We start from the raw sequence: 57,671 nt of genomic DNA on the forward strand, positions 1-57,671 counted from the left end.
GGTAGGCAGGTGTGTACGATGTTGTGCAATTAATTATTTACTAAACATCGGTAACATCCCCATGGGGATGTTCGTGCACGATCTCTTGCTTTAATAGTATCACTAAAAAGTGTGCACGATGTGGTGCTATTTGTGAATTAATTATTAAGTCACGTTACGCATCGTTAGATATTTGAGCCAAAAAACTCATCTCCTTAGTCCCCTTCTCTTTCAAAGAGAAGGGGATTTGGGGTAGAGTTCAAAATGCTGCGTAACGTGACTTATTAATTAACAGTGAATAATTATTTTTTTGTTTTTGATGTTTTTAAAATTGCGATAAGCAGTTTTAATAATTCTTCGCAATCATTTAAAATTGATACGCTAAATTTTTTATCCAGATAACCACTATCTATTAGTAAACGAAGCCAATAATGAGTTTCTCTAGATTCTTTTAAAGCAATTTGAAGTTTTGCTATGAAATCAGCCTTGGATTGACCTCCGATAGCTTCTTCAACATTTGCCCCAATGCTTGTACCACTTCTTAATATCTGTTTTGAAAGGATAAATTCTTTTTTTTCCTCAACTAAATACTTGTAAAGTTTAACAATTCTTAATGCAAATTGATAACTTTTTATTTGTATCGGGCTTTTATTTTTCATTTGCTACAACTATTAATTCTTAATTATTCATTTTAAAAGCTCGTTGAACTATTGGTGCTGTGGTCATTCTTTAGTTATCCTTAAACAATTTCAAATATTCTGTAAACTCAAACTCCCGATTTCTCTTCCAGCCAGTTTTTTCATTTAAAATTCATAGTCTCTCAAAATCAGAGAGTATAGCGTTTGCTGTTGGCATCGATACTTTTAATTCTTTCTGAACTTCTTGTGCAGTAACAACAGTTTTTTTATATAGATATTTCATTAACAGTTTTGCTGTTGCAAACTTCTTTCCAAGCTCCGGAAGTTTAGCATTCTCAATCTTTGCTTTAAGTTTCAGTATTGAACTGAACGTATCAGTTCCTTTTTCGCTGGTTTCAATAATGCCAACAAGAAAAAACTTAATCCATTGAAGCATATCATTTTTAAGTCTAACAAGATTCAGATTATCATAATATAGTTGGCGATGCCTCTCAATGTAATCAGATAAATAAAGTGAGGGTCTTGATAGCAAACCGGAACTGACCAAGTAAAGAGTTATTAATAAACGTCTGATTCTTCAATTACCATCAAGAAAGGGATGTATAGTTTCAAACTGATAGTGAGCAATAGCTGCTCTTATCAGAACCGGAACATCTATCTGATCATTATGCAAAAATTTTTCCAGATCACCCATATGCTCATTCACCTCTGTGTGAACTGGTGGAATGTATGTAGCATCTTTAAGTGTAGCTCCGCCAATCCAGATTTGACTTGCTCTGAATTCACCGGGATTTCTATGTTCACCTCTTACACCACTCAATAAAGTTTTATGGGCTTCTTTTAATAATCTTGCAGAGATCGACAAAGTTTTCAATTTATTTCATATCCATCTTAAAATGTAACATTTAGCACAACATTAAATATCAGTTCATTATAATTAAGCGAGGTGTCAACAAGATCTTTATATACTGTCTCTTCTAACCTTGCGTTAAGATTAATATTTTCTAAGATAGAAATTGCAGTATTCAAATAAACCCCTGTTTTTTTGTTTGCGGACCACTCGTAGGCGATGTTTAATCCTAAAGTATTGGATAAAAATTCCATAAATGCTGCGTTTATGCTAAAATCGAAACTGTTGATATTAGAATAATAGTATGGAGAAGTTGTTTTAATTATTCCCCACGTACCTGCAAATGATATTGGTTTATCAAAACTTATTGCTTCTGTTACTGAAACTGAATTGGTGCGGTAATCAGATAAACCATTTAAAGTTTTTGCTTCATTACGGATGTAAGCTACATTTGTTAAAAAATTAAATTCTTCAATTAGCAAGGTATAGCCGGTAACAGCGGAGAACATTATCGTTTTATTTTCAATTTGATGTGAAGGAACCTGATTGTTATTTTTCTGAATATAAGGTGAATAAGAAACCTGCAGGAAAGGAAGTTTGGGGAAATTCAGTCCAAGATTTATTCCAAATGCAGTAGTGGTAGTAGTTGAGCTTTTCCATTCAATAAGGTTATCGTGTGATGTTCTGAAAAATGAACTTATAGAAATTTTTCTTGCCAATAATCCTTGTTCTACTTTTCCTTCGTAGGCAAATTGATCATTTCTCAAATTCGGTGCGCCAAGCGATGCATAACCTGGTCCAATCATTTTCATGCCAAAAGAAATACGGGTTGCAGATCCAGGATTGTTAAAAGACATTTTACCAGTATAAGAATAATCAAAGGAAGTGCTGATTTTTGGAGTAATCATTTTCTTAATCCAATTTGGAATCGATTTGCTTTCAAAGTCGGCATCTCTTGTATCACGCGTAAGTACCGAAACATTTCCTTCGCCTTCAATAAGAATAAGTTCATCAAATAAAGTCAGTTTTGTTTCAGTACCCAAAACATAATTAGCTTTTGGAGTCAATGTTAAATTATCGGGTAAAACTGTTGTTGAATTTTCATCGTCCTTAGCATATAATCCTGTAAAGAAGAAATGAGATAAATCTTTTTTTCCTATTCCAAGCCTTCCTGCATATAGACTCCTTTGATAAGCAATATTTTCAATACTACGCTGATTTTTTGAAGCAGCAAAAGCCGCATAAAAAATACCCGGATTTAATTCAACATTAATCCCGGTAACAGGAACACCTTTTAATGTATAATCAGAATATGAAGGATAATTTGTTCCAATCCCCAAAGTATTTATTCCCAGTAATAATTTCTCCCATCCCGATGCCAGTTCTGAAATTTTATCTTCCAACCTCGATTTAAGTTGTTCCTTATAGCTATTAAGGTCAAAATTAAAACTAAAGCTGTTTATACTTTGCCTGCCCGATCCCTGCTGTGTAGAGATAAGAAAATTTGCCGTGAATGGAAGTCCATAAATTGCAACAGAGGGATTCAATTCCGCAGTTAAAATATTTTTAGGCAACTCTGAAAACGGCAAGCTTTTGTAACCGGCATCAAAACTTAATTTTGCATTTCCAGAAAATGAAAATGGTTTTATTTCGTTTTCCATTTTATTATCATAAATCATATTAAGCAACTGTGAATTGTCTGTTGATGCAAGCAGCAAAGGTTGCTTATAAGAAAGGAAAGATTGATCTCCTCTTAAATGGAATACCTTTGCCGCTTCATCAGGTATATTCAGAAGCTGTTTTACTTGTAAATTCTTTTTGGAATTATCAGTAAAAGAAAATTCATAAGTTTCACTTTCTGAAACCAACACGTTGTTTAGATAAGCGTTAACCTTCCATGCATAGCGTTTGTTGTTCTGAAACCTTCTGCCTGCGACTGGATATAAAAAAACATTAGAATAAATATTTTGATTTTTAAAGAATGCAGGATTCGATAATACTGCATCATAGGAAGATTGATTGCCATATATCTCCGTAATTTTTATAGAATACGTTGCTCTAACTCCGGGAGGAATAGGAGATGGGGGCAGCCAACTAAAAGTGAGGATGGGAGGAGCTTCGTTCCGGTTTTCAGATAAATTTTTACGAACCGACTGGTTGCCTACAATTATAGGATCCGTCCAGGTTGTATCTCCTTCTCTTGTTCCCGGAGAGATTTTCTTTGCGTAATTTTCTACTGTGTCACCTTCTCTAGTTCCCGGAGAGATTTTCTTTGCGTAATTTTCTACTGTGTCACCTTCTCTAGTCCCTGGAGATATTTTCTTTTCTAATTCATAATCTTTGATATCAATTGAGATTCTCTTTTCAAAGACAGCACCGTTTTCGGGTTGAAGAATTTCAATCTGTGATAGATTTTGAGCCGCCGCCTGCATGCACTGCATACCAAGTTGATTGCCAGTTTCAGTATTTATAACAGCAACACATATCTCATATTCACCTGTAGGCACACCACCAATATTTTTAACAACATCAGAATATTTACTGTTTGTTGATTCAATTTGCAGAGGCATTAGATCGTGAGTATTTATAATTTTAAGTCCCGGTGGCAATAAAAAAGATGCTGTTGTTGCAGCTACAATTGGTCCTTTTAATGATTCAGTTGCCGTTCCTTTCAAGTATACTTTGTAAGTTGTGTTAGTAGGATTTATTAATGTAACCTTCCACATATTTTCTACTTTGAATTGGTACGGCGGTGGCTGCTGAAGCACAACAATTACCTGCGCTATTGCAGTTGATTGTGTGCTTAAGAGGATTAACAGAATAATAAATTTGCATAACTGCTTATATTCTATAAAAAATCTTGGTGAATAGTTTTTATTTGACATATATATTTACCATCTCACTCATTTTTGATTCGCCGCCTAAATTATCGAAAACTTTGACTGCGTATGTGTAATTACCTTTTCCGGATGTTAACTTTCCGTCCGTAAAAATTCTTGATTCCGATTCCTTTATCGTAGCGTACCTGCCTGGTAAATCATTTCCGATTGAGCGATAGACGACAAAATATACTCCTTCAGAATTTTCATATTTCCAATTAAGCGTTGTTTCATTTTTCTTATCATCATATTGTATTTTCAAATTTTTTACTATTGGAAGTACACCAGTATAGTATGGTCTGGCGGTTACCGGAAATGATAACTTGGAACGCAATCCCGAACTATCCACTGCAAGCAAAGAGTATTCATACATAATATTTGGTTTAACTTTTTTATCGATAAAAATAGTGTCAGCCCGCCCCATTTTAGAAAGACTATCCCATTTTGCTTCCCCCAATATTCTGCGAAATGCAACATGATATTTTACATCTTCGCTGGTACTTGGTACGAAAAACAATGTCACAGATTTGTCGGTAACAGCAACATCAATTATAACTGGAGCAACAGGAGCTATTATGTCGGGTCTCCGAATAGCTATTACGTTGGAGAATTTGGATTCATTATAACGGTTATCAAGAGCCGTTGCACGGTAATAAACATATGAAGTTGTAGTGTTAAGCGAAACAGTATCTTTGAATTCTGTAATTCGCGTATAGTTTATAGAATCATTTCCGAATGATTCAATAATAGATGAAAATTCGTGTTGGGGAGAATTGGATTTTAATATTCTGTAACCCATCAAATCTTTTTCAACATTTGGTTTCAGTACTAAAGTAACTACACCATTAGAATCCATTGTACCTTTGAACCATATTGGTTTTGCAGGAGGAACAGTATCATTTAAAGCTACATAAACAGGATAGGACTGGCTAATATTACCGGCTGTATCTACAGCCTCTACTAAATAAAAATTATTTCCGCCTTTTATAAAAGTTTTATCAATATACTCTCTTGAAACGGGAGGTAATAGATTTGTTATGTATTTAAATTCACCTGAAGTTGAAGTATCGCGTCCTATGTAAAATCCTTTTAGATCTCTTGCGGGATTATCTCTCATTTGCCATTTTATTTTTACTTCATTGTCATTTATCTGCTCAGGTTGTGGGGCGAATGGTTGTTCCGGAGGTGTTCTGTCTCTACCCATAGCTTTTATTTCACCTATAAAAACATTATCCGCAAATGAAGTAGTGCCGTAAACTTTATAAAAATATGGTTTGTAATTTACAATTAAAGTGTCCAGATAGCCCTCAGATGGATCAATAGCATCAGCTTTATTTCTCATAGTTAACAATGGAGCTTTTGTTAACTTTTTAAATGTCTTACCATTATCATCAGAGCGTTCAACTTTGTAAAAGGATAATTGATTATTTGCTTTCCAGTTTATTCCTATACTGCCTTCATTTTCCGAAGAGGTAAGATTTTGTTTTGCAAAGTCCGGATTATATTGCTCAACTTTTACTTCAACAAGCCCGTCCTCAATAATGTAAACAGGTGATTTGCCTGCTAATTTTATTTTATATACAAATTTTTCACCGCGCTTCACATCTTTATCCACATATCTTAATCCAAGTCCCTCAGCCGAATTAGAGCTGCTGTTTGCCGACAGCATAGCAAATAGTATCTGCCAACCATATTTACTTTTTTTATCTTTTAAGTCTTGCAGTTCATTACCAGTTGATGTTTCTTTTTTAACATTGGTTGTATTTTGATTTGATGATCCAAACATATATGCGAAAGCATCATAGTCAACTTCGGTGGTATCAATTCTTGTCGGTCTTACCTTAAAGTACGCTTCCCATCGCTCGTCAGTCCAGGGTTTAAATACACCTTGTTTAACCGGTTTAAATTCACCGTATAAACCAGTTTGCAAAATTGGTGCGCGTTCCAGAATAAAACCAAGTTCTTTGCATAAATCCCATACTGCCGGTTTGGAAACTGCCCATCGAACGATTACGGAATCAGAATATGTTCTTGCGATAATTCCAATCTTTGTTCTAAGGCTTTCATTCAAATCATTAACGCTAACACTATCTTTTTCCAATATTCCTGTATCTTTTTGTGCAAAAGAAAATATCTGAAGAGAAAGTACCAGCATAATTATTTTTATTAATTTCATAATTATCTTACCTGTGTATATTTAGTTGATTATTGGTGGAAGATGAGTTGTTGTTCATGGAATTTTGGGAAGTTAATCTATTTTGATAATTGTTCCGGGATGGTGGCTGGATGGTTGTCTGCTGTAAAACTCCGGAGCTGAAATTTGCAATTCTTGTTTCGGTTATGAAATTACCACTATTTGATTTTGCCTTTTCCCAAACATTAGTTGTACCCTGTTGTATTGCCCATAGTTCTGCTTTTAAGGTCAGCTTATAACGAGTCGTATCTTCAAGGTTTCTGTAATTTGTCATCACAAAATTTCTTTGTATGTAATATTCATATTGTCCAAGTGAATTTGTTCCGGCACTTCTTACAAGAGGAATTATACTTGCAGTGTTACGATTTTGACTACTAAGTTGATTTGTAGAAGTTGAGACCGCTGTTTGGTTAAAGCGATTTAATGTTTGGAAGTTCTGATTTGAAACCTGACTAACATTTGATGTTGGTGTAGTTGTTGGCTGATTTAATGGTGCCGGACCTAATGAAGTTAAAGCAGCATAATATCTAACCTGAAAAGTTCTGTTTACTATTGAACCATCAGATTGCCTTTCCTGCACATCAAATGCTTCGTTAGGAGTAAAGCCAAACATAACACCAATTTTCTTACCGGGATCAAATCTATCTGGTGAAGGAGGTGTATCAATGTTGATTATCATATCTCCGATTTGCTGTGTGGCATCTTCCTGCGTATAGGTTTGATTAGTGGGTAAAGGTGCAGGCATGCATTGCGTTCCATAACTAACATCCACATAGTTAGACCAATTAATAAATCCATTACCAATATTAACCGAAACAAGTGCTGATCCATTTATCCATACAGGATTCGGAAAACCAGCCTGAACCTGCAAACCTGCTTTTATATCTGCAAAAGTATAATCACAAGTTCCGGGCTCAGTACCGCAACATACGGTACAATAGAAGGCATCTTTTGTAGGTACTGTAACTTTAACATATCCATGAAACCAGGCAGCAACACCGCCCAGGGCATACCAACTTCTGAAACCAATAGGTGAAGTGCCGCCACAGACGGTGTTTTGTGGATATTGAAGTAAAGATAAATTAACTTCAAAACCTCCTCCAGCACCATACTTAAGATAGACTTCACCTCTTGGTAAAGAAACTATGTCAATGGATTTATCATTACTAAAGTTAACCCCAACTCCAAAAGCAAATCCTTTACCTGTGGATGATTCAGATGGTATTGTTGTTTGTACAGTTGGAATTGCAAACCCAACGCTATTTAAACCAGCAATAGTTGAAGGCTGAAAACCGTGTTTAATAAATTGCCCGATGTCATTACCGACTAATGTATATTCCCAGGCAGTTACTCCTAAAACTTTAACATTATTTGGTTGAGATGGTGTACCGCAGATAAAATACCATTTACTGGTTGCTCCATTTATATTCAGAGCCAGGTTTACTCTGTCATTAGGATTTCCAATTCCTCTCGTCGTAACCGATGGTTTATCTATTAAGGCATTAGCTACTAATGAAAATACTTTAGTTGGAGGAACATACTGTACGTAAGCATTACCTAAAATAGTGGCATCACTTCTCTTAGTTAACTCAGCCATACACCAAAAATCAAAATTAAATTTTATCATGTTAAGCCCGCCAGCAAGAGAAAACTCTCCCGTTAAAGTTGCATCACTATTAAAGGCTTTAGGCTCAGGATAGGTGCCTATTACTGCAAGTACACTCAAACCAAGTCCGATGTTTTTATCAGGGGTGAAAGTTGCGCCGGAGTTAGTTGTGTTAGTAGTTGTGGCTGCATTTTCAACGTCAGATGGATTAAGCGGCGGCATGTTCAAAACGGTCATTCTTCTCCATACACCCACACCAAAACCATAAAAAGCCAATCCGGACATGAAAGGAATTCCTGAGGTTTTTGGAAGAATCACTTTAGCGTCAACATACCAGTATCTAAAGAAGTTACTTCCGTTATTGTAATTTGTTGAACCCATTCTTAAAGTAGAACTAATCTCTGTCTTTATGGAGTTTATGGTTGCTTTAATGCTACCCATAAATCCATTTCCATAAACAGGATCGGCACTATAGAAAGCTATTTTACCATCCAGCTTAACAGCAGATAAATTTGCAAACACCTTAATAGTATCTAAATTAACACCTACAAATGTTGGAGTGAATTTGCCGGTAACAGCATCTTTTTCAATAGCTCCAATCACTGATAAAGCGCATGTACCTCCAATTTTTTCATCAAGATTTACAATAATTGAAAATGATACACCTCCCCTTATAACTTCAGTTCCTTGTTTCGGTTTCATCTTGAATTTTATATAATTTATGCTAACAGGAAAATTTGCCAGAAATTTTGGCGGACTTGCAAAACTCCACGTACCTATGTTGAAAGTAAAATTGTGATAGTTTGTGCTGTCCATATAGCTAAGTCCAACATTCTGAAAATCCATCGCCATTTTTACATTTTTAACCGGACCAATATTTATATTTGCCCATTCAAAATTTCCGTTTAAGTTAATGTCGAATTTAGTACTGTTGTTAATTGAAAAATTTATGGTTGAAGTATTAGCCAATACAAGCTTTGCATCAGAGAAAAATTTTGCGGTTATCGGTCCTTGAGGTTTAATAGTAAATAGAAATCCATTATTTGCTGCAAATGTTGCTTTAAATGGAAGTGAATTAAGCGGATTAACTTCTGATACCGGCAGAACAATTTTTCCACGCAGGTAAGCATTTGTTAAAGAGCTGCAAACTATTTCAAGTTTCAGAGTATCTAAACTTGCACCAAGCCCGGATATATTTCCATTTGGGAAAGTAAAAATATCTTTTGCCAAAACCTTCCCAGTCAATCCTTGTTTATTAATAATCATGTTTTCAATATTAACAGTAATATTCTGAGTTGATGTTTTAAAATTATCGGGAAATTTTATTTTAGCTTCCTTAATAAAAAACCCGGTGAAACTTACACCTGTATCAGCACCTGCAGGATAATTTGCGGGGAACGATAATGAATCAGGATTTCTTAAGTTAGAGTGGTCATAATAAAACGAAGTTACCTCCAGTTCCATTCCCTGTGTTCCTGAAATTGTGCATTTGGGTAGGTTCGCCGCTATAATCCAGTCATCCCATTTAACAATGTTGGTTACAATGTTACATTTAGCTTTATCAGTACCATTATCTGGGACAGGTTTTAACCAGCTCCTTGGAAACATAACATCCAAATCAATATTTAATTCACGAAAGCCTTCACAATCCCACGAGATAAAAGTTCCGTTCGAAGCCCCTTGTTCTTTCTTAATTAAGACAGTATACGAATCACCGTTAGGAACATTCCCAATAAAAGTTGCGTCATCTATCAGCCCAAGTTTGCCGGATTGAAGCGAAGGTCCTCCGGTTGAAAATATAATATCAGACCCTTTAAATCCTACACTATCGTTATACTCATTAACAGGAAATATTGCCAGACAATTTAATTTTGCTGAGGTTGGTTCAAATTTCATTTCTGATATAGCAATTGTGTATCCATCTGCATTATTAATTCCTAAGGGTAGTTTTAACGGAGTATCTGTATTGTCTTGAACCATCTGTGCCAGGTCAAAATCTTTAACCAGCTTATTTACTGAAGGATAATTACTTAATGTATTGTGCAGCCAATGATCTAATTTTTTTACTTTAGCTGTTGTCCAATTAAATGAACCGGCACCATTTATTAACCACTGCTGGGGCCATGTATCCGGTGTTTGATCGAATTGGGTTATTACATTGCCGTCATATAATTCATCAACCGTATTTACTTTAATGTTTTTAAATTCTACGGCTACAGGAGTTTTAAGCCAGGGAACCAGAATAGAACCTGTTCCGGTTAGTGCAGAACTATTGCCGGAAGCAGCAAGTACCTTCATACTAAAAAGACCCACTTTGATAATTTGCTGAACAAAATCATTCGCAACCTTTGATGAAGGTATTTGGTTTGTAATTGTAGCCGCTTGCGGTACAGATTGGCAGCCTGATGCCGGCAGTTGTGTATTACTACTACCACTACTACCGGTACTATCATTAGTAGTAATGATAAGGCTTTTTAAATTATTATTACCTGATTGAAAATCAAACCTTCGAATTTCACTGGAAGTAATAGAAGAATTATTCTGAGCAGCAAAAATCTGCCATGCATATTTCTTTTCTGTTTCAAATTTTCTTGCTGATACCGGATACTGAAACATTGTTGTTCTAATTTCTGATTTCTCAAACCACGCTGAATTTCTTTGAATAGCGGTTTCAGGAGACTGATTTCCAATTGTCTCAACTATCTTTAATTTGTACGTCATTTGTCCTGAAGGAGCCGGCATTGGAGGTAACCAGGTAAATGTCGGTGGCTTTTCAGCAGGAATACTTTCTCCATCAACAGGTGAAATAAGTGTAGGTGGAGAAGAAATTTCCACTTTTTGATTAATACAATCGCTTCCAATTTCTTCACCAGATTCACTTTTTACACGAATACAAATTGTATAATCACCTGAAGGTGCATTGCCAGTTCGGGTAAATGCTTCTCGCCATTTCCCTGATTTGAAATTAACATTCCCGGTTTTAATATCATCATATGTAATTCTCTTCATTCCAGGAGGTAAGCTTATCGGTTTTGAATTCCCTTCTACAATTATTCCATCCCCTGCTTCTTCTAATGTTCCATTTAGTGTTATCTGAATAGAATTTTTACCTGAATTTATTAGAGTTAATTTCCATATATCTGTTACGCTAAGTTGGTTAGGCGGAGGTTGTTGAAGCTTTACCGACACTTGTGCAAAACAATACCCGGTAAAGAAAAATAATGTTAAAAACAGAAATCGTTTTTGCATATTACACCAACATTGATTGATAAGTAGTTATTTTTTAATTGAATTAATAATTGGGGTCCCCAAACAGCAAGGATTTATATTATCTCGCCGTTCCTAATCTTAATGGAAGTTTTGTTCTTCAGATTTTTTAGAGACGATCTTAACTTTTCGATTTTAACCGATGGAACGTTCGGATCGTTTTCCAGATCGGCGATTGCTTCTTCAATTGATTTGTATTCTTTTACATTAACTTCATCTACTTCCTTCTTTATAATTAAAAGTGGGGCAGACTTAGACTGCTTTTTTGTAAATAAATCAATTAGCTTTTTTATAGTTTTCAATTTAGTCGATTAGATTTTTGATCAAACGTATGCACTTTGCTCCAGTACTACAATAGCTAATAAGTATACGGTATGTGTTGGTAAACTAACGGTAAGTTTTTACGAGTAATCGGTATGTAAAATAGGATTTTTAGCGATCAAAATTTTAATGAATTCATCATAACGTTTTTTTCACTCTGTAGATTTATGATTCTTTTGGTTTAGAGGTAAACTGGTTTTATAAGATATGACTGACAAATCGACAAAATTTATCCAAATGGTCTAAGGCTACGAACAGGACTTTTATAGGCTTGTTACATGCCCGGTAGAGGCATGAAGAATAGTTGTTAAAATAACCGATTGCCAGAAACGGATCCAAGTATAAAAACTTAGAGATAAAACACAGATACTGTTTGAACATCAAAGAATTTGCCTAAATGTTATTTTGCAAATGACCTATTAGGTCCATGTGAAACTACTAAACTTTATATTATTCTCGCGCATAAATTCTCCAAACAATGAGTAAGCTTTATTAACACTAAATTCTTTTTTTATTGCTTGTAATAGACCCGACTTATCTCCGGTCTTTAAATTAAAAATTTGATAGAACTTATTTACTTCCTCCGGCTCTATTGTATAGCTATACTCATAATCAGAATCACCCATAATTTTTTCAACGGAGTTACCAATATCATAGCCATCAAAGTATAACTGGTCTTTCTCATTGAAGTATATCTGCATGGATATTTTAATATCAGATCTTTCTAAATAAAACAGAGTTACTTTTTCCATAGCGTGATTTGATTGGTTTGGTTTATTTTACTTCGTCCCCTTTTTTATCAATATTAGACCAAGCACCACCTTCCATTTCATAATGTTCAGGATCATATCGGTCTTTTTTAAGTGTACAGTTCAACGCAACTCTTGCAATCCCTTTTTCAAATTGTTCAGCACATTCATATTTTGGTTCTATAATTATAATTCCGTTATTGTTTGCGTAACCAATTTTTCCATTACGTACTACCCGAAATAAGCCGTCTACCAACCAGTCTGGACCATTGTCAAACATGTATACATCAAATAAAATGTTTTCATTTCTGTCAATTGCTACAACTTTTGAATTGGTTAACTTATCATCAGAAACAAATGCAAAGTTCCTGAAAGTATCTGTAAAACAATAGTTGTATTTTCCTTGTGGAATACTAATCTCTCCTTTTGAATTTCTATAACCACAAGATTTACCCGGAGAAAATAGACCATCATCTGAAAAGCTAACCAAGTAATCTGTATGAATTGAATCTAAATTAAAATATTCTTGAGTTTTATTTACTCTCGATTCAGTTCCTTTACAACTAAAAAAGGACAATAATATTAATGTGTAAAAAACATTTCTCATTTTGTTAAATGTTCTATAACGTTTTTTAAATCGTTCTAATTTTTGAATAGATTTTACCATTTAGCCTAAAAATCCTTGAGGCAGCGAACACTGAAACCGTACTCCTTGGTGCCATAGAACAAGTTGATACTATTATCATTGCCCCACAAGTAGACGTAGTACGCGTTCGTAACATCGTAGTGCTCCGTAGAACTCCAAAAGCCAGTGTAGTCACCTAAAACAGTGAAGTTACCATGGGGTTCTCGGTAGCCCGCAAGCAAAGCAGAAAATCCACTTGTGTTTGTTCCGGCACCTTGCCCAATCTCTTTTAAGACATTGCCGTTATTGCTTACTTTTCTTTCTAAAGTTATAAACTCATTATAAGTTGGTATGTGCCAGCCTTCTGGAGCCAATCCTCTTTTATCACTCACCGCATACCAATTATACAACTTACCATACTTTTTCCCATTCACCGGATCATTTTCATAATAACACCATACTGGATTGCCATTCTCTCCAGACGCCATCCATTCTTCCGTTGTCTTCGCTTCTGGAATCAAATCACCATTTCTAAATCTGTTAACATTTAAATTTTCAACTGACCATTCTTGAATACCTATTTTGACAGTCCCATTAGTTTTTAGTCCTTTCATCTCTGGTTCCATTGCAACACTGTCAGCGCTTTTTCGAAACACTTCTTTAGAATCAGTTCCCGATCTGTATTCATCTTTAATTATTTTTTCCAAGTCAATGAGTCCAATATGTACAGTATATTTATTTACTTCACTCGCCGCTTCTGTATTATATGTAATTATAAACTTCCCATCTTTGTAATAGGTAATATCCGAGATGAAATCAAATTGACTGCGATTGAATAGAATTGTAAACTCTTTATTTGAAAGGGCATTTACAATCAGATAAAATGTTTCTGAGTCTCCACGGAATTGTCTGTCAATATCTTTTAAAGTTACTTTTGAATATTTTTGTTTATCAACTGGAACATTATGTAGAGAGTAACCGCTTTTATATTCGCCAGTACCATCGTTAATTAAACACTCTCTTTCCTTTTCGATTGTATACGGATTTAAAGTATCAATAATAGCACCGTTGTCTGAGGATATTTCAATAAATGTTGAATCCCAATTTCTACCGAAAATGAAGTTTGATCCTTTCAAATAGATTTCCCCAACTTGTCCTTCAATTTTTATATTCCAGACAAAGTCTTTTACCTTAAAATTATAGTCTTTGTGATTCAAAAAAGTCGTGTTACAACCAATGAATGAAGAGATTAAGATCAATATGATTATTCGGTTTTGCATTTTTTTCCTCTGTTTATGGCATTGATTCGTAACAACCCATCACTCCAAAATCTTTATTTCTTTTTTTATTCTTCTTCAGAACTCAAGTTCAAAGTAAAATTTCATGTGCTTGTCCTTATGTTTCCTTCGGAGCGACTGGGGCAAAATTTGAAATTTATTATTTGAGTACAAAATCGTACAGCTCCTGATAAGGATCGTGGAAAGTAATGGAACCATTCTTTTCCTGCACATAAAGCAAAGCCAACACTTTTGTGTATCGTTCCTGCTTTCCGGATCTAATAGAATTTCTGACATCCTCATATTTTATTTTTTCTTCCTGAACAATTGCTTTAATATCCGTTGAACAAATTACTTGTCGAAACATAGATAGAAGTATTGTTGGAATACTACAATTAAGTTTAATTATTTCACCCATTTTCACTTGCTGTTATTTTTAAGAAAATCTATCGAAGGCTGGAATGGATTGATAAAAGAAACCGTCCCAACTTTATCTACACTATAGAGCAAAGCAATCATTTTTTGGTAACGTTCCTGCTTGCCGGCATTTATAGTTTTACGATTATCAGCATAATTTTTTTTGATTACTTCTACATTCCCAACATCTCCATCCGGATGTTTCTTGGCATATTCACTATTAGCTAATTCATGTGCATAAGCCACTGCATTTTCTTCTGAATTTATAGCAAGACCATCTTCCCAGAACTCAACTATATATTTATCAGCACCCGCAGATTGGGCTCTAATTTCCCATTCCTTTTCCAACTTTTTCTGATCATACCCTCCGATAGTTGTAATAATCATCATAAACATTCCTGCATCAAAGTGTGTTTGTTCTGCATAATCATTAATTGATTTTGCACCTATAGCCTGACATTTATTTCTCATTTCTTCCGACCAAGTTTGTGTTTGGATTTCAATTAATTTATTCTTTTCAGATTCAGGATCGAATCCTTTTACTATTTCGTCCAGATCGGAGAATGCCTGTTTTTTTATTGATATGAATTTGGGATCATTTTTTTCCAAATAAATAGTTGTTGCATTCTTGGTTGTCTTCATGATTTTTCCTGTCTTATGAGTTTGAGAAAAACAATATCCGCTGCCGAACAAAAATAGAGCAGCTATTGCAATAATCATTTGTAGAGAATACATTTTTTTTCGCCGATCTTTTAAACGTATTTTTGGTCTGGTTAAATGCATTTATTAATCCTTAAATTGTTAAAATGTTTAGTACAATTTGAATGCGAACTTTAAAGTTATTAACTGTCAAACTACCACTTGTTTTATTGGTTTTTGTCTAAACATATACTCAATGTTTCTTTGCTACAATAGCTAATAAGTATATGGTATGTGTTGGTAAACGAACGGTAGGTATTAATTATTAATCGGTAAGTGAAGAAAGAAAATTCTGGTCTTATTCCGGCATAATAATTTTATACAGTGGTGGGGGAAGAGAAATAATGACCTCGGTTCCTTGAGAGTTGCTGTTACCATTGCTCAAATCTTCAAACATGATCGGCTGCGGAAGCTCCATTTTTGTGCTCAATAACCTCAGGCGCTCTTCAATAATCTTTATCCCTCTTGAAATGTGATCTTCTTTTTGATTCTTCTTTGCTTCTTTAATTCCTATTCCATTGTCGGTAACCTTAATTATTAACGATCGGGTTATTACTGAATCAATATCTACATCTTCAAATGAAAAGGAAATAGTTACCAATCCCTTACTGCCGGAATTAATTATACCATGCCAAATTGTATTTTCCGCAAATGGCTGAATGATCATATTCGGAATCATTATAGAAGCCGTGTCCATATCGGCTCCGGTAATGATCTCATAAGAAAAACTTTCCTGGAATCTAAGCTTCTCAAGATCCAAGTATAACTTTAGCCGGTAAAGTTCTTCTGATAAAAGAATAAATCCGCTGCCTGCAGTATCAAGATTTTTCCTTATAAGCTTCGCCATCATTGCTATATAATCATTTGCTTCTTCATTTCTATGGCAATTGATGAGGTATTGTACTGAGTTGAGTGAATTAAAAATAAAATGTGGATTCATCATTGCAGATAATGCCTGATGTTCAAGCTCATTTATCCTTTCTGTTAATGCTAATTCCTCCCGAATCTTTTTATTTTTCAGTTTCAAGCGCAATGTTACAATTGAAACAGAGATGAAAACAAATATTGAGATTATCCCAAGTTTATACCATATAGTTTCATTGAAGCGAGGTTTAACCTCGAAAATGATATTGAATGGTTTCCCCCAAGCACTATTCTGAGATTTTGCCATAATCTGCAATTCATATTTCCCATTCTCAAGAGAAATGAAATTTAGAAAATCGTAATCCGTTTCACCCCACTCACCATTCAAACTATATTTATATTTTATTGAACCTGGTGAAGAAAAACTTAATGCTCTGAAATTTATGTAAACATTATGTTGTTCCGGCTCAAAAACTAATTTGTTATAATTTGTATAAACTGAATCCCCTGCCTTTATGCTAATTATTTTTACATCGAGTGAACGAGGGACATAGTTGTTGAATAAATTTATGTCAAGAATGGAAATGCCATTGCTTGTGCCGATGTAAAGTAAATTTTTCTTGTCATCAAAATAGAGTGAAAATACTTCATCAGATGGAAGACCCGTTTTCCTGTCAAGATGTATAATTGATTTCCCGTCAATCAAATAAAGTCCCTTCATATTTCCGATCCAGATCCTATTCTTACTATCTGAAACCAGTGAAGTTGAAGAGGATAAATCGTATCCTAAAATATTTGTGTAACTGGTAACCGAATCATTTTTTAAGTTATAATTCGCAACGCCTTTATCACCAGTAAACCAAATTTTGTTTTCATTATCCTGAAAGACTGAATTAATTCTTGAGTTCAGAATTGTATTAGAGGGAAAAAATGATTTCTTCCAGCCTGCCTTTCCAGAATTATTGGAAAGAAAGTTTAATTTGCATAAGCCAAGGTTAGTTCCTATCCAAACATTCTTTTGTGTATCCTCAAAAATTTTGTTAATGCGGTTTATATTAGAACTATCTCCAAAAATATTTAACCTCAATGATCGTTCCTTTCTATATGGAAATTCTTTTTGAATTATTATGGAATTATCCCACTGGCCAAACAGATAAAACCCATCACTTGTCTTACAAAAGGAAGCTTGAACCAACAAATGGATTTTAATTTCTTTATAAGAAATATCTATGGTTTTATTTCCACCAAATGTGCCGCAAATATAAAAATCGTTATTGATATTATTAACGCTGTTTATATTTTCTGTTAATGTTTTCCCTGAATTGCTTTTGATATAGTAGAATCTTCCATTTTCTAAAATATTTATACCGTTAAATGTCCCAATCAATATTTTACCGGAGTTCTCTTTCGCTATGGAATAAACACTATTACTGCTCATTCCATCATTTTCATTATAGCTTTTTAAATAAAGATTATTCAAACAAAATACGCCTTTGCCGAATGTACTTACCCAGATATTTCCTTCAGTATCTTCAAGATAGTTATTCACTAAAGTATTCTGTAGTCCCATTTTAATCCCCATATCAATGATTTTATCTGTACCGTTCGGAATTAAAAAGAAACCCCTGTTCATAATCGAAAACCAGATATTATTATTTCTATCTCTTAAAATTGTTACAACCTCATTGTTATCTGCGTACAAACTTATTTTATATCGTTTGATTACTTTGTTGTTTTTTATCTTGTAGATCATCCCAATTGCGCCAATGAGGTAACTGTCATCATCACCCATTGTAAGACAATGAACCGTGGTATCCGGCAAATCTTTAATGTGCAATTTGTTAAGAGTATCATCTTTAAAATTAAATAACCCACTTGTAGTTAAAGCTAATATTTCTCCGCCTGGTAATTTTTCTAATTTAATAATATGGATAGGATTTGCGGAGATACTATAGCTAGATCTGTTGGATGAAACTTTTTCTTTTATAACATTAATATTTCCTAATGTACGGTAGGCGTATAATTTTTGTTCATCTTTTCCTGAAGGGACAAGCAATAAATACGAGGTAGCAAAACTTTTTCCGTTAATAACATTGCAATAGTTTTCGATCCGGCTATTTCTTAAAACATTAATCCCTTTTTCATAATTACCAATATACATTACACCATTTTTACCTTCTACAAGTGATATAATCGAATTTGAATTAAGTCCGTCTTTTGTACTGAATGTAGTGAAACGTTTTCCATCAAACTTGCTCATTCCATTTATTGTGGCAAACCAGATAAATCCATCTCGATCCTGAATAATATCATATACAGTTGAGGAAGCCAGTCCATCAGCTGATGTGTAGTGATAATAAGCCGGTGTTTGCGGATAAAGATGAGTATAGTATAGAAAGATGATTATGATTGTTATGAAAATTTTTTTCATCATATTCAAACAGCATTTATCACGGTCTTGATTTTTTGAATAAATTCCGGAGCTTTCCTGCGCGATATTTCAATCCTGCTTCCATCTGTCATCGTAACAAAGTTTCCGCTGATGTTTGAATATTCTTTTATATACTTCAAATTGATTAAATGCGATTTGTGAATTCTGAAAAATTTTTCTTTCGGCAGTGTTTCCTCAAAATCTTTTAATGTGCGGGAAATAATTGTATTCTTTCCGTCTTTAACAATAACTTTTGTATAGCATCCTTCTGCTTCAATTCGGATTATGTCATCAATAACCAGTATATTAAATCCATGAGTTGCAGGAAGCACTAATTTATCCGTTTCATAAACAGTTTCAATTTTTCTCTTTTGATTATTAATCGTCAAGAGTTTTTTAACTGTTTGCTTAAGCTCTTTTATATTTACCGGCTTAAGAAGATAATCAGTTGCACCAGCCTTTACAGCATCGATTCCAAATTCTTCATGAGCGCTAACAAATACAACCATAAATTTTCGATTATCATATTCTTTTAGGAAATCAAATCCATCAAGTACCGGCATATTAATATCGAGGAACACTACATCAGGGTCATGAATCTTAACAAGTTCCTTTGCGCTAACAACGGAATCCGCGCATCCAAGGACTTCTATCTCAAGACAATAAGTTTCAAGGATCTTCTTAAGGTTTTCCCTTCCATGAAGTTCATCATCAACTATTATTGTTTTCAATTTATTCAATTTCAATTTGCGAAAATATATTTTGAAGACTTAGTCTTAACATTCTAAACTCCGTTATTTATACGAGCCGTATATATCTTTGGAAGGCTTTAACTAAAATTTTTCTGTCGCTTTTGACTGCACTCTCAAAAACGTAAAATAAGTTATGTAAAATTTTTTATAGAGTAAATATTTAAATAAATCATTTCTGGCAAATTTATTCACAATTTTCGGTCGGCTTTTAGGTTGGAATAAAACAATATTTAGGAAAAACACAAACCATAATTAAAATAACTTGATAAGTCACCTTACGCAGCATTTTGAACTCTACCCCAAACCCCCTTCTCTTTGAAAGAGAAGGGGACTAAGGAGATGAGTTTTTTGGCTCAAATATCTAACGATGCGTAACGTGACTTGATAAGATCTTTAAACGCTTTACCTTTAAAGAGATAAAAACTAAACCTGAATATTGGAGAGAATTAAAAAAGCCTAGTAAATGGTTTAGGTTAAAAAAAGATGAATGCGGAGATAATAATTAAGAGATGTATAAACAAAGAGAGTGATATTTTGCAATACCACTCCCGAAAATTTAGATAATTATTATTACTCCCATAGAATTTGTAATGCTGGTATTAGCCAGCAGGTGCATTACTGCTATGCAGTCTATAATGACCGCAAGCTATTAAGTTAGCCGTTTGTTATCATACAGTTTTCAATCCTCTTTTAACTAACACTAAAATAATCACTCATATTTCTTCTTCTGTAAAAAACAGTTATGTTAATACAACAACATATTGCTGTGGAAAAAAATGAGCCGATCAGCCTTAAACATTTTAATAATTATCCTTCTACATAATTTCAACTACAAGGCACAAAACATTCAAATTACTGACGGCTGGTATTTCATAGACAACAACAAATTTTTTATTAAAGGGATTGGGTACGAAACGCATACTCGCCCAGGACAGGTCCCTTGGATTTATAGTTTCAATGCTGATTTAATCAGAGAGGATCTACAAAGGATTAAAGATGCTGGATTTAATACAATCCGAACATGGGGCGCATTAAAAGAAGAAGAATTGAAATTAGTAGAAGAATCCGGACTTAAAATGTTATTTGGTATTTGGATCGATCCTCAAGGTAATTTTGGGGATCAATCTTTTCAAACCGCTTCACTTAATCTTGTAAATGAAGTTTTGAGTTACTCAAAAAAGTACGATTGCATAATCGGATACTTAATTATGAATGAACCGCAGGTTGCTCATATTTACGATTCCGGTTCTCAAAATCTCCTCGATCTTTGGAATGCGGTTATAGAATTAATTCATCAAAAGCATCCTGGCGTACCGGTCTCATTTTCAAATACGATGATTGGTGATTTCATAAAAATGGACCTTTTTGATTTTGCAGCATATAACGCATATATCTACAATCCAACAACTCTAACACACTCTCATGGTTACGCCGGATATTTACATTATTTAAAAAACAACCGTGCTCCGAATAAACCATTTGTTGTTACCGAGTTCGGTTTATCGGTTTCACCTGGAACCGCAAGTAACCAGTATGGTTATGGTGGAAACACGCTTAAACAACAGTCCGATGGTGATCTTTTTATGTACCGGGAATTAATTGATGCTGGTGCACAAGGCGGAACAGTTTTTCAGTATCATGATGGGTGGTGGAAAAGCGGCAATGAATATTATCATGATAGCAATGCGGAGGAATGGTTCGGCTTAATAGAATTTGCAAGTTTAAACGATCAATATGGAACACCTCGCCCAGTTTGGTACTCATTTAAAAAATATAACAAAGCAATAATCACTGATCCGAAAAATGAACAGATAATCAAAGGAGCTATTCCAATTGAAATATTTACGACCGAAGATGTTGCAGCATTTTCGATTGTCTTAAATAATAATATTTTAATTAATCAAAAGGTTTACAAAAGTTATTACAAAGGTGAATTGAATTTATCTTTAAACGATGAAATCAAAGATCTGCAGTTAAATTTTTATTTCTACAATTCAAACGGTGATACTTTAAAATCCGAAATGATCTCAGTTCTGCTCTGCAAAGATACCGTTTCACTTCCCACGATTGATTTGCAGATAATTCCAACGAATTTAAACCCGGGGGCGAAAAATTATTTATTAATGAACCTTACAAATAATCCTTTATTTACAATCTTAAATAATAAAGTTGATTATATAGTCCATCCTCATATTGGATTTGATCCAGGAGCATCAAAATATCGAATTATTCAATTAACGAATAACAAATATAATTTTTCAGATAATTTCGATATACCACTTAATACAAAAGTTGCTACATTCGGTACCGGGTTTACGATTCAGTACGGAACATTCCAAAAGAGAATTACTGCACAAAAAATTTTAACACAAGGCAGTTGGGCAGATCCTATTTTAGCTACCGATATAATTACTGATATTAGCGAATTGAATAACGAGATAAAAAAACTTGATACTGGATTTGAATTATTCCACAATTTCCCTGATCCATTTAATTCAAGTACCAAGATCCGATATACAATAAGCGATCAGCAATATGCAACTTTGAAGGTTTATGATATTCTGGGAGATGAAATAGAAACATTAGTTAATGAAGAAAAACTTGTTGGAAGTTATGAAGTTGAGTTTGATGGTAGTAAACTTTCAAGTGGGATATATTTCTATCAATTAAAAGCCGGCAGCTTTACACAAACACGTAAAATGATCATTCTAAAATAGCTGTACGGGAAGTACATCGCGTGCACTCATTTTTCAAGCCCACACATTGTATTTTATTCCATACAGCAAAGAACAATTTCCCGAAATCAATTTTTTGTTTATGTTAAGTATTATAGTAAACGGAAAATTCAATAAGAAACTATCCGTCCATTGAAGAATCATAGCTGCTATTAATGGAAAGATTTGTTTTTATTGATATTTTTGTTGAAGATTCAAATTGAATCGAAAATGTATTCCCACATTTTTTGTCAATCCCCATCTTCCTTGCTGGCACAAAAGGATGATTCACTTTATATCAATAAAAAATTATTAAGGCACAAAGATTTGGCAGCTATTCAAATTTACCATCACTATTTGCATTAAAACTTCAGACAAACAGTAAGTAAGCTTTAGCAAAATAAAAAAGGGCTTGCGTTTTATGCAGCCCTTCTATTGCTAACAAGAAGTTTTAGTCCTTTTCATCTTCTTCTTTTTCATTCCCTTCATCTTTTTCAGATTTGGATTCGTTCTTTTTAACCAGTTTTCCATCATTCGTGAACATTAATTCTTTGTGTGATTTGCCTTTTGATATTTGAGTTTCAAAAGTAATATTATCTTTTGCATCAACAATTTTTGCTGATCCGGTAATACTCCATCCTTTGTGGTGCTTTGCCACAAATTTTTCAACACCTTTTGGCAATTCCGATTTTGTAATATCTGTTTCAGTTTCCTGTAAACCGCCTTCGGCATCCATTACAACTGATACAGCAGTTCCGTTTAACTTAAACTCAGCCTCAAATTCAGTTTTTCCTTCCTTAACCCATTTAATTACTGTTACATTGGGATAAAGTTTGTTGAAAGCATCTTTTACTTTAACCGGCACATTAATTTCTTGTGCAGTTATTGAAATTGTGAAAGCAAATAAAACTAATAAAACAATTCTTGTTTTCATTTTGATTCTCCTTTTTTTTGTTTTGTGTTGTTATATTCCATTATCATATTGAATGGCTTTTTCTTTGGTTTTTTTTGATGGTTTGCCGAGATGATAAGTTACTCCTAAATACATAATTCTCGAATCACGGCTATTTGTTGTACTCTGTCTCATCCAGGATATGTCTAAATTCATTTCTCTTGTGAGAGTTTTGAAAAGATCCGAAATTGTAAAAACTACAGATAATTTGTCATCAAATAAATCCTGGCGTACACCAAGGTTAAAAACAAAACTCGGTTTGTATTCTCCTTGAGGCGTTAACCGTGCTGATCTGTAATTGGAATTTATCTGAAGCATTGTTGTTGACGTAAGATTTGCATTACAGCTCATATTACCACTGTAGGTTATCGTCGATTTGTTATTGCTAAATCCAAGATTTGAAGCATCTATCTTTTCATAAAAAGCATTTCCGCTAAGATTAGCAGTAATAAATTTTTCATAGCTTCCTGAAAAAACAACTTCCAAGCCGGCAGATTGATCTGAAGACAAATTTTCTCTTGTGGTTAAAAGTGTAGTATCGTTAATTGCCTTTGTAATCGTTGTAATTCCATTATATCGGTTTCTATAAAACACGCTTGGGATTATTGTAAGAATATCTGATTGCCATAGAAATCCAAATTCAACCGAATGAATAAATTCAGGTTTAAGGGATGGATTACCAGCTCTAATGTTTCTTGGATCCTGGTATTCTGGAAATGGATTGAGATCATCACCTTCGGGTCTGTTAGCACGTTTACTGTAATTTAGCTGAAGCTGCATCAACTCGCTTAGTTTATAGCTTAGATGAAGTGTAGGATAAATATTGAAATAATTATTCGTAATTATATTATTTCTTGAAACAAGATTTGCTTTTATAAATGCCTGCTCGCCTCTCAATCCGCCTAAAACACCAAATGAACCAAATGAATTTGAGTAAGTTGTATAAATGGCATGAATATCTTCGTTGTAGATAAAGTGATTTGTTTTTTCAATGTCCGTAATAAATTTCTGTCTTACAGGATCAAAAGCATCGCCATAAAAATCCAAATCAGTTTTATTCAACTCACCATTATATCCTGCTTCAAAAGTTTCACTCTCACTTATTGGATAAGAATACTCAGCCAGCAGTTGAATTTTATTCTCATCTTGTTTAATCAAAGTATTATCATATTCGTTATAGATGGAAGGAACCCGATAAGTATTTGTGTAATGATTATCCTCTACTTCCGGAGAAAATGAATCGTTTACTTCAAATCTAATTTTATGATCATCTCCGGAAAAGTTGTGCTGGAAATATGCTGTGGCATCTCCTTCTTTTTCATATTCATAGTCAACTCTGCTTCTGTCATAATCCGTTGTAATGGTTTGATTCTTATCCCTTAAAACTTTTGTTGAAATATCATCACGTGTAAAACCCCTGTAAAAATAATTTCCAGTTATACCTAAACTGTTCGCTTCGTCCATATCATAATCAAGCCCAAGCATGCCTCCCCTGGAAAGAGGTCTCGATAACGATTTACTATGATCACTATAGAATCCAGAAATATTCGTTCCATCGCCATATTGCGTTCTGATATCTGATGAAATAATGTTACGGTCATCCTGCCTGATACTCAAGCTTCCAAAATAATTTACTTTGCCTGGTTTATAATTTAGAGCTGTGTTTCCATTGTACCTTTTTTGATTGCCAATACTGGCTGTAATGTTTCCATTTAATCCTGTGCCAGTTTCTTTTTTTAGTACAAGGTTTATAATTCCCGAAGTTCCATCCGGCTTGTATTTAGCAGATGGATTTGTAATTACTTCAATCCTTTCAATGGTATTAGCCGGCATCTGCTGCAATACATCTGCTCGAGTTTTTCCCATAAGCGGCGATGTTTTTCCATTTATAAGTATCAAAACATTGGAGGATCCTCTCAGGCTTACATTGCCATCAATATCAACCTGAACAGAAGGTATATTTTGTAATAACTCACTAACCGTTCCTGTTTTGCTAAGAATATCCATTTGCACATTATATATTTTTCTATCAATTGAATTACTCATAAGAATTTTATTGGATGTTACTGAGATTTCATCAAGAATAACTTCTGTTGAAGTTAATAAAATATTTCCGGCATTAACTTCCTTGTTCTTTGATGTTATCGAAATCGTGGTTGTGTTTTTAGTTATATAACCAACAGAGCTGATTCTTAAAAAATAATTTCCAAAGGGTATCTCTGGTATTTCGAATTTCCCCTTATTATTAGTAAGTGAACCAGTAATTGTGCTGCTGTCTGAATTTTTAATTACGCTGATGCTTGCAAACTCGATGGGTTGATGATTTGCTGAGTCTGAAACTGTTCCAGATAAAACGCCCACATTCTGTGCATTCGTATTTTTCCCAAGTATTAAAATGATTGATACTAAAAAAAATATTAGCTTATTTTTCATTTATCTCTCTATTGATTGAATTTTTCTAATCCGAAATATAAAAACAGATTTTGAAGAAACTCTGAAGATTTTTAGACACTATTTTTTTATCACTTATTCCTTTTCTGTTTATCCTTATTTGGTCTTCAACTTTTCAACAAAGGAATAATTATGTAGAAACTTCTGAAAAATTCAGAATGACAAGTTCTGCAACAGCCTGCGTTAGGCACATAGGCGTCAACTTAAGGAAATTTTGTACTTGAATAACTCCGGCATTTATGCCGGAGTATCGGAATCCTCAAAAAATCCTGGACTTTAGTCCAACCTACTTGCAGTAGGCAAGTACAATCCTATTGTTGGGCTAAAGCCCTAAATTCTTAGAGAATATTCTTTCCCCGACTTGAAAACCTGCCTACGGTAAGCAGGGTCGGGGCTATTTTCATCATAAACTAAATATTTTACCTTAAGTTGACTCCTATGTGCGTTAGGCAAGGTTCGCTTACCTTAAGCTGCAAACAATTCTTCACGGCAGGAACACAAATTGTTTAATTGGGAAGCTGAAAGTTTTTCAATTTCTGTTTTGCTGGTGCTGACTGATAATTGGTCTAATTATTTTATTAGAAGCTGACTAATGGTACGCCTATAATAAAGAAAATAAACCAACTAATAAATAACTGTACAAAGGGAACAGTTGGATTAAGAGAATACCTGGCTTCCAAAGGATTTCAAAAAAAATTATTACGAAAATATGTGAGCGGAACCCGGCTTGAAAGTTTAGATTACGGTGCTTACAAATTAGCTAATGATGAGATAGATTGGTATGGAGCACCAAACACTTTACAAAAGCAAAATAGGTTGCTGTACATCCTGGTGGTAAGACAGCATTAGAATTAAAAGGATATGCCCACAGGAAATCCTTCTTTGTTGACGACCAAGCCAACAGCTATTTGCGGTTGATTAGATTTATTGTCTTTAGAAAATCCGGTTTTACGAAAATCATCAGATATGAATTTTTCAAAGTATAAAGTAGTTACATCGTAGAAGACTATTGCAAAGTCAAAATCAAATTCCTTTACATCAAAGTTAATTGTTAGCTCTTCTGCTTTATCTTTTAGTTTTAGTATTGCTGGAAGTAAATCGTAAATGGTTTGTCTTCGATGTTTTTTGTTGAAATAATTTTCTGAAATCTCAAACGAAAGTAATTTTGAAACTGGTTCAATAATGCGGATAGTAACCAAATCATTAAGTAATTTGTTATTAAAACAAGTGTAACCTAATCTTGCTTGTAATTTGTACAAGGTCTCGTATAAAAACGTGTACTGAAATCCAAGAGATTCACATTGCTCGATAGAAATGAAACGTTCTTCTTGTGGAAACAAAGAAATTTGTTTTGTTTAATAACTTTTAACGAAGTCATAAGTTTCGTATTTTCATTGCAGAATAAATAAAGATTATGAAAAACAATTTCTCTATACTCGGTAAACCAATAGTCCGGCAGGATGGATTGGAAAAAGTAACTGGCAAAGCTAAGTTTGGCAATGATTATAATTTCCCGGGACAGCTTTATGGGGTAATGGTCCGCATCCCTGTGGCTCATGCAAAAATCAAATCGATTGATTACTCCGGTTTGCAAAACAATCCTGCTATTAAAACCATCTGCGATGCAAGCGATATTCCAGGAGAGAAAAACGTAGGACCAACAAAAAAAGATCAACCAATTTTTTCGTCTGATAAAATCGTTACTCCAGGTGATGTTGTTGCAATGTTGGTTGGCGAAAATGAAGAAGAGCTTCTAAAGCTTCGCCACCTTGTAAAAATTGACTATGAATCGCTTCTGGTTCTTACCGATCCAACAAAAGCTATGGACGAAGATGCAATTCTTATTCATCCGGAATTTCCTAACAATGAAATCATCCATCATCCATTGCGCAAAGGAAATATAGAAAAAGGTTTTTCTGAGAGCGATTTTATAATTGAACAGACTTACTCAACTCAACTTGTAGAGCACGCGTATATCGAACCGGAAGTAGTTATTGCAATTCCTCTTGAAGGAAATAAGGGAATTAAAATTATCGGAAGCATCCAGAATCCGCACACAACAAGAAAAATTGTAGCAATGGCTTTAAACTGGCAGCTTACAAAAGTGCGCGTAATTCAGGCAGAACTTGGCGGATCTTTTGGTGGAAAAGATGATACAATGAATATACTTTCTGCACGTGCAGCGGTTGCTGCAATTAAAACTGGTAAGCCAGTTAAGATTCGTTACCGGAGAGAAGAATCCATCCTCGAATCGTACAAACGCCATCCATATATTATGAACTACAAAGTTGGCGTTGCTGCTGATGGAAAGATTAAAGCAATGAAAATAAATATCATTGCAGATGGAGGAGCTTATGCTTCAATGAGCCCGTTCGTTACCTGGCGCACTGTTGTTCAGGCTACTGGTCCTTACGAGATAGAAAATGTTTGGACTGACGTGCGGGCAGTTTATACAAATAATCCTTATACCGGAGCAATGCGCGGGTTTGGCTCACCTCAACCAATCTTTGCACAGGAATCGCTGATGGATGATCTGGCAATTAAACTTGGAATTACTCCAGAGGATATCCGGCGCATAAATGGATTAAAGATAGGATCGATAACTGCAACTGGGCAAAAATTAGAGAATCATGATATTAATCTTATTAAAGTAATGGAAACCGCAATTGAGCAAACTGATTATACTAAGAAATGGCTGGAAAATAGTTTCTTCAATCAGTCACTCAGAATTGAAGAACGATTCAAAGTAGTAAAGGATTTAAACATTGATGAAGTTATTCTGGAAGAAAAAGATTTTATTGCTCCGGATAATTTGTTCAAGAAAGGAATCGGTTTAGCAGTTAGTTTCCGCGGATGCTCTCTTGGAGCAGAAGGAATAGATGCCGCTGCGGCTTATCTTTCAGTTCAATCCGATGGTTCGGTTTATCTTCTTTCTGGCTTAGCCGAAAATGGACAAGGATTAAGAACCACTTTTTCAATCATTGCGGCAGAAGCGCTTGGAATATCTGTTGAAAATATTTTTTATTTAGAATTGGATACTGGAATTATTCCGGATAGTGGTCCAACCGTTGCTTCACGTTCTACGCTTATGGGCGGTGGTGCTGTTAAATCAGCAGCAGAAATTATCCGCGAAAGATTTAAATCGCTGTTAATAGAAGAATGGAAATTAGCGGAAAGCGATGATCTAATATTTGAAAATAATCTGGTTTACATTAAAGAAAATTCTGAAACGCAAATTTCATTTTCTGAACTTTGTTCACTTGCGAGTAAAAAAGGAATAAGCCTGGCAGCAATAGGCTGGTATGAAGGACCAAAAGTTGGCTGGGATGAAGAAACTGGGCAAGGTGATGCCTACTTTACTTATGTTTACGGCTGCCAGGTTGCAGAAGTAACTGTTAACGTTGGAACCGGCGAAGTATATTTAGATAAAGTTACTGCTGTTCACGATCCTGGGAAAGTAATTAATCTGCTTGGTGCAAAAGGACAGGTTTACGGTGGTGTTACCCAGGGAGCCGGATATGCTTTGTGGGAGGAAGTCAGCAGTCACGAAGGATTTATAAGGGAACTGAATTTCGATCAATATTTAATTCCAACCAGCAAAGATGTTGGAGAAATTATTCCCGTCTTTGTAGAAGGAGAAGATAATTTTGGTGCATGGGGCGGAAAATCTCTTGGTGAACCAACGCTCGAATTAACCTCTGCGGCAATTGTAAATGCAATCCGTAATGCTACTGGCAAAAGATATTTTCAACTTCCACTTAATCTGGAAGAAATTATTTTACGGAGAAAGTTGCATCCGGAAGATTTGAAAAGAGGGAGCACAAAATGATTCCGAAATTTAATTTTGTACGCCCCAATAATTTAAATGAGATTCTGGAAATACTGCATCAACAAAAGGATCGGGCAAAAATACTTGCTGGTGGGACTGATATAATTCCCGGATTCCAAATTGAATCGAAGAGATTTACAGACATTAACTTAATTGTTGATATAAACAGAATTGATGAATTAAAAACAGTTGAGAAAGTGCACGATAAAATTAGAATTGGAAGCGCTGTTACTTTTTCAGAAATTAATAACAACAAACTTCTCCAGGATAAGTTTCCGCTTTTAACAAAAGCAACTTTAACCATAGGAAGTTTGCAGATTAGAAACCGCGCAACAATTGCCGGTAACTTTGTTAACAACGCGCCCTGCGCGGATAGTGTTCCACCGCTGTTAGTTTATAATGCAATTGTAAAAATACAATCCCTGCTAAGTGTTCGGGAAATTTCATTGCAGGAATTTTTGGTTTCACCATATAAAACTCAACTTAAACCCGATGAGGTAGTTACTGAGATTCTACTTCCGATTCCCGCGGACAATTTTAATGGTGATTTCTATAAACTTGGCAGAAGACGCGGAGTAGCTATAAGCAGAATTACTCTTGCACTGCTTTGCAAAACAAACAATTCTATTATAGATGAAATAAGAATTGCCAGCGGTGCCATTACACCGATTGGAAAACGTTTTTATGAATTAGAAAAATTTGCACAAGGCAAGTCGACTGATTCTGATTTCTTCAAAACATTATCTATCGAACTTGGAAGAAAAATTTTGGAAGAATCCGGAAGTCGATGGTCGAGTCCATATAAATTACCAGTTGTACAACAAATGTTTTATCAATTACTGGAAAGAGTTTGTAGATAAAAGATAAATGGTTTAATTGTTACATTGCCGAAAAGCCAAGTTTAATGATAACAATTTAACAAAGCAGCAATTAAACAATGGATGATATGAAAATAAGTTTCAAATTAAATAACGAACAAGTAAACATTGAAGTTCAACCAAATCGGCGCCTGCTTGATTTACTCCGCGAGGATTTAGGATTAACCGGAACCAAAGAAGGTTGTAGCATTGGAGAATGCGGCGCCTGCACAGTTTTAATAAATGGTAAAGCAGTAAATTCATGTTTAGTTCTTGCTGTTCAGGTTGATGGAACCGAAATCTTAACTGTTGAGGGTTTGACCCAAAATGGTGGATTACATAAACTTCAGGAAAATTTTTTGAAGTATGGTTCAATTCAATGTGGTTTCTGTACCCCAGGAATGCTAATGTCTGCGTATGCTCTGTTTTTAGAAAATCCAGATCCTACCGAAGATGAAATAAAAGAAGCTATTTCCGGAAATCTCTGCCGATGCACTGGTTACAAACAAATTATTGAAGCAGTAAAAGAAAGTTCAATGCAGTGAAAAGGGATTCATAATTCAGAATTATAAAACCTTTGAATCTATCAAGAATAATTACAATTCATTTTTAATCAGGAAGAACAAATAAGTAATGCAGCATATAAATAAATTACTCGTTTTAATTTTTACAATTTTTTATTTAATGGCAGCTTCGTTTCTATTTGCCCAAACAGGTTCAATATCAGGCAGCGTATCAAACCGAGATAATGAGAAAGGAATTGCCGGAGCAAATATTTTTATTGAAGAGATAAACACAGGAACATCAACAGATGATTCTGGTGAATTTAGATTTAATCAAGTTCCCAAAGGAAATTACACGTTGATTTTTTCTTTTGTTGGATTTAAAACAGAAAGAACAAAAATAAAAATTACAGGCGATTCTTCTTTAACAATAAAAATAAACCTTCAACCATCATCTGTCTTTTTAGGTGAAGTTACTGTATCGAGCAGCAGGCATGAAAAAATGTTCAGAGATGTTCCAATCCCAATGGAACTTGAAACAAGCGAACAGATAAAAAAAATTCCCGCACTAACCGTCTCAGATGCATTAAAAAATTTGCCGGGCGTTTCATTATCCCGCGATGGAATTTGGGGAACATACGTTAGTATCCGGGGATTTAACCGCGCAAGCATTGTTACTTTAGTTGACGGTAATAGAATTGAAACAGCAACTGATATTGCCGCTGGATTATCGATGATCGACCTTTCGGACGTTGACAGAATTGAAGTTATAAAAGGAGCGGCTTCTTCATTATACGGAACCGGTGCGGTTGGCGGAGTTGTAAATATATTCACTAAGTCAGCGTACTTTAGTAACGCATATTACAATAATGGAAAATTAACGAGTTCTTATAACTCAGTAAATAATCAACCAGCTTTTAATTTATCATTAAATTCGGGTGGCAATAAATGGTACACTCATTTAAGCGGAATGATAAGAAAGGCAGAGAATACAAGAACACCAGTTGGTACATTAATGAATAGCCAATTTGAAGATAACAACATTTCTGTTTCAGTTGGAGTAATGCCGTTTATTGATCACGAATTTAAAGTTAGTTTTCAACAATTCAATGCGGAGAATGTCGGCATTCCAGGCGCTAGTTCTTCCTTTCCATCAATTGCAGATGTCCGGTATCCAAAAGAAATGCGGCGGATGATTAGCGCTGAATATAAAATCAATAATTTATCTGAATCGTTTCATAACCTGTCCTTTAAAGTATTCAATCAATTAATACAAAGAGATGTTGAAAATATTCCACACACTGTTCAGAATGTTCCCGCACAAGCCGGGCAGCCACCAAAAAGAGTTAGCGTTTTAAAAATAACTCCAAACGCAGATCATGACACTTATGGATTTCAATCTCAATCTGATTGGACGTTTTCAAAGATCCATTACTTAATTGCCGGAATAGACGGCTGGCAGAGAAGCTATAAAGGTAACAGAGAAAAATCCCAGAAGATTGAAGTACTTAATCCTACAGATCAATCTGTTGTAAGTGAAACAAATAAAATAATTGGAGAAAAGCCGGTTCCCGATTCAAAATTTTTTAGCCTTGGAGTTTATGCACAGGACGACATAAAATTGATTGAAGATAAACTGAGTATGACGGTTGGTGGTAGAGTTGACAGGATTAATATAAGTAATGAAAAAACTTATAATCCTGTTTACGAAATTACAAATGGTGTTTGGAATGATGCTCCATCAAGCCAGATTTTGTATTGGGATAAAAAAAATGTAAATGATATTTCATATAGTGGAAACATTAATTTTTTATACAAAGCTTTTAATGATATCGATTTTACATTTAGCTCTGCTCATTCATTCAGATCCCCTTCACTTGAGGAACGATACCAGTACATTGATCAGGGAAGTGTTATCCGGCTGGGCGATCCGAATCTTAAACCAGAAAAAGGATGGTTCTTTGATCTTGGGATGAGAGTGTGGAAAACTGATTTTAATTTCACCGGGGATATTTTTTGGAATTCATTAACCGATCTTGTTGTAGAAATGCCGGGAAGTTATGAAGGAAGAAAAGCGCTTATTAAAACCAACATCGGCAAAGCACAGCTTTACGGATTTGATTTAGGTCTCCAATATAATTTTTTAACAAGCTTTGTAGGTTATGCAACTGCCGCTTATGTAAATGGTAAAGATGTATTTAACCATACATACTTACCTCAAATTTCTCCACTGAACGGAAAGGCGGGGATAAAAACATCAGAAGCAAAATATTTTGATGTGGATTTATCAGCAACATTATTTGGTAAACAAAATAAAGTAGCTGTAGGAGAATTAGCAACACCGGGCTATGTCTATTTCGATTTGTATTTAAGCTCAATTCAATTCGATCTTGGATTGATTAAATACCAAATCTTTGCCGGCGTAGAAAATCTGACAGACAAAGCTTATAGAAATCATCTTTCAACTAATCGTGGGCTAATCACCATTGAGCCTGGAAGAAATATCTTTGCACGTCTTAGCATCAATTGGTAATTTTTATCAGCAATAATTAAAGTAACTGTATGAACTGGTTTTTATTAGCTTCCATATCGGCTGTATTTTCTGCAATAGCAGCAATATCACAAAAGAAAATACTTTTTACACTAAACGCTCTTGAGTTTTCTTTTTTCGTATCAGTGTTTGGATTTGTTTTTTCAATTCCATTTTTCTTTTATATAAATTATGCGGAACTAACATCTGCCAGCCTATTAATTCTTTTTATTAAATCCATTCTGGGGGCGTTGGCATTTTTATGTGTAATGCTGTCAATCAAAAATTTGGAAATCAGCAAAGCACTTCCTTTGATGGCTCTTACACCTGGATTTGTAGCGTTCTTTGCTTTTATCTTTCTTGGAGAAACACTTTCTGCTTCAGAGCTAACCGGGCTTATGCTGCTTCTTGTCGGCGTATATATTTTGGAAACAAAACCTGTTCAAACTTTATTTGAACCATTTCATATTTTTTTAAAATCTAAAAATTACCGATATGTTATTTTAGCCTTATTGCTATTTACTGCTACTTCAATATTGGACAAACTTTTGTTAAAGGAATATAAGCTACCACCAATTGGCTTCATGGCATTTCAACAATTATTCTTTGCAATAACATTTGGAGTTATTTATTTATTCAGTAGAAAAGAAGGGAATCATTTAATTAAATCTTTTGATAAGAAAATATTAATGTTGATTGTACTCGTAGCAATTTTAACAATTGGATATCGATATACGCAAATAAATGCCACAAAGATTGCCCCGGTTTCACTAGTATTAGCAGTTAAAAGAACCTCTGTTTTTTTTGCTGCTTTAATTGGTGGAAAAATGTTTGATGAAACAAACCTGTTGAAAAAGGCGGTTGCCGCAGCAATTATAATTGGTGGATCATTACTAATTTTACAAGAATAGAAAAATCTTCAAAGATTCAAAATTGAATTGAAGTTCAACATTATTTATTCAGATTGGAATGTTCTTTAGTAGATTCAATCTTACAAGCAGTGTTTCCTGATGAACTACATGTGGGACAAGTATTAAATATGCCAGTTATCAAAGGAAGAATTCCAATTATCCACCACCCGCTTTGAAAAATTAATCCACCTAAAATAATTGCAGTGCCAATACCTATCCGAATTTTTCTGCTTAAATCCATTTCATTTATTCCATATTCTAGTTGATAATAATTGAATTCAATTCTTTTTTAATATTATTCACATACTCCGACGCGCTTAAGGCAGCAATAGTGCCATCTGCAACTGCAGTTGTTACTTGTCGGTATCGTTTTGCAATGGAATCACCCGCGGCATAAACTCCAGCAATGTTTGTTGCCATATTGTTATCAACAATTATCTCCCGGAACTTATTAAGAGTAACTTTATCGCCAATCTTTTCTGTATTCGGGACATAGCCGATAAAAATGAAAACACCATCAACTTTCATATCGCTCAATTCATTAGTATTCTGATTTTCAATTCTAATACTCTCAAGTTTCTCTTCACCAACAAATTCAGTTATCTTGGATTCTATTACTTCGTAAACTGGAATACACATCTGTCCCTTCCGCAACAATTCATTACGTTTTCATTTTCCTGCAGAAGTTTTGTGTGTTCTTGTGCAGAAAGAATATGAGTTAAGTTTGTGTTTAACAAGATTGTTTCCTTTTATTAATTTTGTAATGGTAAGATGAAATCAGTTTGGGAAAGATTCATTTAAGAATAATCATAAGATTGATCTGTGAATGGACTTATAATTTTGATAATGAATTTGTAGCGTTAGCCCTTGGAATTACTTCCGTGTTCAACAAAACCAAGCACTAACTTTAAATTAACGCCTACTCATTTTTGTGCAAGTAATCCCGATTACAACAAGAATGTATGCGTTATGCTCTATATATCATCTTTATTTGGAAGCAACTACAATGTGACTTATTGAAGATTGGATTTTTATTTCTTTAATAATTTTAAAACCAGTTTTACTTACCAGATCATAAATGCCGCCATTTGCAACATAACTTTTATAGTTTTTATAATGATTCGATCCGGCAGCAAACTCAATTACTTCATTCAGCAAACTCCACAAACCAATTGGTTTTGGAACAAGATAATCACCAATAATAAACTTATCCGCAATTTGCGCTATTTCATTTAAGAGTTTTACCCGCTCTTCTATATTTACTTCGTGGATAACATATGTTATAACCGCGTAATCAAAATGTTCTTTGCCTTCTGAGATTGTCTCACTAACACTTTTATGCTGAAAAGTAATTTTACTATTTGGATTTTTTGAAAGTAGTAAATTAGCCCTATTTACATTTCGAATTGATAAATCAATTCCCTTAATTGAATTGCATTTATCGGCAATAAAAAAAGAGAATCGACCTGTACCGCAGCCAATATCAATTATGTTCGAGTCCGGTTCTATAAGATTTTTAATTTGTCCAAATAATCTATCTTGATTCGGCGCAATAAATTTATCGTAGAACCAACCATCATACCAATGGTTTTTATTTATTATTTCCATTTTTATTCTTAAGAATAGCCAACAACCACCAGAATCTTAATTATTATGTCCGCATTGGTTTCCATCTTCATTATGATGACCTTGGTGCAAATGGCATGTTTCCCCAGAATCAACAAGTTCTCCTTTAACAAAATTTTGAACAAGAGCATTCACATCACCTTCGCATCCTCTAAACACATCAATTCCATGATAATTTAGGACATTCACAGCACCACCGCCCATATTGCCAGCAAGCATAACTTCAACCCCCATCTCTTGTAGAATTGATGCAATGTTTGATTTACATCCGCAGCCTTGTGGTGATTCTATCATCTGTGAGTTATTAACTTCTCCATTTTCGATAGTGACTACAGTAAAATATTCGCAATGCCCAAAATGAGCATCAACCTGATTGTTTTGTGTAGTCGGTACTGCAATTTTCATCTTAGTTCTCCTTGTTTATTCTTTTGCACTTGTGGCAAGTTTCATTATTGTTTATTGAATTATTTTTTTTAAGTGAACCGCAGTTTTTGCATTTAACAGTTCGCTTCTCTTTTAACTCTGCTGGGAACTCATTGCCGATCTTGATCGCTTTTCCGTGTAGAATAGCATCTACAACTTTATTCCTTGCACTTTCAACTATTCTTCCAAATGTAGCCCTGGATATTTTCATTTTAATTGCGCTTCTTTCATGAGAATAAGCGAGAAGATCTGCCAATCTAAGAGCTTCCAATTCATCTGCATCAAGAATTATCTCTTCCAATTCAGTCATTGGAATACCTTGCGGTTTAAAATAATAGGAAACCGGATTACAATTTATTTTTCTGTGTTTTTTGGGTCTGGGCATAAATTTTATTATTTCGAGCATATGCTCATAATAAAATTATTATTATATTTGCAATAAAGCAATACTTAAATAATTGGGAATTCAATTTTGATGTACGCTTTCACAATCGAATTACTTAAGAAAGTATTGAATTTATTATTTGTAATATTATTAATAATTTATCTGCTGGTTTATTGATGGAAAAAATTAGAACAATACCTAAATCGGAAAGTGATTTGCTGCTTAAAAGCTGGGGTTATGATTTAATTGATGACTACTTCCAAATGATTACTGAAGCAGGTTTTCCGCACAATAACATCATCCTTGATGTTGCAACCGGAACCGGTAGAGCTGCTTCGGTTTTATCGAGGTTGGATTTTCAGGTACTTACAGGTGATTATAGCTTGGATAAGAAGATTGAGGCAGAAACAAGAATAACGGAAGAATATCTTTGCGAAGTTGAATTCCTTAAACTGAACCTTGAGAATATTCCATTTGAAGATAACTCCATTGAAAATATAGTTTGTATAAATACACTGCACGAACTTGAAAATCCATTATTAAGCATCAGCGAAATAATCCGTATCCATTCTACCAAGGGAATATTGCTGGTTGCTGATTTTAATTCTGAAGGATTTGATGTTTTAGATAAACTGCACACAACTCAATTTGGGAAGCTACATCCAAGAGGAAAAATTTCTTTAAATGAATTAGAAAATATTCTAAAAAATAAATACTCTGTTATTAAAAAGGTTGAAACACAACTTAATACTGCTTATATAGTTCAGAAAAAAAGAAGTTAGGAAAGAGAGCGGGAAATATAATAATACAAGCAAATAAAATTATATTTAAAGAAAATAGATTTGATTCTCATTCGACAAACCTTGCAGCAATTTTCGACAGATAAGACGAAATGAAAACAAAATAATTGGTTTTGGATTAAAAAATCCATCGGCACGATGATTGGACTTATCGCAACCGAGTTAACTCAATAACAATCATCAACATAAAAAAGGAGTTATAAAATGAATACGAACAAAATTAAATTTGTTGTAATGTTAATTGCGCTTTTTACTTTTGTCTCTTTATCAACAAGCGTTTCTGCACAAGTACAAGAAACAAAACAAACGAATCACGGACCACGATTTGTTGACGCAAATGGAGATGGAATCTGCGATAACATGATAGACACTAATAATGATGGAATTCCAGATACCAGAAACGGAAAGGGAACTGGTCCAAAAGACGGTACTGGAAAAAAACATGGTTATGGTAACGGAAATGGAACAGGAACTGGTTTACACCAAAATGGTACAGGAGTTTGTGATGGAACAGGACCAAAAGGTAAAAGAGGTGGAAAGTAACTTGGTCGGTAAATAGTATAAACAATAACCTTCAAGGTCTTTAACTACCTTGAAGGTTTTTATTTTTAACATCCTCCAACTATCCGCTTTACTTGTTTTTTTTCTCCAGCAGTTTGCTTTAGTTTATTTTCTTTAATGAGTTCAGGAATAACCAGGTTTGCCTTTGTTCTAAAGCGATAAGTATCGGCTTCATTTCTACTATTTATTTTTTCAGGCATTTTAAAATTTAGAATATCCATTTTAAATTGATTCAAGCCTCCTTTAAGAACTAATACATCTTCAAAACCCAATTCTTTTGCAAGTACAGCGCCTTTTTTTGCGGTTACCTCTTCATTTGCAATAAAAATGTTTCTTTTATGTTTGAGCAAAAGAAGATTATGGATATCCTTTTCAAAAATATTTTCCAATGAAAAGTGATTTGATTTTGGCAGCGACATCGCATCAAATTCTTTTTGAGAACGTAAATCAATTATCTGCAGATTTTGGTCATCATCAATCAATCTGAAAGCAAGCTCATCACTTGTAATTGTTTTAATTGGATATCCGGCAATAAAGTTTTCATCGGAAACCTTTCTAAGCATTGCTCCTTTTCTATCAGGCATAGCGAAAGCGGAAAGCCCAATCAACAAGGCTATTGCCGTTAATCCGAAATAAAGCGGTTTAGAACTAAACTCAGGATTTGGTTTGCCGTTAACTTTATTCTCAATCAAAGTAACAGCCCAAAAAGCACCAACAGCCATCGCAGTTAAAAGAAAAGCAAAAAGCGATTGCGACATTCCGAGTGTTTCAAATATTCTTGGACTTCCCCAGTTTGCTGATTTATATAATCCTTCGAATAGTGGGTAGCCTTCTGCAAAAACAAAAACTCCTATGAACGACCCGCCAATAAAAATCATTGCATCTATTTTTCCTATGGCTGCGGCACAAACACTTGTACCCGGGCAATAACCGCCGATAACAAATCCCAATCCCATTATCAATCCACCTACTAATGCAGACCAGAGGAAAGTTGGATTAACATAGACAAGCGAAATATCCAGCAATCCAAAATGATCGAATGCAACAACGCCAATCATAGCAGTAACGCCTCCGGTAAAGAAAACGCGAAGAACAGTAAAGTCGTATCCGTAAAAAAGTCCAACAAGTTTTTTAGATGTTGAGAAGCCGGCTTGTTCAAGTATAAAGCCGAATGCAATTCCAATGAAAAGCGCAACTACAAAATTTAATTCGTTTCCAATTACTTCCGGTACTAATGGTCCCATCTTTATATCTCCTTTTTATAGCCACAGTTTTCTAAAAAAATATGCGACTGCATAAGCGCCACCAAAAATTGCGAACATTGTAATTATTCCACCGAAAGAAAGCACTGCCATCCCACTTAATGCTGCTCCACTGGTACAGCCTCTGCCAAGCTGTGCACCAAATCCGAATAATGCCCCGCCGATTAATGCTCCAACAACTCTAATTTTGCTTTTTATTTTTGGTGAGTGTTCAAGTGTAAATTTGAGGCGGTTTGAAATTAATCCCGAGATGAAAGCACCAATAACAACTCCTATCACTTCGAAGACCAGCCAGTTTTTTAATGGATTGCCAGGATGTTCTTCTGAGTACTCTTTATAAAATTTTGTTTCGGATGTATGTGCTGGTGTAACGGTTTCAACCGCTGCCACAACAGCGCTTTTAACGGCACCACTTGCACCAAGCCCTCTTCCGGTTATGTATATTGTAGCTAATAAAATCAAACCGAGAAAAAATCCGGCTAAATATGGATTCATATATTTTGTTTCATTCATTGGTAACCTCAACTTCAGCAATTTTTGTTTCGTTGGTTAATTCGCTTTTTTCTTGATGGTGTTTTTCTTTTCCATCGCTTTCCAATTCTTCATAACCGGTTATCATCGCTTTAAGATTAGAAGTAACAGTTGTGCCGGTTGTAATTAAGTAAAGATGAACAATTATAAAACCAAGTAGTAGGAATGCACCGGCTGTGTGGAAAAGTGCAATCACTTCAATTGAATCAATATTCAATCCTTCTATTCCGCCTTTTTGTGGATAACGGTAAAACATGTATAACAATCCGGAAATAACCATTGTTGGAATCACCAAAATCTTCAAAGAAAGGTAGACCAATTTTTGAAGTGGATTGAGTTTGCTTAATACTGTTTTCTTTGTGGGATGCGGTGCGTTCCTAAAAATTCCAAACAAATAATAGTTTATCTGTGCTCTCATATTCTTTACTGTTGGAAGGTATTGTCTCCACTCTCCGGTAGAAAAATGCCAGAAGATTGCGAATACAATTAAAACAATAAACGCATATGCTGCAATGTTGTGATACTTAACTGCATTTTGATATCCGAAAAAATTTATTGAACCGTGAATTTCAAATCCCGTTACCGCCATAAAAAAGATGATGATTGCCTGCATCCAATGCCAGAATCGTTCGAAGGCTCTATAGATATATACTTTCTGTTTCATTATCATCCTCTCTTTTTCATTTTGCGTGAAGAAAAAATTCTAATTGTCCCGTGAGCAAAAACTCCAATAAGTGATAGCACCAAAATACCGCCGCCTGCAAATTCTATAAACGGACTGAAATCTCGTGCCGGCATGTAGAAATCTTTTAATCCAGCCAAACGGCTGTTATCGCGGGTATGGCATTCATTACACGTAACAGATTTTTCTTTCGATGAAACCATGTGATTAACAGGCCAATACATTTCTGTTTGAATAAAAGCAACTTTGCCGCTGAATGGAAGATTAACATCTTTCATCCCAACTTCAGAAGCACGAATCCAATCGAAATCTTTCCACAGAGCTCCTTCACCTTTTTTTTCCGCATAAAGTTTTGGTTGAATTAACATTTTTGTAACCGGGTCAAATGGCTGCTTTGCCCTGTGAATTTTTACAGGAGTAATTTTAGAATCTCTGTCATCGTACGAACCGTTTAGTGTGTTAAGCACCAATGGCACTGAGGTATTGGCAACTGAATCGCCTAAGAGATAATGAGTTGCTGTTCCATTAAACCAGATATAATCCGGTTTAAGATTTTTTCCCCACTTAAAATTTCCTTTGATAGATAGATAAGTGTGGTTTCCCTCTTTATCATCTTCTTCATAGGGATTGCCATCTTTAAGTTTACCGGCAGTAGACCAATCCCAATCAGTCTTGGTTGCATTTACTTTTGCATAAACCGGAATGTGGCAGGTTTGGCAAGCTACTTTTAAAGTATGCTTGTTCAGGATTGAACTTTCATGAGGATTTTCAGAATGACACTCTTCGCAGGTAGCTCGGTTACGGTTCATCGAAGAAAGTGAGTACATTTTTCCGCTGATGTTATGCTTTTCTGTTTTGTGGCAATCAATACATTGCAAATTCATTCCATCGGTTCCCATATGAACATCAACTTCTTTAGATGGTTCAAACATTGCTTTTTCAAGATCGCCATGTTTTACGTTGTTGCCACCTCCGCCAAAAAAATGGCATACTCCGCAATTAGATCTTTTAGGCTCGCCAACATGTTGGGCAATGTTTGAAAAATCCAGGGTTAAATCCGGGGCGCCGCCTTTTTCCGGAGCCTTTGCATAGGTCTCCGTATTATCATGGCAAACAAGGCAATCAATGTTTGTGGAATCTGTATAAGAAAAAGTTTTGGAATCTTTCATCCCATAGCCAATATGGCATTTGGCACAGCTTGCTTCGTTTCCTTCTGTACCGATGCAGAAATTGTTAATTGCATTTTTTTTACCAAGATACACTATTCCGCGTCCTTCAACATATTCCTCGCGTTCCCAATTCCAGTGCGTGGATTTCATTATCTCCTGTGCACGTCCATTGTGGCACGAAAGGCATGCTTCCGTTGCTTCTTGCGGAGTCTTAAATTTTTTCTGAAGCGCTGCAAATTTAGTATGATCAACTGAAGGTGCTGTTTTTTTTGATAACCTGGTTTTTAGCAAAGTTAATTGGTCCGGTTCGGTTTCTTTAGAGGAAAGAAAACTTACCGCACTTACAATCAATATGCCTAATAGTGCCAGTGATATAAGAATTTTTTTCATGTTATCTACATTTATTGTTTATTATTATTAACAAAGTATTTTCTGGTGCTCGTCAATTATTTTACCGCATAACTTTTAATTAGCTCTTTTACTTTTCCACATTCAGAATAGTTTTTATAAACCTCACAATCACGGCATCCTCGTTTTTCGCAGATTGTTCCTTTATGAATTTCCGCCCAACACGCCTGATTATGTGAGTTGAATGCACTGCACTTCTTCCTGTCCCTTTCAGAACAATGAATTATTTCCCAGCAGGGAATAAGCGAATAGATTGTTTTTATTCCATTGATGCTAATCTTCAATTCATTTATTGCTCCTCGGATGCATTCAATCCGTTCAATATCGTCTTTAGAGAAAAGTCTTTGGTTAGATTCTTTTTTAAATGGAACGAATAAACCTTCTCTTTCATACATCCGGATAGTATGAACAGAAATTTTTAGCAGTTTTGCGGCAGCACTGATTGGAAATATCGGTTCTTCTTTGGCAATATCTATTTCTTTCATGATTTGTTCAATTGTTGATATTTATAAATATCAACTTTGTTGCCAGATATAAATCTGGTAAATTTTTAAATTTTAGCTATTATCCAATCCGGAAAATTTCCGATTATAAGAAATATTCTTCAAAACATTACAAAATTTGGGAAAGATGAATTTGTGTTTACTGAACCGGGGGCGAAAATATGAAATTTGGGGGAGATGGTTTTTCAAATTAATTATTTCCTCCCTCCGGTAAGAGGAAGGAAATGAATAAAACTATAAGTCTTTTATTATTTTATCAAAACCTCCACCGGAAACAGGCATTCATAATTTATTTTAAACGCCCATCCTCCGCTGCCCTGCGATATTTTAACCAATAACATATTGGTCCCTTTCTTTAATTTTGCCATCACTTTATCTGTCTGATCTTCTACGCCACGGAAAGCATTGTTGGAGTGAATTTTTTCTTTGTTTAACCAGATTTCAACTCCATCATCAGAATTGACGTTGAAGACTATTACCTGTGCTTCTTCTGATTTTAGATTAGCTGCAGCATATGCAATACTGTTTTCCTTATCGAAATAATTGTTAATATTTATAAGCGGGCTGCCTTCGCATTTAACTTCGCGCCATTTTATTGTCTCGCCTTTATCGGCAGTGTAAGAAGTACCAGGATTGAAATCTTTCTCTGGTCCATAAACAAAATCGGAAATATTTTTTGAAGGATCAAAATAAAACGGTCCAACAATTTGCCAATTACAGATGTATGGGATTTTCTTTTCTAGAATTCTTGACATAGTGAAGTGCTTTCCGTTTATAAAAAATTTTAATTCTGCTTTTCTTGTAATTGGCAAACTGTTGGCAGAAACTGAGTTGATAGAAATAACTTTGCTTTCTCCTTTGCCCAAATTGAATTGTTCTTTGATGACATCTTTGCTATCGGTTTTATTTTCATCCACAATTTTTATTTCAAATTCAGAATCAGCAATTGATCCAGGATTTTTCACTATTGTAATTCTGTTTGAATCCTCAACATAAAAAGAAACTCCACTTAATAAGGAAATCATTCCTTCTTTTTTATCTTGATCCTGATCTTGATTCTTATCAATATATCCTTGCAGAATTTCTTCTACCGGTTTTTTAAAATCAATCTCATCAGTTAATCCTGATATTCTTTTCTTTTCGGATTTCTTCTGCACAATCGAGTAATCGATTTCCTTTGCATTAAGACTTATTGTTATTGCTTCCTCAATGGATGTTTCTGGAATCAGGACTTTATTTGAAAAATTCTCTTCATCACATTCAATCTTAAAAGACTTTCCGTTTACAAAAGCCTCCTTTGCTTTTTGCAAGCATGGGAATTCAATCGCATAACTTCGCTTTAGTAATTGTCCTTCATATCTTCCTTCGGTTGGAAATATTTTAACCTGGTATTCATTTCCTATCCGTAAATATTGAATTTTTGTTGTAGCAAATTTTCCTTTTTGATATTCCTGCGAGATTCCGTCATCCTCATAAAGAATAAACTCGCCGCTCTTTCCATCTTCTCCCGGATAAGTTCTAACAACAAGCTCTTTCAACGGTTCCGTTGTCATCCGCTGAGTATAAGGTTGAATCGGTATAGGAATACCTCCTTTGGCATAGAATGGAAACTCATAAATATCTGCCCAAACGGTTTGTGTCTTTTCGTCTCCGGTATACTTCTCTCCGGAAAACCAATTATACCAAATCCCTTTTGGAAACCACACTTTTTGATTTGCGAGATTATTTTTACCAATTCCCGGTTGCGTAATTGGTGCACAAAGAAAAGCCTCACCAAAGAAATATTGCCGTGGTGAATGATATGCCTCTTCTTTTTCAGGATATTCAATATACATTGGTCGGTTCAGCGGAATAGATTCATTGCACGATTGCCAAGCACTTGAATAAATGTAGGGAAAGATTATTGATCGAAGATGAAATGCTTCCCGCATAGAACTAAGAAATTTTTCTTCAAAAAGCCATGGGCGCTTATCCATAGTTTTATCGCGGGTAGAATGTAACCTGAGCGCTGCAGAAGTTGCGCCGAATTGTATCCATCTTGCATTTGTTTCCGGATTTATTCCTCCCCAATGGCCACCGATATCATGCGACCAGAAAAAACATCCAACATTTCCCGCTGTAGAAGTAAATGGAATTTCAAACTCAAGCATTTCCCAGTGGGAAGAGGCATCTCCTGAAAAATGAATTGGATGTTTATGATCTCCCCATCCACCCCAGCGACTGAATGATATTCCCCGCTTGTTATCCTTCTTTGCATAATTGAAGTAATAATTATTCAACCACTCAAGGTTTTTTAAATCTTTATTGCCGAGAGTAAATTCAAACTGCTGCCAATCGAGCCACCAGAAATCCACACCTTGCTTTTCTAAAGGAAGATGAGTGTTCTTAAAAAGATTATCTAGATATTTTTTGTTCGAAGCATCATAGGGAATTGTTGGTAATTTATCTTTGGGAACGTTAGTCAGATCAACATTCATATCCTTCATAAAATCTTTGTAAGCATCTTCATGCGGCTGCACACCTTGTGCGGGATGAAGATTAAGGGTTACAAATATTTTTTTTTGATGAAACCAACTAAGTAAATCTTCTGCATCCGGAAGCAACTCTCTGTTCCAGGACCAGCCGGTCCAACCTGCTCGATGCCAATCCATATCTAAAACCATTATATCAAGAGGAAAATTATACTGCTCATATTCCTTAACTAACTGGCGGTAATCATCTGATGAGTAGGGCCAATATCTTGAGTACCAGGAACCGAGAGAATATTTTCTTGGTAACGGCACTTCGCCGCCAATTTTTGTAAATGATTTTAACGCAGCTTTAAAGTCGTTACCATAAGCAAACAAATACCAATCTATGCCACTCCCTTCCAGTCTGCTTGCAACCCAATCCTCTGTCAAAATAGGTCGCTTCGAATCATCCAGCAAAAACCAACCATCCCGAGAAAGAAGTCCATCATCAAGCGGAACTTTTCCTTTAACAGCATCAAGAGTTCTGATTGTACCACCAAGATTTCCAGCATTCACTTTTCCTGGAAACCATTTTACCTGTTCGTTTCCTTTATTGATAAGAACTTCCAGATTTTCAGGAGCGAATGATTTTCCATCTTGTTTATAGACCAGCTTAAAGCGCGATGTTTCTATAATGGTTTTTCCAATTTCATTTTTTGTATTGAAGCCGGCAAAGTTAGTATTCCGGTTTGCAGCAAAGAGTGATGGAGAATCAATAAATTTTCCTGATTCAGAAAATTCTAACCGAATACATTCCGGGCTTATAACCGTAAACCGCACTTTTCCATCAACAACTATTTTATCAGACGCTTGTTGTGTGTAAATATTTTCCGTGCCGATAAACGCCAATAAAACCAAAAGCAAAATTAAAAAGTTTGTTTTGATAGGTATCAATTTTGTTCTCCAATTTATTTGTTAGAACTATGTTATTATCGTCCGCTTAGAAAGTCGGACTTGAAAAACTATTTATAATTCGGAAGCATCGGCACATCCGGGTTTACATCCGGACCAAAGAATTTATAAATAATTAAATTTTTATCACCTGTGTTAAATACTTCTAATTGTTGGATCGCTCTGTTGTGGCATACGAGCAACTCATCATTATCAAAATTTTCTCCTTCGATTTCAACTCCACCATAAATTCCCTTGCCGCGCCATACTAATATATTGTAAGCTCCGTTATCCTTACAAATAAATTTTCCATTCGGGCAAACAACCAATCTTTTTCCTGAAAATTTTTGTGTGTTATAGAATATCCAGGATTCTTCCCCACCTAAATTCTTAGTCTCTTCAATCAGTACAGGTGGAGTATGCCGGTTTTCATAAAAATATGGATCACCGCTTACTTGCCAGTTTATCATATCAAGAATAATTTTCTCGCCAAATTTTTCTCTATCTCCTTTCCGAACATCTTTAAATAATAATTCTTTAGAAATTATTTTTCCGCCCGTGTTCGCTTGCAACATAGAAAAAACATCGGAATCTTCCTGAAGCTCAATTGTTAGCGCAGTACCTGGTGCGTGAAGCGTACCCGATGGAACATGAAAACCATCACCCGGTAATTGTTTGTATGCCCGCGAGTGTTGAAGAATTGCATCGTCTTTCCATTCTATTAAATGTGGAAGAAGTACATCATATTTTTTCTGTTGAGTAATATATGGATGAACTCCAAAAAATGTTTCAGGATGTTTTCCCATTTCAACATCTTCAGGAAAATAGTAAGCTTCTTCTTTGGAATTGCATCCAACTAATTTTGCATGTTCCTGCATTTGATGAATATGATATGGCAGTCGGTATTCATAATCAAATATTTTGGGCAGCCGCCCTAATCCGCTATGTTTTGACGAATATTCTTCCCCCACAATTGATTCGGGAGCAATCTCAACCGCTTCCTTAAGAGTAATTATATTTCCAGAAGAAAATTTTATAAAACTTAATCCTTCATCCGGAACAGAAATTTTATTATCAGCTTTTGTTGTAGAACCAATCCATCGTTCACAAATTCCACCACGTTCGCCAAGTTCATACATTTCATTCGGCAATCCCAGCCTTCTTCCGGGTGGAAGAAAATCTCTGGCAACCCAGGCTGGTTCCAATCTAAGTATACCATCCGTCATCTCAATTTCTGCTTCAATTAATTTTCTAATTTCATCTTTTCTTTCCATTTATGCTCTCCAATGCTATGAATCTAATTAATCTATAATTCCTGTACTCAAATTAAAATTTAGGTGTATTGAATGCAACAGAATGAAGCAATTCTTTTGGAAAGCGTATCATCAAGAAAACTATGTTGAGAAAATAAGTCCCCACATTCATTTAGTGAAAGATTAATTATTATTAATCTTTCCTTAAGATAAAATTAATGTTCATATACTAAGTTTCATTTGTGAGTTTAAGATTTAACATAAAAACAAAAGGAGAAAAAAATGAAAATTAAATCTTTGGTCTACTTGGTATTAGCTGCTTTCGTATTTGTAGCTTTCAATAATACCTCTGCGCAGGACAAGGTAACAAAAACTCCTGTAAAGAAAGTTGAACAAAAAATTGCAGCTAAAGACAAGAAAGTTGCAGTTGAAGAAAAGAAAATTGCAGCCAACGATAAGAAAGTTGCAGTTGAAAAAAAGGAAGTAGTTAAAAAGAAAGCTGTTGTTAAAGGAGTTAAGAAAGCTCATCACAAAAAAATGATGAAAAAAGAAGTAGCTCCGGAAGCTGTAACTAAGTAAATATTTCTTTTAAATAGTATTGCTTAAAAAGGAGAGGTTTTAACTCTCCTTTTTTTTTAATATTTTTTTCATATGAAAATTTTGCTTGTTGAAGACGAAAAAAAGGTTGCTTCATTTATTAAAAAGGGATTGGAAGAAGAATACTATTCGGTGGATGTTGCCGAGGATGGTAAAGCCGGTCTTGATTACGCTTTTACTAATGAATATGATCTATTTATCTTTGACGTAATGCTCCCTTATAAAAATGGAATTTCTATTGTAAGAGAAATAAGATCTCATAAAATCACTACGCCCATTTTACTCCTTACTGCCAAAGATAGAGTTGAAGATAAAGTTGAGGGTTTGGATGCCGGCGCTGATGATTATCTTACAAAACCCTTTGCCTTTGAAGAACTGCTTGCCAGAATAAGATCCTTGCTTAGAAGAAAAGAAAGAGAGCCATCAATCCAGCTAAAAGCCGCTGATTTAATTTTAGATACTCAAACTCATAAAGTAACCAGGAATAATCGGGAGATAGTATTAACACCACGAGAATATGCCATACTTGAATATTTGCTTAGGAATAAGAATAAAGTAATTTCCAGAACCAAATTAACAGAACATGTTTATGATTATCATTTTGACCCCCAAACAAATGTAATTGAAGTTTACATTAATAAACTGCGTAATAAAATAAACAAAGACTATGAAAATCAGTTATTATACACCGTACGTGGAATTGGTTACATTATAAAAGACAGCGATTAAATGATGCTGGCACAATTAAAATATTCTATTAAGACTACACGATTTAAAACTACAATTTGGTATTCCATGCTTTTTCTTGCACTGGAAACGCTGATTGGTTTAATCCTTTATTTCCAATTACATTCCAATTTAACTAAACAATTGGATAACTCATTAAGCCGGCAGGCGGAGGCGATTTATATTTTAGTTTCGCAAAGCAAAGTTGATATGACCGATTTCAAACCAGATTCCATTTACAGCTCTACGGATGAATTTGTTTATAACCTGATTTATGAAGCTGTGGTATTCAATCCTCGGAATACTTACGTACAAGTTCAGTTTAAAAACAAATTGATTTATAAAACAGATAATCTTGAGAATATCAAATTGGAATTCCCTGGGATTAACAAAAAGAAAACAGGCATTACAGTATATAAGGATCAGCGTATATCCACTTTACTTATTAGAGCCGCTTATCTTGAAAAAGGAAATTATAAAATTATAGTTGCATATCCAGATAAACTGATAGAACAAACGCTGGATAACTTTATTGATATTTATGTTATTCTATCTCCAATCTTTTTTATTATTGCTGTGTTAGGAGGCTTTTTAATATCAGCAAAAGCTCTTTCAAGAATTGATTCTATAATAGCAAAGACAAATGAAATTACAGCGCAAAATTTAAATGAAACAATTGAAGGAGCGGAATTCAATGATGAATACGGACGGTTGGTTAGAACAATGAATGCGATGGTGCAAAGAATTAAAACCTCCATTGATTATATGAATCAGTTTTCTATTTCTGCTTCTCACGAACTCAAAACTCCACTTACAATTTTGCGGGGTGAAATTGAAGTAGCGATGAAATCGGCAAAAACAGTTGAAGAATTCAAATCTGTTTTATCAAGCAACTATGAAGAAACAATTAGATTAACGAAAATTGTTGACCGGATATTTTATATATCAAAACTTGATAATGCACTGATTTCAATAAAAAAAGAAACAGTAAGCTGGCTTGAATTTCTTGAAGAAACAATTTTGCCACTTGAGATTCTTGGTAAAGAAAAAAAAATGAAGCTTGTGCTTGATATTGACGCTGATACCGAAATTGAAATTGATACTGAATTAATGAAGGAGGCATTAAATAATTTAATTGATAATGCAATAAAGTATGGCGATGAAAATCAACCAGTAATTGTTAGAAGTGTGCTTGTAAATAACCAGGTAAAGCTTGCCGTTATCAACAAAGGGACAGGAATACCCGCAGAAGAAATCCCCAAAATCTTCGATCGGTTTTATAGAATAGAAATATCCAGAAGCCGGTCTACCGGTGGTGTTGGATTGGGCTTGGCAATTGTTAAATCAATTATAAACTGGCATAATGGAAAAATCGAAGTAATTTCTGAATTAGGCAAAGAAACGCAATTCATAATTACTCTGGAAATAAAAAAGTAAAAGTGAACTTCATTCCAACGTTTTCTTTGGTTCTGTTATTTAATATGGAGCAATTGGTTTCTACAAGATTTACCTGAATACAGGCGGAATGGGTTTGCAAAAGATAGAATCATTTAAATAATGTGGCTGGTTCGGGGAAAAAAAGAATCTCTTTTGTTCAAATTGAAGGAGATCATTATCCCCAAATAAATATCGCAACAAATTTTAGTTTTAAAATTGATCGAAAAAGTTCATTGGATTAAGAAAGGCTGCAAATGCTCTTCAGTTTTATTAGAAATATCCGATAATTAATCATTTAATAAACTTCCGTTTGAATTATGAATTTTTTCCGTTTTTGCTCCAAGCTTTGGCTGTTTTTTAATAAAGGAAAACACACCGCTGTTAACTTTAATGCGGCAGTAATATTATTTGTTTTATTAGTTACTCACTCAATTCATTCACAAAGTTATTCTGTACGTACTTACACCGTTGAAGATGGATTACCGACCAACTTTGTTAACGATGTTGCCCAAGATGAATCCGGCAGAATGTGGTTTGCAACCGAAGTTGGTGTTTCCGTTTATGATGGTTATAGCTGGAAAAACTTTGACGAAAAGGATGGTTTGCCAAACACTGAATATTACAGATTAAAAATTGACCAAAAGAACATTGTATGGGTTATCTCATCTTTTATTAACGGTAATATTGCAAAATATGAGTACAATAAATGGAAAATTTCCTCGGGCTTTTTGAGTAAGCCTAATTCAAAAATATCCGTGCGCTCTTTTGATGTTTCCTACATAGATAACATACCACAGCTTTGTTTTGGAACTACCAATGGAATTTATCTTTTCAAAAATAATATATGGACACACTTATCAAAAGAAGATGGGTTATTAGATAACAACGTTTATACGGTTAAGTTTTACCAGGGAAAGTTTTTCATATGTACTCAAAAGGGTATTTCAATTTTGGAGGGGAATAAAATTGACAACAATTTAAATTCATTGATAAAGGCACCTTCCAATCAAATACTTTCAATTGATTTTGAAAATAAATCTACCAATGAATCAATTTATTGGCTGCTTGGAAAAGGCTGGATTGGCTCTTTAGAAAATAATAAGTTCAAACTGTTATCACCAAAAATTCCTATGACTTTTTACCCTTCAAGAATACAATATTTTTTGCTTAATGATGAAAGAGGCAGAATTTATTATGGAAATGAATTAGAAAAACTTTTTATTGAAAAGAAAACGGGAAAATTAAACACGCTTGGTTTAGATAATGGTTTTATTAGTAATGGCGCCTCAAACATTTTTCGCGATCGCGAACAAAATATATGGTTTCCTTCTCCAAGAGGAATTGATTTAGTTAGTAGCTTAAGATTTCAGAACTATTTCCTTTCAAATGGTTTACTCGAAAATGAAGTTACGGCTATTTTAGAAGTTGAGCCGGAAAAATTCATTCTAGGACACAATCTTGGTTTTACAATTTTAGAAAACGAAAAGTTCAAGTCTTTTTCTTTGAAAAATATTATTAAAGGAGATCCCATCTCTCCGCGGGTTTTAGATTTAAGTAAAGATCGCACAGGAACAGTTTGGATGGCTCTATCTTACCTTGGAGTTGGAAAATTAAAAAAAGATGGCTCATTCGAAATATTAAAACACCCTTCCAATACTCAATTTACTTCCGTTCTTGCAGATCCAAAAGGAAATATATGGGTGGGTTCTAACAATGGATTATTTAAAATAGCAAATGACAAACTTGTATTGGCTACTGACGTATCTCCTTATAGTATATCACTAAGAAAACTATTTTATAATGGTGATGGAGAAATAATTGCCACTTCTACCGGGGGGCTTTTTATTTTTAAAAATAATAAATTCAAAAGAATACTTTCCAAAAGTGATATGCTTAACAGCAATTTTTCAATCCATAATTATTCTAAAGGAAAGAAATTAATAGGAACCGTTCGGGGTTTAGCTGTTTTAGAAAACGGTACATTAAAACCATTTAAAGAAAACAACCTTGAGATAAACAAAAAAATCTTTTTTATTATACAAGACAAAGAAAAGAATTATTGGTTTGGCACCAACGATGGCGTCGTTAAATGGGATGGTGTTGAATCAAAGCGATATAGTAGAGAAAATGGACTATCGGGAAGTGAAACAAATCGTGCTGCAGGAATAGTAGATTCAAATGGCAGAGTCTGGATTGGAACTGATCGTGGTTTATCCTGCTATCTTAAAGAATATGATTACCCGGCACCGGTACCGGTTCCACAACTTTTGTCTATCGAAGATCATAATGGAAAAAACTTTTCTGCTATGTCTGAGCTAAGTTTTAATCACGACAATAACACGCTATCATTTCATTATAGAGGAATTTCGTTTATTAATGAAAAACTGATCCGTTACAGAGTAAAACTGGAGGGATTTGATAACAAATGGCAGGATGCGATTAATAATGTTGTTGTTAGGTATACAAACTTGAAACCAGGGAAGTACCGGTTTTCATTCGAAACAAAAAACCCGATGGGAGAATGGAGTAAAACAACTAGTTCCGCAGAAATAACAATCCGCGGTGCTTTCTATAACCAATGGTGGTTTTATTTAATTGTTGTTGTTTTATTAGGACTCATTTACTTCTGGGCATACATATTCCTATCCCAAAAAAGATATAATAAAAAACTGTCCGGTGAAGTAATAATAAGAACCAAAGAGTTAAAAGAATCGGAAGAAAAGTTTAGGACACTTGTTCAAAATGCACCCAACTTCATTTGCACTTTAAATAAAAGCGGGGAAATTTTATTCCTAAACAAATCTTACCCGGGTTACTATAACCAGAATATTATTAAAACAAATATCCGGGAATACATTCCCGTAGAAAGGATTGGAGAAGTAGATCAGATTCTAAAAAAAGTGTTCGAACAAAAAATTGTTTCCAACTTTGAAATTAATATAAAAAATGCCAATGGAAATGATTTGTGGTTAGAGAGTACTGTTGGACCTGTTGTAACAGGAAACCATGTTGTAGAGGCAATTGCTATTATTACAAATATAACCGAACGGAAACAGGCAGAATTAGCACGGCGAGAAATTGAAGAACGGCAATCAGCAATTCTGAACTCTATGCCAATCGTTCTATACACAGCAGAAACCCCCAGCCCATATGATGCAACATGGATGACTGACAATATTCAATTAGTAACGGGATTTTCGGTTGACCTTTTTTTGAATCAACCATATTTCTGGAGTTCACGGGTCCATCCGCAAGATAAGGACAGAGTAGAAAAAGATTTTCAATCTTTACGTGAAGGGAAAAAAATGGTATTAGATTATCGGTGGAAATGCCAGGATGGTTCATACAGATGGTTTTTGGACAGCATCCTTCCGAAGCCAGTTGTTGAAGGCAAGTGCGTTGAATACTTTGGAATTTGGTTAGATATAACCGAACAAAAATTGGCTGAAGAGCGATTGCAGAAACTAAATGAAACGTTTCTTAGGTTTGGTGTTGATCCAATAGAAAACATCAATCGTCTTGTTGAGCTTATCGGTAATCTTTTAAATGCAACGTGCGCATTCTATAATCGTATAATAGATGGCAAATTAATGGCTCTTGGTTCCTGGAATATTCCGCCGGATTTTAGTTATACAGATAAACCAGAGGGACATATTTGTTACGATGTCATTAAAGGTCGCATACCCTATCCCTTCATTATCCGTAATCTTGATAAAACCCCATATGCTTTAACTAATACCAATATTCCGCGTTTCCAATTAAAAACCTATATGGGTAAACCAATCAATTTTGGTGGCGAAATAGTTGGTTCACTATGCGTATTTTTTCAAAAAGATAAAGAATCTACAGAAGAGGAATTAAATCTTTTAGGAATAATCAGCTCGGCAATTGCGGTGGAAGAGAAAAGGAAAAATTCCGAGGAGCTTTTGTTAAAATCTTTACGCGAAAAAGAAATATTACTAAAAGAAATCCATCATCGGGTAAAGAATAATTTACAAATAGTTTCATCTTTGCTTTTTTTACAGGCAGATAAATTAACTGATAAAACTAATTTTGCAATTTTTCAGGAAAGCCAAAACAGAATCCGGTCTATGTCCTTAGTTCACGAAAAACTTTATCAATCAACAGATCTTTCAAAAATAAATTTTTCTGAATATGTCAGAAGCCTTGTAATCTATTTATTCCGCTCATATAGTTTTGCTGAAGGAACTATTACTTCCAGAATAAACATTGGAGATCATTTCTTAACAATTGATAAAGCAATTTCTTGCGGTTTAATCATTAACGAACTGATTTCAAATTCATTAAAATATGCTTTCCCTGCCAATATAAAGATGGAAAGAAAAAAAGAAGTGACTATTGCTTTGATAAAGGAGCCGGGTTTAATTTTCAAATTGTTGATTGAAGATAACGGAATTGGATTGCCGGAAAATATTGATCTACAGAATAATCCAACCACACTTGGTTTAAGATTAGTAAATATGCTCGTTTTACAGCTCGATGGAAAAATTGAAGTTGATTCCAGCAATGGAACTAAATATAAAATTGTTTTTTCTGATTCTAATCAGAAAATCTAAACTAAAGTTTATAAATAAACCTCGGAGATGAGGGCTCCGAGGTTATAAGGAGTGTAGATATGAGGACATTTGCTGTCGGGATTTCAGCAAAATTTTTATAAAAATTTATAAATGATAAAACAACATTGAATATCAAACAAAACAAAAAACCTTCAAGGCTCAACATATGTAAGCTGGCATCATTTCACCACTGCATTAATTGAGAGATTTCAACAAATAAAGAACATTCATTTAAACAGCCACAACATTAATTGATAGTAACGGTATTTATTACTATTCCACTTAAAAGAAAAACAAATTAAACGATCCCTTCCTTTAATACTTTTGCAACCGCCTCTGCTTGTGTATGAACCTGGAGTTTTATATAAATATTTCTAAAATGAAACCGTACGGTTTCCACACTAATAAATAATGAATCAGCAATTGCTTTACAGCTCAATCCATCAACCAAAGATTTTAGAACTTCCTTTTCTCTTGAAGTTAGATTATAATCTTTTCCAACAGCCTGTTCAATTTTCTTTTCCTGGAAATATGAAATTACTTTTCTTGCGATGTTTGAGCTCATTGGAGAGCCGCCTTCGTATGTTTCTCTTATCGCTTCAATTAATTTTGAAGGAGAGGTCTGTTTTAGTAAGTAACCGCAAGCCCCGGCACATAAGGCGTCAAAAATGTGTTCATTTTCTTCGTGGATTGTTAACACTAAAATCAAAATATTCGGATAAAGTTTTTTCAATTTTTTTGTTCCTTCAATACCGGTCATACCAGGCAAACCAATATCCATAAGCACAACATCCGGCAAAACTTTTTCAATACGTTCGAACATGCTTTCACAATCAGAAAACACTGCGGCGCAGCGCAATCCATCTGTTCCATTTAAGAGAATTTTTAAGCCTTCTCTTATTTTCTGGTTATCTTCAACAACTACAACTTCAATCATATTTTTCTCATTTTGATTTGCAAAAGAATTTTTAAACGACCCGCCCAACGAATTTGATTGATGTACCATTTTGATTTCCTGATTCTATTATTAAATTACCGCCAATTTTTTTTGCCCTTTCTTTAATATTGGAAAGCCCGTTTCCGTTTGTGCTTCCATTTGTTCTTATTCCAACACCGTTATCCTTAAGTAAAACTTCCAGGTTATTATTATTCATCCTGGCAGATAAAATTAGTTCTGAACAGCAACTATATTTTAAGCAGTTGTTTATACCTTCTTTAAGTATAAGATATAAATTCTGGCGGTATTCCATCGGAAGAGTAATATTTTTTAATAATTCAATATTTTCTGTTTTAAATGAAATTTCCTTTTGATTAAAAATTTCTGCGAAGGAATCGTTGAGCCGCAAAATCAGATCCCGCAAAGAATCCTGTTTTGGATTAATCATCCAAATAATATCCCGCATATTGGAAATGACGTTACGGGATTCATTACTAATCAAGTCCAGGTACTTCTTGGTTTCTTTTTCCTCACCTTTCAATTTGTTTTTTACAACTTCGCTCATAATTGATATTTCTGTTAAACTTGCACCAATGTTATCGTGTAAGTCAGCCGCAATTTTCAATCGCAATCTTTCAATTGATAACAATGATTTTACCCGGTAAGTGATTAGAAATGCTGTTGTACCACCAACCAATAAAATAACAATCGTAATAAACCACCACCTCATCCAAACTGGTGGCAGGATTAAAAAAGAAACAGAAGCTATTTGGCTTGAATATCCCCATTCATTCCGTGCTTTCACCTGGAAAGTATACTTACCAGGATCCAAATTTGTGTATTGGACAGAATTCTGATCAGTAGTTCGCCATTTATCCTCAATGCCTTTTAGACGTAAACTGTATATAACTCTTTTGGGTGATGAAAGAAGTGAGCCGAAAAAAGTAAACTTAAAATAATTTTCATTGTAAGAAAACTCCAATGGTTTTTCACTTGTGTAGTTTTTTATTTCCTTATCGAACAAATACATTTCACTAATTCTTATTTGGGGAGGAATTGTGCTGGGCTTTATTCGTTCCGGATTAAAGGAAACCACACCTTTAATTGTACCAAACCAAAGGTTGCCTTCATCATCTTTATATGTTGCACCCATATTACATTCATCACCAGCAATTCCATCATCCGATCGTAGGATTTCTATATTCAAACTTCCTTTTGAGAAATCCAAAATATTTACACCTCTGTTAGTCGATAGATAAATTCTACCGGAATTGTCCTCAACAAGTCCATTAATAGAGTTATCAGACAATCCGCTTGCAGTATTAATTAATTTGATCTTTCCTTTGCTTATAATATTTAAACCTTCGCTTGTACCAACATACAGGTTTCCGTCGCTTCCATTTAAAACTGAAAACACAGTGTTTGTAACCAAACCTTTATCTTTATTCAGGATTTCAATTTCATCTTTATTTAAGATTGTAACACCATTAAAGAAAGAACCAACCACATAAACATTACCGGAATTATCTGTAGATAAACTTGTAATTAAATTATCTCCCAAACCTTCTTTTGTTGTTAGGTTGGTAATTTTACCATCTTTATATATGCTAAGTCCTCTTACTGTTCCAATATATATCGAACCATCAATGTTACTTGTAATAGCTGTAATAATGTTAGAAATAAGTCCATCTTTTCTAGAAAGTATTTGTGTTTTTCCTTTCCGAAGAATTACAACTCCACCGTTAGTTCCAAAATAAATTGTACCGTCTTTTGCTTTATGAATACAAATTATTTGATCACAGCAAATATTCAGCTTACTAAATTTACCATCCTTATAAACCGAGGAGCCTTGTTCTCTTGTACCAAAATAAAATTCCCCGGAATTACCTTTGCAAATTGAAGTGACATTGTTGTTTATCAAACCAAGTTCTTCGTTGAAAGCAATTGTGCGGTACCTGTTTACAATAGCAACACCACCGGAATTCATTCCAAAATACATTGTTCCATCGTCATCTTTATAAATGGAATATATTTTTTCGCTGCTCAATCCATTTTGGTGAACAATTAAATCAATCACTTCATTTTTCCAAAGAATAAT

Annotated in this window: 44 protein-coding genes (1 of these 44 running past the window's edge); 13 read left to right on the forward strand and 31 right to left on the reverse strand. The window is 34.5% G+C overall.

Translation table 11 applies throughout. The features are described 5' to 3' along the window. Positions 1 to 281 precede the first annotated feature (281 nt). From NTX22_08640 to NTX22_08705, 14 genes are all read right to left on the reverse strand, one after another. Positions 282 to 638, reverse strand: coding sequence for a four helix bundle protein (locus NTX22_08640; protein MCX6150574.1), 357 nt, complete (start codon positions 636 to 638; stop codon positions 282 to 284). 151 nt (positions 639 to 789) lie between these two features. Further along, positions 790 to 1,149 (reverse strand): hypothetical protein, encoded by a 360-nt coding sequence (locus NTX22_08645; protein ID MCX6150575.1) that lies wholly within the window; start codon positions 1,147 to 1,149, stop codon positions 790 to 792. A gap of 45 nt (positions 1,150 to 1,194) precedes the next feature. Next, positions 1,195 to 1,491 carry a Fic family protein gene (locus NTX22_08650; GenBank protein ID MCX6150576.1) on the reverse strand — a complete coding sequence of 99 codons (297 nt, stop codon included), beginning with the start codon at positions 1,489 to 1,491 and terminating at the stop codon, positions 1,195 to 1,197. 17 nt (positions 1,492 to 1,508) lie between these two features. Further along, positions 1,509 to 4,352 carry a hypothetical protein gene (locus NTX22_08655; GenBank protein MCX6150577.1) on the reverse strand — a complete coding sequence of 948 codons (2,844 nt, stop codon included), beginning with the start codon at positions 4,350 to 4,352 and terminating at the stop codon, positions 1,509 to 1,511. Beyond that, positions 4,342 to 6,522: a hypothetical protein gene (locus NTX22_08660; GenBank protein MCX6150578.1), complete on the reverse strand. Its 2,181-nt coding sequence runs from the start codon at positions 6,520 to 6,522 to the stop codon at positions 4,342 to 4,344. The genes NTX22_08655 and NTX22_08660 overlap by 11 nt, the downstream gene beginning before the upstream one ends. A 7-nt stretch (positions 6,523 to 6,529) precedes the next feature. After that, positions 6,530 to 11,395, reverse strand: a complete 4,866-nt coding sequence (locus NTX22_08665) for a hypothetical protein (GenBank protein MCX6150579.1) — start codon at positions 11,393 to 11,395, stop codon at positions 6,530 to 6,532. Positions 11,396 to 11,469: 74 nt separating this feature from the next. Beyond that, positions 11,470 to 11,715, reverse strand: a complete 246-nt coding sequence (locus tag NTX22_08670) for a hypothetical protein (protein MCX6150580.1) — start codon at positions 11,713 to 11,715, stop codon at positions 11,470 to 11,472. Positions 11,716 to 12,153: 438 nt separating this feature from the next. Then, positions 12,154 to 12,486, reverse strand: coding sequence for a hypothetical protein (locus NTX22_08675; protein ID MCX6150581.1), 333 nt, complete (start codon positions 12,484 to 12,486; stop codon positions 12,154 to 12,156). 22 nt (positions 12,487 to 12,508) lie between these two features. Then, positions 12,509 to 13,150, reverse strand: a complete 642-nt coding sequence (locus NTX22_08680; protein MCX6150582.1) for a WG repeat-containing protein — start codon at positions 13,148 to 13,150, stop codon at positions 12,509 to 12,511. Positions 13,151 to 13,155: 5 nt separating this feature from the next. Next, entirely contained in the window at positions 13,156 to 14,388 is a 1,233-nt protein-coding gene (locus tag NTX22_08685) for a fibrobacter succinogenes major paralogous domain-containing protein (GenBank protein MCX6150583.1), read from the reverse strand. A 157-nt stretch (positions 14,389 to 14,545) separates the two neighbouring features. Continuing rightward, positions 14,546 to 14,803, reverse strand: coding sequence for a hypothetical protein (locus NTX22_08690; GenBank protein ID MCX6150584.1), 258 nt, complete (start codon positions 14,801 to 14,803; stop codon positions 14,546 to 14,548). 2 nt (positions 14,804 to 14,805) lie between these two features. Further along, a complete protein-coding gene (locus NTX22_08695; GenBank protein ID MCX6150585.1) occupies positions 14,806 to 15,537 on the reverse strand; it encodes a hypothetical protein in 732 nt (243 codons plus the stop codon). Positions 15,538 to 15,799: 262 nt separating this feature from the next. Then, positions 15,800 to 18,799, reverse strand: coding sequence for a histidine kinase (locus NTX22_08700; GenBank protein ID MCX6150586.1), 3,000 nt, complete (start codon positions 18,797 to 18,799; stop codon positions 15,800 to 15,802). Between the two features lie 2 nt (positions 18,800 to 18,801). Next, complete coding sequence (locus tag NTX22_08705; protein MCX6150587.1) at positions 18,802 to 19,527, reverse strand: LytTR family DNA-binding domain-containing protein; 726 nt, start codon at positions 19,525 to 19,527, stop codon at positions 18,802 to 18,804. A gap of 797 nt (positions 19,528 to 20,324) precedes the next feature. On the opposite strand from NTX22_08705, the gene NTX22_08710 reads away from it, so the two are divergent. Continuing rightward, positions 20,325 to 22,265 (forward strand): T9SS type A sorting domain-containing protein, encoded by a 1,941-nt coding sequence (locus NTX22_08710; protein ID MCX6150588.1) that lies wholly within the window; start codon positions 20,325 to 20,327, stop codon positions 22,263 to 22,265. A 448-nt stretch (positions 22,266 to 22,713) separates the two neighbouring features. Here the strand turns inward: NTX22_08710 and NTX22_08715 are convergent, their stop codons facing one another. Together NTX22_08715 and NTX22_08720 are read right to left on the reverse strand one after the other, a co-directional pair. After that, positions 22,714 to 23,196, reverse strand: a complete 483-nt coding sequence (locus NTX22_08715) for a hypothetical protein (GenBank protein ID MCX6150589.1) — start codon at positions 23,194 to 23,196, stop codon at positions 22,714 to 22,716. Between the two features lie 30 nt (positions 23,197 to 23,226). Beyond that, on the reverse strand, positions 23,227 to 25,647 hold the full coding sequence (locus NTX22_08720) for a TonB-dependent receptor (protein ID MCX6150590.1): 2,421 nt from the start codon (positions 25,645 to 25,647) through the stop codon (positions 23,227 to 23,229). A 633-nt stretch (positions 25,648 to 26,280) separates the two neighbouring features. Between NTX22_08720 and NTX22_08725 the strand changes: the two genes are divergently transcribed. Next, positions 26,281 to 26,514 carry an AbiEi antitoxin N-terminal domain-containing protein gene (locus NTX22_08725; GenBank protein ID MCX6150591.1) on the forward strand — a complete coding sequence of 78 codons (234 nt, stop codon included), beginning with the start codon at positions 26,281 to 26,283 and terminating at the stop codon, positions 26,512 to 26,514. A gap of 2 nt (positions 26,515 to 26,516) precedes the next feature. Here the strand turns inward: NTX22_08725 and NTX22_08730 are convergent, their stop codons facing one another. Further along, positions 26,517 to 26,924 (reverse strand): hypothetical protein, encoded by a 408-nt coding sequence (locus NTX22_08730; GenBank protein MCX6150592.1) that lies wholly within the window; start codon positions 26,922 to 26,924, stop codon positions 26,517 to 26,519. Positions 26,925 to 27,079: 155 nt separating this feature from the next. Here NTX22_08730 and NTX22_08735 point away from each other — a divergent pair, with 155 nt between their 5' ends. The 5 genes from NTX22_08735 (at position 27,080) to NTX22_08755 (ending at position 34,295) form a co-directional block, all read left to right on the forward strand. Then, positions 27,080 to 29,494 (forward strand): xanthine dehydrogenase family protein molybdopterin-binding subunit, encoded by a 2,415-nt coding sequence (locus NTX22_08735; protein ID MCX6150593.1) that lies wholly within the window; start codon positions 27,080 to 27,082, stop codon positions 29,492 to 29,494. Next, entirely contained in the window at positions 29,491 to 30,354 is an 864-nt protein-coding gene (locus tag NTX22_08740; GenBank protein ID MCX6150594.1) for an FAD binding domain-containing protein, read from the forward strand. Before NTX22_08735 ends, NTX22_08740 begins: the two co-directional genes overlap by 4 nt. 77 nt (positions 30,355 to 30,431) lie before the next feature. After that, the gene (locus tag NTX22_08745) at positions 30,432 to 30,896 is read left to right on the forward strand and encodes a (2Fe-2S)-binding protein (protein ID MCX6150595.1); all 465 of its coding nucleotides are present in this window, start codon (positions 30,432 to 30,434) and stop codon (positions 30,894 to 30,896) included. Between the two features lie 88 nt (positions 30,897 to 30,984). Next, positions 30,985 to 33,387, forward strand: coding sequence for a TonB-dependent receptor (locus NTX22_08750; protein MCX6150596.1), 2,403 nt, complete (start codon positions 30,985 to 30,987; stop codon positions 33,385 to 33,387). Positions 33,388 to 33,416: 29 nt separating this feature from the next. Continuing rightward, complete coding sequence (locus NTX22_08755; protein ID MCX6150597.1) at positions 33,417 to 34,295, forward strand: EamA family transporter; 879 nt, start codon at positions 33,417 to 33,419, stop codon at positions 34,293 to 34,295. 40 nt (positions 34,296 to 34,335) lie between these two features. Here NTX22_08755 and NTX22_08760 read toward each other — a convergent pair whose 3' ends face one another. The 5 genes from NTX22_08760 to NTX22_08780 all read right to left on the reverse strand — a co-directional run bounded on the left by NTX22_08760 (position 34,336) and on the right by NTX22_08780 (position 36,750). Next, on the reverse strand, positions 34,336 to 34,536 hold the full coding sequence (locus NTX22_08760) for a DUF2892 domain-containing protein (GenBank protein MCX6150598.1): 201 nt from the start codon (positions 34,534 to 34,536) through the stop codon (positions 34,336 to 34,338). A 17-nt stretch (positions 34,537 to 34,553) separates the two neighbouring features. Then, positions 34,554 to 34,934 carry an FAD-dependent oxidoreductase gene (locus NTX22_08765; protein MCX6150599.1) on the reverse strand — a complete coding sequence of 127 codons (381 nt, stop codon included), beginning with the start codon at positions 34,932 to 34,934 and terminating at the stop codon, positions 34,554 to 34,556. Positions 34,935 to 35,282: 348 nt separating this feature from the next. Continuing rightward, a complete protein-coding gene (locus tag NTX22_08770) occupies positions 35,283 to 35,903 on the reverse strand; it encodes a class I SAM-dependent methyltransferase (protein MCX6150600.1) in 621 nt (206 codons plus the stop codon). A 36-nt stretch (positions 35,904 to 35,939) separates the two neighbouring features. Continuing rightward, positions 35,940 to 36,326 (reverse strand): NifB/NifX family molybdenum-iron cluster-binding protein, encoded by a 387-nt coding sequence (locus tag NTX22_08775; GenBank protein ID MCX6150601.1) that lies wholly within the window; start codon positions 36,324 to 36,326, stop codon positions 35,940 to 35,942. Between the two features lies 1 nt (position 36,327). Beyond that, positions 36,328 to 36,750 carry a DUF134 domain-containing protein gene (locus tag NTX22_08780; protein MCX6150602.1) on the reverse strand — a complete coding sequence of 141 codons (423 nt, stop codon included), beginning with the start codon at positions 36,748 to 36,750 and terminating at the stop codon, positions 36,328 to 36,330. 155 nt (positions 36,751 to 36,905) lie between these two features. Here NTX22_08780 and NTX22_08785 point away from each other — a divergent pair, with 155 nt between their 5' ends. Continuing rightward, positions 36,906 to 37,511, forward strand: coding sequence for a class I SAM-dependent methyltransferase (locus NTX22_08785; protein ID MCX6150603.1), 606 nt, complete (start codon positions 36,906 to 36,908; stop codon positions 37,509 to 37,511). A gap of 222 nt (positions 37,512 to 37,733) precedes the next feature. After that, complete coding sequence (locus NTX22_08790) at positions 37,734 to 38,072, forward strand: hypothetical protein (GenBank protein ID MCX6150604.1); 339 nt, start codon at positions 37,734 to 37,736, stop codon at positions 38,070 to 38,072. A 65-nt stretch (positions 38,073 to 38,137) separates the two neighbouring features. Here NTX22_08790 and NTX22_08795 read toward each other — a convergent pair whose 3' ends face one another. The 7 genes from NTX22_08795 to NTX22_08825 form a co-directional block, all read right to left on the reverse strand. Continuing rightward, positions 38,138 to 39,334 carry a YeeE/YedE thiosulfate transporter family protein gene (locus tag NTX22_08795; protein ID MCX6150605.1) on the reverse strand — a complete coding sequence of 399 codons (1,197 nt, stop codon included), beginning with the start codon at positions 39,332 to 39,334 and terminating at the stop codon, positions 38,138 to 38,140. Between the two features lie 15 nt (positions 39,335 to 39,349). Beyond that, positions 39,350 to 39,865 carry a YeeE/YedE thiosulfate transporter family protein gene (locus tag NTX22_08800; protein MCX6150606.1) on the reverse strand — a complete coding sequence of 172 codons (516 nt, stop codon included), beginning with the start codon at positions 39,863 to 39,865 and terminating at the stop codon, positions 39,350 to 39,352. Continuing rightward, positions 39,858 to 40,547 carry a cytochrome b/b6 domain-containing protein gene (locus NTX22_08805; GenBank protein ID MCX6150607.1) on the reverse strand — a complete coding sequence of 230 codons (690 nt, stop codon included), beginning with the start codon at positions 40,545 to 40,547 and terminating at the stop codon, positions 39,858 to 39,860. The genes NTX22_08800 and NTX22_08805 overlap by 8 nt, the downstream gene beginning before the upstream one ends. Before the next feature lie 2 nt (positions 40,548 to 40,549). Beyond that, positions 40,550 to 42,124: a tetrathionate reductase family octaheme c-type cytochrome gene (locus tag NTX22_08810; GenBank protein MCX6150608.1), complete on the reverse strand. Its 1,575-nt coding sequence runs from the start codon at positions 42,122 to 42,124 to the stop codon at positions 40,550 to 40,552. Positions 42,125 to 42,180: 56 nt separating this feature from the next. Further along, a complete protein-coding gene (locus NTX22_08815) occupies positions 42,181 to 42,627 on the reverse strand; it encodes a MerR family transcriptional regulator (GenBank protein MCX6150609.1) in 447 nt (148 codons plus the stop codon). Between the two features lie 266 nt (positions 42,628 to 42,893). Continuing rightward, positions 42,894 to 46,049 carry a DUF5110 domain-containing protein gene (locus tag NTX22_08820; protein MCX6150610.1) on the reverse strand — a complete coding sequence of 1,052 codons (3,156 nt, stop codon included), beginning with the start codon at positions 46,047 to 46,049 and terminating at the stop codon, positions 42,894 to 42,896. Between the two features lie 68 nt (positions 46,050 to 46,117). Further along, the gene (locus NTX22_08825) at positions 46,118 to 47,320 is read right to left on the reverse strand and encodes a hypothetical protein (GenBank protein ID MCX6150611.1); all 1,203 of its coding nucleotides are present in this window, start codon (positions 47,318 to 47,320) and stop codon (positions 46,118 to 46,120) included. A 261-nt stretch (positions 47,321 to 47,581) separates the two neighbouring features. Between NTX22_08825 and NTX22_08830 the strand changes: the two genes are divergently transcribed. From NTX22_08830 to NTX22_08845, 4 genes are all read left to right on the forward strand, one after another. Then, entirely contained in the window at positions 47,582 to 47,878 is a 297-nt protein-coding gene (locus NTX22_08830) for a hypothetical protein (GenBank protein ID MCX6150612.1), read from the forward strand. Between the two features lie 72 nt (positions 47,879 to 47,950). Further along, positions 47,951 to 48,625: a response regulator transcription factor gene (locus tag NTX22_08835; protein MCX6150613.1), complete on the forward strand. Its 675-nt coding sequence runs from the start codon at positions 47,951 to 47,953 to the stop codon at positions 48,623 to 48,625. Beyond that, on the forward strand, positions 48,626 to 50,059 hold the full coding sequence (locus NTX22_08840; GenBank protein MCX6150614.1) for an ATP-binding protein: 1,434 nt from the start codon (positions 48,626 to 48,628) through the stop codon (positions 50,057 to 50,059). Positions 50,060 to 50,376: 317 nt separating this feature from the next. Then, entirely contained in the window at positions 50,377 to 54,636 is a 4,260-nt protein-coding gene (locus NTX22_08845; GenBank protein ID MCX6150615.1) for a PAS domain S-box protein, read from the forward strand. Between the two features lie 298 nt (positions 54,637 to 54,934). Here NTX22_08845 and NTX22_08850 read toward each other — a convergent pair whose 3' ends face one another. Together NTX22_08850 and NTX22_08855 are read right to left on the reverse strand one after the other, a co-directional pair. Then, a complete protein-coding gene (locus NTX22_08850; protein ID MCX6150616.1) occupies positions 54,935 to 55,642 on the reverse strand; it encodes a response regulator transcription factor in 708 nt (235 codons plus the stop codon). Next, positions 55,605 to 57,671, reverse strand: the 3' portion of a protein-coding gene (locus NTX22_08855; GenBank protein ID MCX6150617.1) for a triple tyrosine motif-containing protein. 801 nt of this gene lie beyond the right edge of the window; 2,067 of the gene's 2,868 nt are visible here — the last part of the coding sequence; the start codon falls outside the window, past its right edge; its stop codon occupies positions 55,605 to 55,607. Before NTX22_08855 ends, NTX22_08850 begins: the two co-directional genes overlap by 38 nt.

It is taken from the genome of Ignavibacteriales bacterium (assembly GCA_026390815.1).
Taxonomy (GTDB): Bacteria; Bacteroidota; Ignavibacteria; order Ignavibacteriales; family SURF-24; genus JAPLFH01.

Coding starts and splice junctions, on each gene's coding strand:
- NTX22_08640 (MCX6150574.1), bottom strand. CDS start 638: ATGAAAAATAAAAGCCCGATACAAATAAAAAGTTATCAATTTGCATTA.
- NTX22_08655 (MCX6150577.1), bottom strand. CDS start 4,352: ATGTCAAATAAAAACTATTCACCAAGATTTTTTATAGAATATAAGCAG.
- NTX22_08660 (MCX6150578.1), bottom strand. CDS start 6,522: ATGAAATTAATAAAAATAATTATGCTGGTACTTTCTCTTCAGATATTT.
- NTX22_08665 (MCX6150579.1), bottom strand. CDS start 11,395: ATGCAAAAACGATTTCTGTTTTTAACATTATTTTTCTTTACCGGGTAT.
- NTX22_08675 (MCX6150581.1), bottom strand. CDS start 12,486: ATGGAAAAAGTAACTCTGTTTTATTTAGAAAGATCTGATATTAAAATA.
- NTX22_08680 (MCX6150582.1), bottom strand. CDS start 13,150: ATGGTAAAATCTATTCAAAAATTAGAACGATTTAAAAAACGTTATAGA.
- NTX22_08685 (MCX6150583.1), bottom strand. CDS start 14,388: ATGCAAAACCGAATAATCATATTGATCTTAATCTCTTCATTCATTGGT.
- NTX22_08690 (MCX6150584.1), bottom strand. CDS start 14,803: ATGGGTGAAATAATTAAACTTAATTGTAGTATTCCAACAATACTTCTA.
- NTX22_08695 (MCX6150585.1), bottom strand. CDS start 15,537: ATGTATTCTCTACAAATGATTATTGCAATAGCTGCTCTATTTTTGTTC.
- NTX22_08700 (MCX6150586.1), bottom strand. CDS start 18,799: ATGATGAAAAAAATTTTCATAACAATCATAATCATCTTTCTATACTAT.
- NTX22_08710 (MCX6150588.1), top strand. CDS start 20,325: ATGAGCCGATCAGCCTTAAACATTTTAATAATTATCCTTCTACATAAT.
- NTX22_08715 (MCX6150589.1), bottom strand. CDS start 23,196: ATGAAAACAAGAATTGTTTTATTAGTTTTATTTGCTTTCACAATTTCA.
- NTX22_08720 (MCX6150590.1), bottom strand. CDS start 25,647: ATGAAAAATAAGCTAATATTTTTTTTAGTATCAATCATTTTAATACTT.
- NTX22_08735 (MCX6150593.1), top strand. CDS start 27,080: ATGAAAAACAATTTCTCTATACTCGGTAAACCAATAGTCCGGCAGGAT.
- NTX22_08740 (MCX6150594.1), top strand. CDS start 29,491: ATGATTCCGAAATTTAATTTTGTACGCCCCAATAATTTAAATGAGATT.
- NTX22_08745 (MCX6150595.1), top strand. CDS start 30,432: ATGGATGATATGAAAATAAGTTTCAAATTAAATAACGAACAAGTAAAC.
- NTX22_08750 (MCX6150596.1), top strand. CDS start 30,985: ATGCAGCATATAAATAAATTACTCGTTTTAATTTTTACAATTTTTTAT.
- NTX22_08755 (MCX6150597.1), top strand. CDS start 33,417: ATGAACTGGTTTTTATTAGCTTCCATATCGGCTGTATTTTCTGCAATA.
- NTX22_08760 (MCX6150598.1), bottom strand. CDS start 34,536: ATGGATTTAAGCAGAAAAATTCGGATAGGTATTGGCACTGCAATTATT.
- NTX22_08765 (MCX6150599.1), bottom strand. CDS start 34,934: ATGTGTATTCCAGTTTACGAAGTAATAGAATCCAAGATAACTGAATTT.
- NTX22_08770 (MCX6150600.1), bottom strand. CDS start 35,903: ATGGAAATAATAAATAAAAACCATTGGTATGATGGTTGGTTCTACGAT.
- NTX22_08775 (MCX6150601.1), bottom strand. CDS start 36,326: ATGAAAATTGCAGTACCGACTACACAAAACAATCAGGTTGATGCTCAT.
- NTX22_08780 (MCX6150602.1), bottom strand. CDS start 36,750: ATGCTCGAAATAATAAAATTTATGCCCAGACCCAAAAAACACAGAAAA.
- NTX22_08785 (MCX6150603.1), top strand. CDS start 36,906: ATGGAAAAAATTAGAACAATACCTAAATCGGAAAGTGATTTGCTGCTT.
- NTX22_08790 (MCX6150604.1), top strand. CDS start 37,734: ATGAATACGAACAAAATTAAATTTGTTGTAATGTTAATTGCGCTTTTT.
- NTX22_08795 (MCX6150605.1), bottom strand. CDS start 39,334: ATGGGACCATTAGTACCGGAAGTAATTGGAAACGAATTAAATTTTGTA.
- NTX22_08800 (MCX6150606.1), bottom strand. CDS start 39,865: ATGAATGAAACAAAATATATGAATCCATATTTAGCCGGATTTTTTCTC.
- NTX22_08805 (MCX6150607.1), bottom strand. CDS start 40,547: ATGAAACAGAAAGTATATATCTATAGAGCCTTCGAACGATTCTGGCAT.
- NTX22_08810 (MCX6150608.1), bottom strand. CDS start 42,124: ATGAAAAAAATTCTTATATCACTGGCACTATTAGGCATATTGATTGTA.
- NTX22_08815 (MCX6150609.1), bottom strand. CDS start 42,627: ATGAAAGAAATAGATATTGCCAAAGAAGAACCGATATTTCCAATCAGT.
- NTX22_08825 (MCX6150611.1), bottom strand. CDS start 47,320: ATGGAAAGAAAAGATGAAATTAGAAAATTAATTGAAGCAGAAATTGAG.
- NTX22_08830 (MCX6150612.1), top strand. CDS start 47,582: ATGAAAATTAAATCTTTGGTCTACTTGGTATTAGCTGCTTTCGTATTT.
- NTX22_08835 (MCX6150613.1), top strand. CDS start 47,951: ATGAAAATTTTGCTTGTTGAAGACGAAAAAAAGGTTGCTTCATTTATT.
- NTX22_08840 (MCX6150614.1), top strand. CDS start 48,626: ATGATGCTGGCACAATTAAAATATTCTATTAAGACTACACGATTTAAA.
- NTX22_08845 (MCX6150615.1), top strand. CDS start 50,377: ATGAATTTTTTCCGTTTTTGCTCCAAGCTTTGGCTGTTTTTTAATAAA.
- NTX22_08850 (MCX6150616.1), bottom strand. CDS start 55,642: ATGGTACATCAATCAAATTCGTTGGGCGGGTCGTTTAAAAATTCTTTT.